Origin of the sequence: Photobacterium atrarenae, from assembly GCF_024380015.1 — a bacterium.
Lineage (GTDB): Bacteria > Pseudomonadota > Gammaproteobacteria > Enterobacterales > Vibrionaceae > Photobacterium > Photobacterium atrarenae.
Genome location: NZ_CP101508.1, coordinates 3,182,926 through 3,240,596 on the forward strand (window position 1 = coordinate 3,182,926; position 57,671 = coordinate 3,240,596).

The following is a 57,671-nucleotide window of genomic DNA, read 5'->3' on the forward strand; positions in this document are numbered from 1 at the left end:
ATCTCGGCGGCTGTAAGTTCCGCGACTGTAAACACGGGGATGATCCCGGCTGCCTGATCCGCGAAGCCGTTGAAGACGGTAAAATCCGCCGTGAGCGCTATGAGAGCTATCACCGGATCATCGACAGCATGTCGGAAAATGTTGCCAACCGTCAGTTCTCACGCAACAAGCCGGAATAAAGTCACGTCCCATCAGGGCCCCGGAGAGGCAGGCCGCAGAACGCGACGCAATAAACTGACTTTCCCGGGCCTTTTCGGTATGATCCCCGGTTCGGGTTATTCTTTATTTGTTACAAGAGTAATCAAGTTGTTGATTAATTGACGCTTTCTGGAATTCATACCGTGAACGATAATCTCAAGATCGGCCTGCAGTACTGCGCGCCGAAACATGCTCTGACCCGAGTTGCGGGTAAACTGGCGGCCCTGAAAGGCGGCAAGCTGACCACCGCAGTGATCCGCTGGTTCATCAACCGCTACAAGGTTGATATGTCTGAAGCACGCAACCCGGATCCGGCCGCTTACGCCACGTTCAACGATTTCTTCATCCGTGAGCTGAAAGACGGCGCCCGCCCGATCGCAGAGCAGGCAGAGGTCATTACCCACCCGGCAGATGCCATGGTCAGCCAATGCGGCCCGATCACTGAAGGTCGTCTGATCCAGGCCAAAGGCCACACCTTTGAGGCAGTTGAATTGCTGGGCGGCGATCAGGCTCTGGCGGATGAATTCCAGGGCGGTGACTTTGCCACCTTGTACCTCTCTCCGCGTGACTATCACCGGGTGCATATGCCATGCGACGGGACCTTGCGCCAGATGATTTACGTCCCGGGCGATCTGTTCTCAGTTAACCCGCTGACCGCGGAAAACGTACCGAACCTGTTCGCGCGCAACGAGCGGGTTGTTTGTGTCTTCGATACCGTTCACGGTCCCCTGGTTCAGGTGCTGGTTGGCGCCACCATCGTCGGCAGCATGGATACCGTCTGGGCCGGCACCATCACACCACCGACCGGTCCTGTGGTTCGTCGTTGGGATTATCCGGCGACCGGGGACGAAGCCGTCATACTGAAAAAAGGTGAAGAAATGGGGCTGTTTAAACTGGGCTCAACGGTGATCAACCTGTTCCCGAAAGACATGGTTGAATTTGTCGACACGATGCAACCGGGGCAACCGACCCGGATGGGTCAGCCGTATGCAACACTCAAACCTGTTGCGGCCTCAGAAGCGTGACCAGTTAACATTTTTACGCAAAAAGGGCGATTTTCGCCCTTTTTTCATATCAGAATATTAACCGGCGCGAAGACATTCCCGCTGGACAAATAGTATGCTGGCTGTCTATTCCATAGCAGAATCAAGCCAACACACTATGAACAATCTTTCCGTTGCTCAGATTGCCAAACTACTGATTGCATTCGGTATTCCGCTCAGCATCGCTTGTCTTCCCATTGAACTGATCCCCATCGAAGGCCTCACCGTGGTCCAGCACCGCCTGCTGGCAATTTTTGCCCTGGCCGCCCTGCTCTGGGTACTGGAACCAGTGCCGGTGTTCGCCACCTCGATTTTAATCATCGCCCTGGAACTCATCATGATTTCCGATAAAGGGATGCATCTGTTCCGGGCCGAATCCGGTGCCCATCCGATGGGCGAACTCATCCCCTACACCGAGATTCTGGGGGCGTTTTCATCGCCGATTATCATTCTGTTTATGGGTGGCTTTGCCCTGGCCATTGCCGCCTCCAAATATGAGCTGGATAACAATCTGGCCCGGGTGCTGCTCAAACCGTTCGGCACCCAACCCCGGTTTATTATGCTGGGCCTGATGCTGATCACCGCAGTGTTTTCCATGTTCATGTCGAACACCGCCACCACAGTAATGATGCTGGCCCTGCTGGCGCCGATTGTCGCCTCAGTGCCCCAGGGGGATACCGGGATCAAAGCGTTGGTGCTGTGTATTCCGATTGCCGCCAATACCGGCGGGATCGCCACACCCATCGGCACGCCACCGAACGCCATTGCCCTGCAATATCTGACCGGAGAGCACAGCATCAGCTTCCTCGGCTGGATGATGATCGGCCTGCCCTTTGTGATTCTCCAGCTCACCTTTGCCTGGTGGCTGCTGCAAAAGCTCTTCCCGTCGACACAGCAGCAAATGACCCTGAAACTGGACGGACAGTTTCAGCGCAGCTGGCAGGCCTTCGTCGTCTACACCACCTTCGCCCTGACCATTATTCTGTGGATCACCACCGCCCTGCACGGCATGAACACCTATGTCGTCGCCATCATCCCCCTGGCCGTGTTTACCCTGACCGGCATTATGGGCAAAGAGGAGCTCAAGCTCATCAACTGGGATGTCCTCTGGCTGGTTGCCGGGGGAATTGCGATTGGCCTGGGGTTGGATCAGACCGGGCTGGCCGAAGCCCTGGCGCATGCGATTGACTACAGTGTGCTGTCGCCGGCTGCCGTGGTGCTGGCCCTGTCGCTAATTTGCTGGCTGATGGCCAACTTTATGTCCAATACCGCCACGGCAAACCTGCTGATGCCGATTGCCGCCGCCGTGGCAGTTTCGATGGACAGCCTGGCCGCGATTGGCGGCCTGCAGGGCGTGCTGGTGGTCGTAGCCTTCTCGGCTTCTCTCGGCATGATCCTCCCGGTCTCAACCCCACCGAACTCCCTGGCCTACTCCACCGGGCTGATTGAAAGCAAAGACATGGCGAAAACCGGGGTGATCCTCGGCCTGGTCGGCCTGTTCGTCGTCTACCTCGGTGCCTGGCTGCTGACCTGAGCACGCTCAATATGCACTCAGAGCCGTACCATTCTGAAGTGAAGGCAGTGTGACTGCCTTCACTTCCCCCGCCACTGACCCCGCCTTTGGACAAGATTTGTAAGCAACATCACGGTATTCCCGGAAGTAGTCATCAATGATTGCTCCGACTCGCCGATAAAGCACCCAACACGATGCAATAAAAATCATGATACCCACGGCATCCTGTGAACAACCATACTCAGGCCATGAAGTGAGAGCCCAAGATGAAGCATACGATCAAGTTTAAAATCCAAGTCGCCATCGCGGTGATTATCGCCTCGGTCAGTGCCGTCCAGGCCTGGCTGTCAATTAACCAGCTCCAGCAGGAAACCACCACCGCAGTCACCACTCAGATGCGGGATATCGGCCAGGCGACCAGTCGCTATATTAGCGACTGGCTCAGTGCCCGGCGCGATATGATGTTGGCCAACGAGCCGCTGATCGCCAATCAGGACAACGTCGACCGCGAACTGCTGCTGACCAAACGTGCCGGCCACTTCCTGTCGGTCTATGCCGGCTTTAATGACGGCAGTATCGCTTACGGTGATAAAAGTGAAGACTGGCCGGCCGACTACGATCCCCGCACCCGCCCCTGGTATCAGGATGCGATGACCGCGGGCAAACTCATTGTCACCGAGCCTTACCAGGACTTTGACGGCAGTTTGGTGGTCAGTTTTGCCAAGCCGTTTCAGGGACAATACCAAGGGGTGCTGGCAGCGGATCTGACCGTCAGCCATATCATCCGGCAAGTGCTTGACCTGAAACTCGAAAACAGCGGCTTTGCCTTCCTGATCGACGGCCAGCACAATATTGTTGCCTACCGGGACGAAGCGCTCAGCCAGCAGCCAATCACCCGTCTTAGCAACGATCTGACCCCGGCCCTGCTCAACCAACTTCAGGCCAATCAAACCATCGGAACCATTTCGCTCGATGGCCAGGAGAAACTGATTTCCGCCGTCCCCATTGCCGGTACTGACTGGACCCTGGGCCTGATCGAAGACAAGGCCGAAGCCTTTGCCGGGATCAGCCGCCAGATCACCTTCATTAGCCTGGCTTCGCTGGGACTTTACCTGGTGATCGCCGTGGCCGCCGCAATGATTATCAACCGCCTGCTCAATCCTCTGAATAACCTGAGCCAATCGGTCCGCCAACTGGCCCAGGGCAGCGGCGACTTAACCCAGCGGATTGAAATCGAGCGTATGGATGAGATTGGCGAGCTGGCCGATCACATGAACCGTTTTCTGGCCCAGATCCAAGACATGATCAAAGACATCGTGACCCAGTCTCACACCCTGGGTGAGCAGGCGGCGCAATCTGCCCGCCAAACCGAGCTGGCCAACCATAAAGTGGCAGAGCAGCAGAACGACATCAACCAAATCGCGACCGCTATCCACGAAATGTCGGCAACTTCAGGGGAAGTGGCCAGCCATGCTGAACTCACCGCGTCGGCCGCACAGGCCTCAACCACCGCCTGCGAAGCCGGTCAGCACGTCATCGGTCAAAACCGCAACGCCATTACCCAACTGGCCGATCAGATTCAGGATGCTGCGGGAGTCATCCATGAGCTCGAAGCCAACGCCCAGAACATTAACCAGATCCTCTCCACCATTCAGGGCATTGCCGAGCAAACCAACCTGCTGGCGCTCAACGCCGCTATTGAAGCCGCCCGGGCCGGAGAGCAGGGACGCGGGTTTGCCGTAGTCGCCGATGAAGTGCGGGTGCTGAGCCAGCGCACCCACGATTCGACGGAGGAGATCCGCAGCATGATCGAAACCTTGCAGCAAAATACCCGCCAGGCGGTCGACAGCATGGAAACCAGCACCGGCTTGGCCGGGCAAAGCGTCGACTTTGCGGCAGCGGCCAGTGACAGCCTGACCCAAATCACCACCGCAATCACCGAAATCTCCGATATGGCGACCCAAATTGCCAGCGCCGCCGAGGAGCAACGGGCGGTGAGTGAAGATATCAGCCGCAACACTCAGGCGATCAAAGATGTCTCCGATCATCTGGCCGAGCAGACCCGCAACGTGAATCAGAGCAGTCAGGCAATCCATACTGCTGCCGAAACCATGCGCGAGGATATGTCCCGCTTCCGCGTTTAACCCGACCCCGAGTGATCCGGCAATACGCCGGATCACTCGCAGACGGCCAAATCGTGCATCAAATGCCGTCATCTCTCCAATGCATGAATCTCATCTCGCAAGCGTTTCTCCCCCAAACAGACTGAGGTATTATCCTCATTCCATGATCAGGCCCGGACGGCCAAGTGTTACAAGGAATGTCACCAACCTATGCTCGGATCCGCCTCACTCGCCGAATGGTTTGCCCTCGGTGCAGCCTCACTCTGGGCACTCAGCAGCCTGATTTCCGTGACACCTTCGCGTCATCTGGGCGCCTTTGCCTACAGTCGCTGGCGGATGGCCTGCGTCACCGGGATGCTGTCAGTGATGGCGCTGCTGAACGGCGGTTGGGGGACGGTACAATGGGAGAGCGCCGGGATGATGCTGCTGTCCGGGCTGGTCGGCATTTTCATCGGTGATACGGCCCTGTTTGCCTGCTTCAACCGGATCGGTCCCCGCCGGGGCGGCCTGCTGTTCGCCTGCCATGCCGTTTTTTCGGCACTGCTGGGGATCTGGCTGTTTGGGGAAACTCTGGCCGGATGGAAACTGATCGGGGGGCTGGCGGTATTTCTCGGCGTGGCCTGTGCCATTTTCTTCGGCCAGCAGCAAACCCATCTGTGGGAAACAATCCACGGCAATTTGTGGATTGCCATTGCACTGGGTCTCATGGCAGCCCTGTGTCAGTCGCTCGGCGCAGTCATTGCCAAACCGGTGATGCAAAGCGGGATTGATCCCGTCGCGGCGTCTGCCGTGCGTATGGCCAGCGCCTTCGCGGCACACAGCCTGCTGCGGCTGACCGGCGCCCGGCTGTTCCGCCCGCTCAATCCTATCACCTGGCCGATTTTCGCCATGGTCGCCCTCAATGGTTTTCTGGCGATGGCCGTCGGCATGACCCTGATTCTGTATGCGCTCCGCCATGGGGATGTCGGCACCGTCGCGCTGCTCTCTTCAACCACGCCGATCATGGTGCTGCCGCTGCTGTGGCTGCATACCGGCAACCGGCCGAATCAAAGTGCCTGGTTCGGCGCAGCCCTGGCAGTGATCGGGACTGCCTTGATCGTCACCCGCTAGCCCGCCGGAAGCCACAAACACAACTGAGAACCATTTGCATTTAAATCAAAAATGACTTATAGTCAGCCCGTTTCGATAAGACGCCTTGAAATCCTAACCGGTCGCCTCATCGACAACGACCAGCTGTTCCCTGTATCAGAAAGTCCGTATCTTCTGGCGGGATACGGCCATACTGCAAAGTGTGTTTGGCCGCTTTCAAGCCGGGGTTCCCGTGCTTGCGCCAGCAAAACCCGGTGCGGCCATGCCGCATTCAGGGTCTGCTGCCATCGCGCCTGACTCAGGCAATGGTTACCGGAAAAGCCGTGACCTGATCGATATGGCTCAAGTTCTGCGCCAGCATGATCAGTCGATCGATACCCAGCGCGACACCGGCACAATCCGGAAAACCAGCCCGCAGTGCGGCAACCAAGTGATGGTCGATCGGCTGCGGTGCCAGCCCCATTGCCTGCCGCTTGCGGTTGTCGGCTTCGAACCGGGCCAGTTGCTCGTCGCCGTCGGCCAGCTCATGAAAACCATTCGCCAGCTCAACCCCCTGGAAGTAAACTTCAAACCGCTCAGCCACCCGCTCATCCGCCGGGCTAATCTGCGCCAGCGCGGCCTGTGATGCCGGAAAATCATAAACAAACGCCGGGGCCTGCTGGCCGATTTTCGGTTCAATCCCAACACTGAACAGCAGTTGCAGCAAGGTATCACGATCGGTCTCCGGCTCAGCAATATCCGCCAGTCCGAGTGGGCCGGCCGCTGCTTTCAACGCGTCCATATCGGCCGTCAGCGGGCAGAGCCCCAGCACCGTCAAGAAGGCCTGCTGATAGGTCATGCGTTCAGCACGGCCACACTGGAGCACCCGCTGCAGCAGCGCCTCCATTTCATCCATCAGCGCATGGTGATCGAACCCCGGGCGATACCATTCCAGCATGGTAAATTCCGGGTTATGGAAGCGGCCGGATTCTTCATTGCGAAACGACTTACAAATCTGGTAAATCGGCCCGCTGCCGGCTGCCAACAGGCGTTTCATGTGAAACTCCGGACTGGTCATCAGATACAGCGTCTGGCCTGAAGCGAACCCCGGCCCGACCAATTCAGTCTGGAACGTGTGCAAGTGGATATCGGTCACCGTCGCCTGGCTCATCGCCGGAGTGTCCACCTCCAGCACATCACGGCGGGCAAAGAAATCACGGATCGATGCAATAATCGCAGCGCGCTGTTTCAGTTGCGCGATCGAAGCAGTAGGTTGCCAGTGCTGAGTCATAACTTCTGTCTTACTTGTATCTGGGATGAAAAGAGACGCAGAGTGTAGCAGACTCCCCCCCAGGCATCAGCAGCCTTCCTTGTGAATCTCGGTCCGCCGACGCTGATACCGGGCAAACCACAACACAGGCACACCCTGATAACACTTCTGTCACCCAGGCGACATAATGAATACATTCCTCGCCTGCATACGTCTTCCTATTCGCAACTTTGTTTTTTAAATGAACCAGTTGCAGCCAAAAAGAGAAACACAATCTTTACGAGCCAGAAATAATTCATCCAAGCCGAAAACAGCCCGCAACAATATGCAAACATGGGCACCTGTGATAATTATCACACTTCCCGCAATCACCTGCTACTTTTGGGCTATTTCCCTGAAAAAGCTGCGTCTAAATCAAATTTTCTATCGATAGCGTTGCATAGAATGATTTCAGGATTTCAAGGATAGGCCCGAGCGGCCTTTTTCAATTTTCGTCTTACCTTCGGAGGATAGCTGTGAAGACAATTACCACAGATATCGCTGTAATCGGTGCTGGTGGTGCCGGCCTACGCGCGGCCATCGCAGCAGCAGAAGCCAACCCAGAGCTGGACATTGCTCTGATCTCTAAGGTCTACCCAATGCGCTCCCATACGGTCGCAGCGGAAGGGGGCTCTGCCGCCGTCATCAAGGATGAGGACAGCCTGGATAACCACTTCAATGACACCGTCGGCGGCGGTGACTGGCTGTGCGAGCAGGACGTGGTCGAGTATTTCGTCGAAAATGCCACCCGTGAAATGACCCAGCTCGAGCAATGGGGCTGCCCGTGGAGCCGGAAAGACAACGGCGACGTCAACGTCCGTCGCTTCGGCGGGATGAAAGTCGAGCGGACCTGGTTTGCGGCTGACAAAACCGGCTTCCATATGCTGCACACCCTGTTCCAGACCTCGATCAAATACAAACAGATCCAGCGCTTTGACGAGTACTTTGTGGTCGACCTGTTAGTGGATGATGGCCAGGCGCAAGGTCTGATTGCAATCCACATGTCCGAAGGTGAGCTGATCTGCATTAAAGCCAAGTCGGTGATCCTGGCGACCGGCGGCGCCGGCCGGGTGTATCACTGCAACACCAACGGCGGGATTGTCACCGGCGACGGCATGGCCATGGCCTATCGCCACGGCGTTCCGCTGCGTGATATGGAATTCGTGCAGTATCACCCGACCGGCCTGCCGGGCACTGGGATCCTGATGACCGAAGGGTGTCGCGGCGAAGGCGGCATTATCGTCAACAAAAACGGCTACCGTTACCTGCAAGACTACGGCATGGGCCCGGAAACGCCGATTGGCCAGCCGAAAAACAAATACATGGAGCTGGGGCCGCGGGATAAAGTCTCCCAGGCGTTCTGGCATGAACAGCAAAAAGGCAACACCATCGAGCACCCGCTGGGCGATGTGGTCCATCTTGATCTGCGCCACCTGGGCGAAGAGTACCTGCGCGAGCGCCTGCCGTTTATCTGCGAGCTGGCCAAGGCCTACGTCAATGTCGACCCGGTAAAAGAGCCGATCCCGATCCGCCCGACCGTGCACTACACCATGGGCGGGATTGAAACCAACAGCCGCAACGAAACCCGGATCAAAGGCCTGTTCGCGGTCGGCGAATGTTCCTCTGTCGGCCTGCATGGTGCCAACCGCCTCGGTTCGAACTCCCTGGCAGAATTGGTCGTCTTCGGCCGGGTTGCTGGTGAAGAAGCTGTCGCGCGTGCTGCCGAGTTCAACGGCTGGAACGACGCTGCCATCGACGCCCAAATCCGTGAAGTTCAGGCACGCATCGACACCCTGATGAATCAGGAAGGCGATGAAAACTGGGCTGATATCCGCACCGAAATGGGTCAGAGCATGGAAGCGGGCTGTGGGATCTACCGTCAGGAAGATCTGATGCAGGCCACCATCGACAAACTGGCCGAGCTGCGTGAGCGCTACAAGCGCATCAGCATCAAGGACAAAGGCAAGGTCTTCAATACCGATCTGCTGTACGCCATCGAGATCGGCTACAGCCTGGAAGTGGCCGAAGCCATGGCGCACTCAGCCCTGCTTCGCCGCGAGTCCCGCGGTGCCCACCAACGCTTGGATGAAGGCTGCACCGAGCGGGATGACGACAACTTCCTGAAGCATACGCTGGCCTTCTACAACGGCGATCAGGCACCGAAGATTGAGTACAGTGAAGTCACCATTACCAAATCTCAGCCGAAAGCCCGACTGTATGGTGCCGCCGCCGAAGAGGCCGCCGCCAAAGAAGCCGCAGAGCAGAAGAAGGAGCAGGCCTAATGTCAGCCAATCGTATTCAGAACATTGAAATTCTGCGTTATGACCCGGAAACAGACGCAGAGCCCTACTTACAGCGGTTCGAAGTGCCGTTCAACGAAACCATGTCGGTGCTCGACGCCCTGGGCTATATCAAAGATCACCTGGACAAGGATCTGGCCTACCGCTGGTCTTGTCGGATGGCGATCTGCGGCTCGTGCGGGATCATGGTCAACCAGGTGCCTAAGCTGGCCTGCAAAACCTTCCTGCGGGACTACCCGAACGGGCTGACCATCGAGCCGTTGGCCAACTTCGCCATCGAGAAAGATCTGATTGTCGACATGACCCCGTTCATCGAGCGCCTGGAGGCCATCAAGCCCTATATCATCGGCAATGATCGCACTCCGGAAGACGGCCCGAACAACCAGACCCCGGAGCAGCTGGCGCGTTACAAGCAGTTTTCCGGCTGTATCAACTGCGGCCTGTGCTACGCAGCCTGCCCGCAGTTCGGTCTCAACCCGGAATTCATTGGTCCGGCCGCACTGACGCTGGCGCATCGCTACAACCTCGACAGCCGGGATCACGGTGCTGACGAGCGGATGAAGCTGATCAACGGCGAAAACGGCGCCTGGGGCTGCACCTTTGTCGGCTACTGCTCTGAAGTGTGTCCGAAAAGTGTCGATCCGGCCGCGGCGGTCAACCAGGGCAAAGTGGAATCATCCAAAGATTTCGTCATTGCCATGCTGAAACCTCAGGAGGCCTAAGGATGAGCAACCGTAAACCCTATGTTCGCGAAATGAAGCGTACCTGGTGGAAAGACCATCCTTTCTACCGTTTCTACATGCTGCGTGAGGCCACCGTGCTGCCGCTGATCTTCTTCACCCTGTGCCTGACCTTCGGTCTGGGCTGTCTGGTGAAGGGGCCGGAAGCCTGGCAAGGCTGGCTGAGTTTTATGGCCAACCCGGTGGTGATCATCCTGAACCTGTTGGCGCTGGCCGGCAGCCTGTTCCATGCCCAGACGTTCTTCAGCATGATGCCGCAGGTGATGCCGATCCGCATCAAAGGCAAAGTGCTGGATAAGAAAATCATCGTCCTGGGGCAGTGGGCCGCGGTGGCAGCCATCACCCTGTTTGTTCTGATCCTGGTGTAAGGAGAGCCCTGTGATTAATCTCAATCCGAAACGTTCTGACGAGCCGGTCTGGTGGGGCTTGTTTGGTGCCGGCGGCACCTGGTTTGCCATGCTAACCCCGGTCACCGTGCTGGTGCTGGGGATCATGGTACCGTTGGGGATCATTGATGCCGAAGCGATGAGCTACGAGCGCGTCTCCGGTTTTGTCACCAGCATTATCGGCGCCCTGTTTACCATCGCGACGCTGGCGCTGCCGATGTGGCATGCGATGCACCGCGTGCACCACGGCATGCACGATCTGAAATTCCACACCGGTGTTGCCGGCAAAGTGGCCTGCTATGCCTCGGCATTTCTGATCTCGGCCCTGGCGGTGATTTTTGTCTTCATGGTTTAACGCCAACACAGCGCCAATAAAAAAGCACCGCCCGGCGGTGCTTTTTTCATGTCATCAAGACATTTACTTCACACGGCTAACGTATTCAGCAGAGCGCGTATCGACCTTGATCACTTCACCGATCTGGATGAACAGCGGTACACGAACCACAGCACCGGTGGTCAGCGTAGCCGGCTTACCGCCTGTACCTTGCGTATCCCCTTTCAGGCCCGGATCAGTCTCAACCACTTCCAGCTCAACAAAGTTTGGTGGTGTCACGGCGATTGGGCTACCGTTCCATAGCGTCAGGGTACAGGTGTTGTTCTCAACCAGCCACTTCGCGTTGTCGCCAACCGCTTTGGCATCGGCCGCGATCTGCTCGAACGTTTCATTGTTCATGAAGTGGAAGAACTCACCGTCGGTGTACAGGTAATCCAGCTCGTTGTCGACAACGTCTGCAGCTTCAACGGATTCACCCGATTTAAAAGTCTTCTCTAGAACCTTGCCAGAAAGCAGCTTGCGGATTTTAACGCGGTTGAAAGCCTGGCCTTTACCTGGCTTTACAAATTCGTTTTCGATAATGACACATGGTTCATTATCTAGCATAATTTTCATTCCACCGCGGAATTCATTGGTGCTGAAAGACGCCATTTCTATCCTCTTAACATCTTCGAGTTGTAATTAATGCCGCATATCATAACCCGAAACGCCACAACTGTTGAGCAAAACTGGCTCAATGATCTGGCGAATGCGATATCTGATCCCTTTCAGTTGTTATCGGCCCTGAAAATTGATCCGGCCCCATGGGAGAAAGGGCTGGCGGCCCGGAAGCTGTTTGCATTGCGTGTCCCTTTGAGCTTTGTCGAAAGAATGGAAATTGGCAACCCGTATGATCCCCTGCTGCGCCAGGTGTTGCCCCTGGAGGAAGAGTTCGAAGTCCATGACGGCTACTCCCATGATCCGCTCGATGAGCAGGACAATGCGATTCCGGGATTGCTGCACAAATACAAAAACCGGGTGCTGCTGATCACCAAAGGCGGCTGCGCGGTCAACTGCCGCTACTGCTTCCGCCGCCATTTTCCGTACCAGGATAACCAGAGCGGCAAGCGCAACTGGCAAGTGGCCCTGGATTACGTCGCCGCACAGCCGGAAATCAACGAAGTGATCCTCTCCGGCGGCGATCCCCTGATGGCCAAAGACAGCGAGCTGGCCTGGCTGGTTGAACGCATCAGCCAGATCCCGCACGTCAAGCGCCTGCGGATCCACACCCGGCTGCCGGTGGTGCTGCCGGCCCGGATCACCGATGAGCTGTGTGAGCTGCTGCAAGAGAGTCGGCTGCAAACCATTCTGGTGACCCATATCAACCACGCCAATGAACTCAACGACGAGCTGCGCCAGGCGATGGCGAAGCTGAAGCAGGCCAAAGTCACCCTGCTCAATCAGAGCGTGCTGCTCAAAGGGATCAACGATTCGGTCGGCGCCCTGGTTCAGCTCAGCGAAGCCCTGTTTGATTCCGGGATCCTGCCTTATTACCTTCATGTGCTGGATAAAGTACAGGGCGCGGCGCATTTCATGGTCGATGATACCCGCGCCCGCCAGTTAATGGCCGGATTGCTGGAGCAGGTTTCCGGCTACCTGGTGCCGAAGCTGACCCGGGAGATCGGCGGGCGTTGCAGCAAGACCCCGCTGGATTTGCACCTCGAGTAACCGCTGATGACACACAGGGCAGGGCCTGCGCCTGTGTGTCTCATTTTATACGAGACAAAATACCCTCTCACATGCCCTACCTCATGATAGCCGCCACGGTTCTCATTGTTTTCGGCAGCATGCTCACCCGTACAACTTTCTTGGTAATGGTCACCTTTTTGGTGAACAAGGATTAATTCTAACTAGCCCCACTTATAAACCCCACCTAAGTTACTGTTTTTATTGAATTATTGTTTTGTGCAGCTTTTCCAGCTTTTTCCCGGAAAAGCCACCTGAGATCCACTTACTGGTTTTCTCCGGCTGCTCAAGCGCAATGTACAGTAAAACAGCCAAAGTTCAGCCTATTGATGTACAAAAACAGCCAGCCAATCAAAACACAAAAAAATGAACTCAACTAACTGATTTTAAAAACTAAAAATAAGGTGCAGCTTTTTAAGGTTTTTCCGAGTAAAGGGTATAGGCCAGCAATAGTCCAATCACGGCTGCCACTCTCCGAAGGCGTGCTTTCAGCAATATCTTCGCTCAACAGGATAAAAAAATATCATCGCCGATCCACTCGATTTTTAACCCGCGGAAGCGCATAGTCGCGCTCCATGCTGCTGGCCATGAAGATAGCCAAACTTCGCCGCCCACAGCTTTTCTTTTGATGATGAGTATCGCAATGAAAATTGGCATCCTGTCCCAGAACGAGAACCTGTACTCCACCCGACGCTTACGCGAGGCCATTGAGCAACGTGGCCATGAAGCCGTGATCATCAATGCCCTGCGTTGCTATATGAACATTAACTCAGTGCAGCCTTCGATCCATTTTGAAGGCAATGACTTAACCGGCTTTGATGCCATCATTCCCCGGATCGGGGCCGACATCACCTTCTATGGCTGCTCGGTGCTACGTCAGTTCGAAATGATGGGGGTTTTCTCGGTCAACCAGTCGATTGCAATCAGCCGCTCGCGAGACAAGCTACGTTCATTACAGTTGCTCAGCCGTAAAGGCGTCGGGCTACCGATCACCGGCTTTGCCAGCAAACCGGACGATATCCCGGATCTGATCAAGATGGTCGGCGGTGCGCCGCTGGTGATCAAGCTGCTTGAAGGCACCCAGGGCATCGGCGTGGTGCTGGCCGAAACGCACAAGGCGGCAGAGAGCGTGATCGAGGCCTTTATGGGCCTGAAAGCCAATATCATGGTGCAGGAATACATCAAGGAAGCCGGTGGCGCCGATATCCGTTGCCTGGTGATTGGCGACAAAGTGATCGCCGCGATGAAGCGCCAAGCGGCAGAGGGCGAGTTTCGCTCCAACCTGCACCGCGGCGGCAGTGCCTCGCTGATCCGGATCACCCCGGCCGAGCGCAAAACCGCCGTGGCTGCCGCCAAAGCGATGGGGCTCAGCGTCGCGGGGGTTGACCTGTTGCGCTCCGAGCGGGGTCCGCTAGTCATGGAGGTCAACTCCTCTCCGGGACTCGAAGGGATTGAAACTGCCACCGGTAAAGATATCGCCGGGATGATTATCGAACATATTGAAAAACACGCCGGGAAGCAAAACCGTCGTCAACTGGCGCACCAGTAAACCCGAGCTACTATCCCGACGGGATTGCGCCATAAAACACGGACGGCAGCGCATGACCCATGCGTTGCTGTGCTGCCTTTGAGAACCCTAACATTTAGGAGGATACGGGGATGTTTCCTGACATCACCCCATTTAGCTGGCCCGCTTTACTGCAGTGCGGGGTGTGCGGTGCCCTGATCGGGCTGGAGCGCCAGCTACGCGGCAAACCAGTTGGGATCCGCACCTCGACGTTAATCATCGTCGGGACCTACTGTTTCATCATGCTGGGCCGCACCCTGTCCACCAACAACGCCGATCTGGCGCGGGTCGTGGCGCAAGTGATCACCGGCATCGGCTTTCTCGGCGCCGGGGTGATGATGAACCGGGACGGGCAAATTCACGGCGTCACCTCAGCCGCAGTGGTCTGGATGCTGGCAGCCCTCGGCATCACCATCGGCTTAGGCTACGGACAAACCGCCGTGATCATGACCGGACTGGTGATTGGCCTGCTGCTCGGTATCGACAAACTGGAGAACAGCCTGCGCTTTCTACGCAAAGGCGTCCATGCCCACTGGGCCGATCGCCATCGCCGTAAAAAAATCGCCCATCCCCAAGCCACTGGAACCGCAGACACTACCGCAGAGAACGACTCAGCTCGCTAAACCCAGATGTACATCTTTATACCCAACAAACAGCAAAAAGATGTACATTCTTAAACCACAGTAAACCCCACCTCAAAGGTTAAGTCAAAGCACTGATTTATAATAGATTAATATAACGTACAGCTTTTTGAGGTTTTCTCCGGATCAACCATTCATATACCGGGAGCTCCCGATATCACGTCAATCACAGGGTATGTACAGCAAATCAGAATCAATACAACAAAAAGGTGATCAGTTGTCACCCCTCGTTACTCCCCCTCAAAACAAACACTTAACTCATTGTTTATGTTGAAATTTATTTTCGTACAGCTTTTTAAGCTTTTTCTCCGCTAAACCCGGACAGCCACATCGTATGCGCACAGGCACAGATTCAAATCTCAGCCCCGTGCGGATAACTAGATCCTTTCCCCAACCGTACAGCTTAAAGCCATATAAACAGCAAAAAGACGATCATTTGTAACACCTGTAACCCCACCACTCAAGGTTACACGTAACCAATTGTTTTAAAACAAATTATTTTTTGTGCAGCTTTTCCGGCTTTTTGCCTGGGCAACCTTCATAGGTCTCAAATATAGCTTCGCAGACCAAAACAGAGAAGATTTTGACGCTTTCGGGCCAGCGCAAAACCGCAGGCATAAAAAAACGGAGGCCTGAGCCTCCGTTTTTCAAAGAGATAGTATGGACTATCAGCAGATTACATCATGCCGCCCATGCCACCCATACCGCCCATGCCGCCCATATCAGGCATTGCTGGTGCAGATGAGTCTTGTGGCAGGTCCGTCACCATAGCTTCTGTGGTGATCATCAGGCCGGCAACAGAAGCAGCAAACTGCAGTGCAGAACGCGTGACTTTCGTTGGGTCCAGGATGCCCATTTCAATCATGTCGCCGTACTCACCGGTCGCAGCATTGTAACCGTAGTTACCTTCGCCAGCACGCACGTTGTTCGCAACCACAGACTCTTCATCACCGGCATTCTTGGTGATTTGACGAATCGGCGCCTCCATGGCACGCAGTGCAACACGAATACCCACGTTTTGCTCTTCGTTCGCACCTTCAAGGCCAGCGACTTTTGAGGCTGCGCGGATCAGGGCAACACCACCTCCGGCAACCACGCCTTCTTCAACCGCAGCACGGGTCGCGTGCAGGGCATCTTCTACACGGTCTTTCTTCTCTTTCATTTCAACTTCAGTTGCCGCGCCCACTTTGATGACCGCAACACCCCCTGCCAGTTTCGCAACGCGCTCCTGCAGTTTTTCTTTATCGTAGTCTGAAGTTGCTTCTTCGATTTGCTGGCGGATTTGCGCTACGCGACCTTCAATCATCGCTTCTTCACCCATACCATCAATGATGGTGGTGTTTTCTTTGGTGATTGTGACACGCTTCGCCTGACCCAGATCTTCCAGCTGAACTTTTTCCAGCTCCAGACCGATCTCTTCAGAAATCACCGTACCGGCTGTCAGCACCGCGATATCCTGCAACATCGCTTTACGACGGTCACCGAAACCAGGTGCCTTCACAGCCGCCACTTTCACGATACCGCGCATATTGTTCACAACCAGCGTTGCCAGCGCTTCACCTTCCACGTCTTCTGCGATGATCAGCAGCGGACGGGAGGCTTTCGCAACCGCTTCCAGTGTTGGCAGCAGTTCACGGATGTTTGATATTTTCTTGTCAACCAGCAGGATGAATGGGTTTTCCAGATCAACTGAGCCCGCTTCCTGGTTGTTGATGAAGTATGGCGACAGGTAGCCACGGTCGAACTGCATGCCTTCAACCACGTCCAGCTCATCGTGCAGCGCCTGGCCTTCCTCAACGGTGATCACGCCATCGCGGCCCACTTTTTCCATCGCTTCTGCGATGATGTTGCCCACAGTCTCGTCAGCATTCGCAGAGATGGTACCTACCTGAGCAATGGCTTTGGTGTCTTCACAAGGAACAGACAGTGCTTTCAGCTCTTCAACCGCAGCAGCAACCGCTTTGTCGATACCGCGCTTCAGATCCATTGGGTTCATGCCGGCAGCAACCGCTTTCAGACCTTCGTTGACAATCGACTGCGCCAGAACCGTCGCTGTGGTGGTACCGTCACCGGCCGCATCGTTGGCTTGAGAAGCAACTTCTTTCACCATTTGTGCACCCATGTTCTGGAACTTGTCTTCCAGCTCGATTTCACGGGCAACAGAAACACCATCTTTGGTGATGGTTGGCGCGCCGAACGACTTGTCCAGCACCACGTTACGGCCTTTCGGGCCCAGCGTGACTTTTACAGCATCAGCCAGAACGTTGACACCTTCCAGCATTTTTACGCGAGCGTCGTTACCAAATTTTACGTCTTTAGCAGCCATCTTTATCTTCCTTTCTTCATTCTTTGTTTGAGGTGAACGGATTATTCAACGATTGCCATGATGTCATTTTCAGACATGATCAGGACTTCTTTACCGTCGATCTTCTCAGACTTCGTGCCGTAGCCTTCAGCAAAGATCACAGTATCACCAACTTGAACGTCCAGCGGCTGTACTGTGCCGTTTTCCAGAATGCGGCCTTTGCCTACTGCCAGCACGGTGCCGCGGGTAGATTTTTCAGCTGCTGAACCAGTTAGAACGATGCCGCCCGCTGACTTAGATTCAACTTCCTGGCGTTCAACGATAACTCGGTCATGTAAAGGACGAATGTTCATCGGTCGTCTCTCCTGATTTTTGGTAATATCCATACGTTATATAGGAACAGCGTCTCATGACGCTGACTCTTTCTGATACCTAAACATGTTGGGACGTTTTTTTGGATCCCAAGCCCCCAACGAGATTTTTTTCAAAAATTTCTCGCAGAATTTTTGCCCGCTCACACTCTTTGCATTAGGGTAAGCGAGCACTCCATGACCGAGAACACTATGGCCACAGAAAAACAGGCAGATAAGCACGGGCTGCTCACCGCGCCCATTCCCGAAGTGCTGCGGCGCTTAACCATTCCGATGGTGTTCGGCATGGTCGCAATTCTCATGTTTAATCTGGTCGATACCTTCTTTATTTCGCTGCTCGGTACCCAAGCCCTGGCCGCCGTCAGCTTCACCTTTCCGGTCACCTTCGCCCTCAACTGCATCACCATGGGCGTCAGTGTCGGGCTTTCAACCCGAATCGGTCGCCTGCTGGGCAGCGGCGATACCCAAACCGCTGCCCGCTTTGCCACCCACGGCCTGTTACTGGCGATGCTCCTGATGCTGATCGCTGCCGGCACCGGCCTGCTCAGCATTGAGCCGCTGTTTACCCTGATCGGCGCCAGCCCGGAGCTGCTGCCGATCATCAAAGAATATATGCAGGTGTGGTATCTGGCGATCCCACTGCTGGTGATCCCGATGGCCGGCAACAGCGCGATCCGGGCCACCGGGGACGCCCAGGCACCAGCCAAAATTATGATGCTGGCAGGAGTGATTAACGGGGTGCTCGACCCGTTACTGATTTTCGGCTACGGCCCGTTTCCCGAACTGGGCGTGCAGGGGGCGGCGATTTCCAGCGGGATCAGCTGGGCCTTTGCCCTCAGTCGCTCGCTCTATATTCTGATCCGCCGTGAGCAGTTGCTAGCCTGGCCGCAACTGCGGTTCATGTGGCGGGACTGGCACCAGATCATGCAGGTTGGTACGCCGGCCGCTTTGTCCAATGCACTCAATCCACTGTCGGGGGCGCTGCTGATGTCGCTGCTGGCAGCGCAGGGCACCGCCTCGGTCGCCGCCTACGGCGCGGCGATGCGGATTGAATCGATTCTGGTGATCGTGATGATGTCCCTCGGCTCGGCCCTGATGCCGTTTATGGCCCAGAACCTTGGCGCAGCCAAACCCGGCCGGGCATTCCAGGCCCTGTTTACCGCGATGCGCTTTGCCATCCTGTTCCAGTTGCTGGTGTTTATCATGATGGTGCCGCTGAGCTGGCCGCTGTCGTCCCTGTTCAGCCAGGATACTGAGGTGCAGCAACAACTCTGGCACTACCTGATTGTGGTGCCGATCAGTTACGGCATGCAGGCGGTGTGTATGTTGCTGATCAGTGCGCTCAATGCGCTGCATCTCTCGCTCCACGCCCTGATCTGGAACCTGCTGCGCCTGTTTGCGTTCCTGTTGCCGGCGGCCTGGGTCGGCAGCCTGCTCAGTGGTACAGAAGGCCTGTTTATCGGCATCGCCATCGCCAACCTGCTCAGCGGGCTCGGCGCCTATCTTTACGCCCTGCGGCTGCGCCGGCGTATGGCCGCTCCCATCACTGAACCCGATCAGTAGACCAACCGACTTACAAACAAAAAGGCAACCCGGAGGCTGCCTTTCTGCTATCGCTCAGCTGGCGAACAATTATGCTCAGTGCAGCCGGTGGTTATCATCCGACTGTGTATGATCTTTCTCCTTGCCTTTGTCCTTGCGTTCAAACTCACCGTCAAAGACATCACCACCGGAAGAGCGGGAGTTGAACGGATCATCCTGGCGTTCAAACGGCCCCTGATCCTGGAACCCCTGACCGCCACCGAACCCGGCCCCGAATCCGGAGCCCATGCTTTGTACTTTCACTTTGCTCATCAGCTGTTTGGCCAACATCGCTCGCGGCGCCGGCAGCAGCACCAGCATCCCCAGCGCATCAGTCATAAAACCCGGGGTCAGCAATAACACCCCGGAGACCGCCAGCATCACACCTTCAACAATCTGCTGGGCCGGCAGCTCGCCCTGCTGCAAACGCTGTTGCACCGACATCAGGGTGGCAATGCCCTGGCTGCGAACCAGCGACGCCCCGACAATCGCGGTGATCAGGACCAAGGCGATGGTTGGCCATAAGCCAAGAAATCCGCCGACCTGAACAAACAAGGCAATTTCAATAATCGGAACAACAATAAATAGAAACAATAAAACAGGAAACACGAGTCACCCCTTTGTGGTTGGTGTCTGTGGCATCAGATCTGCACATCTCATCAATATGGCTTTCTCCCTGTGCCTTCTCTCCCTTTTATAGTGGGAGTGATACGGTTGCGAGTCAAAGGGCAAAGTGTAGCAAATGTTAACGGCCCCTCAGAAATCCAGACAAAACTTCCGGGAAATTGATTTGCTGATGAAACCAAACGCTGAACAACTCGGTCTGAGAGAGTATAGTGTTCAGCAACGCGGATTGGTTGCTGTCATTACCGTGCCGATCCCATCGTTCTGCTGAATCGACATGCTTTCATTTTCCAGGGAGCCCCGGACGCTGAGCCAGATATCATGATGAACAGACATAAACTTTTTAGATTTTCCCGCTTTCAGGCTGTCGTTGCTATCACCAGCCTGCTGCTTTTGGGCCTTGCCAGCTTACCGCTGCGGGCAGAATTTAACTTACCGGGCCTGTCGGGCAATCCGGCGAACCAGTTCGTTACCGTTGACCAAGCCTTTCCGTTTAACTTCAGCCAGCAGGGCGAGGTCGTCTACCTCGACTGGCAGGTCAAACCCGGCTATTACCTCTACCAGCACCAGTTGTCGGTGACCTCAGATTCGGCCCGGCTCGGCGACGTGAGCATTCCGGCCGGCAAGCCATATCACGACGAATTCTTCGGCGAAGTGAACATTTACACCGAGCCACTGACCGTCACTGTTCCGCTGCTCGAAGCCGGCGACAACGCAACCCTGACCGTGCGCTACCAGGGCTGTGCCGAAGCCGGTTTCTGTTATCCACCGGAAGTGCGTCAGGTGCCGCTTTCGACGATCGCCGCCCGCCAGGACAGTCCTGCGGCGACGCCACCATCTGTCACCCCTCAGACTGACAGCACAGGCACCAAATCGCAAGTAAGCACTAACATCCCAACGTCTGCGGCAACCGTCGCGCCGGCATCCGAGCAGGATCAGCTGGCCAGCGATCTGGCCGAGCAGTGGTGGACCCCGCTGGTTTTCCTCGCTTTGGGGATCGGTCTGGCCTTCACCCCCTGCGTGCTGCCGATGTACCCGATCCTGACCGGGATTGTACTGGGCAACGGCCAGCTCAGTCCGGGCCGCACCTTCAGGCTGGCCTTCACTTACGTGCAGGGCATGGCGCTGACCTACACCCTGCTGGGCCTGGTGGTTGCGTCCGCCGGGATGCAGTTCCAGGCCGCGCTGCAACATCCTTATGTACTGATTGGCCTGAGTGTGCTGTTTGTCGTCCTGGCGCTGTCGATGTTCGGTGCCTATACCCTGCAATTGCCAAGCAGCATCCAGACCTGGCTGAGCCAGCAAAGTAACAAGCAGCAAGGCGGCCACAGCGGCGGCGTCTTCGTGATGGGCGCGATTTCCGGCTTGGTCTGCTCGCCCTGCACCACCGCGCCGCTCTCCGGCGCGCTGATTTACGTCGCCCAGAGCGGGGACTTACTCACCGGTGCGATTGCGCTGTATGCGCTGGCCATCGGGATGGGGATCCCGCTGATCCTGGCGGCGATGTTCGGCAATAAACTGCTGCCGCAGGCCGGACAATGGATGAACCACGTCAAAGTATTCTTCGGCTTTATCCTGCTCGCGGTGCCGATTTTCCTGCTGGAGCGCATTCTGCCCCATGCCCTGGTGCCCTACCTGTGGTCGCTGCTGGGCCTGGCGGCCTTCGGCTGGCTCTATCATGTCAAAAGCACGCTCGCCGTGTCCTGGCGCAGCAGCGCCCTCGCGGTACTTGCCATTGTCGGCCTGCTCGGTGCCGCCCAGCCACTGCTGAGTGCCCTGCTCGGCCAACCGGTGAGCCAACCCGCTGTACCTACGGTGGCATTCAAACAGGTCGCCAGCGTGGCCGAGCTCAACCAGGCCCTGGCCGCAGCCAAGGCCGAAGGCAAGCCGGTGATGCTGGATTTCTACGCCGACTGGTGTGTGGCCTGCAAGGAGTTTGAAAAATACACCTTCCACGACCCGGCCGTGGCACCGCAACTCAGCCAGTTTGTCCTGCTGCAGGCCGACGTCACCGACAACACCCCGGCCGATTTTGACCTGTTACAGCAGATGAATGTACTGGGGCTGCCGACCCTGGATTTCTGGGATGCCCGGGGCAACAAGCTCAGCCAAGCCCGGCTGACCGGATTTATGGAAGCCGACCCGTTCCTGAACCACCTGCAAACCCACCAGCTGGTGAGCGCAAAATAACGCCACAGCGCACCTCAGGGTGCGCTGTTACAATGCGCCACTTCAAGCTCAGGTTTATTCTTCTTCATCCCGACGATTTACATCTTGTTTCGCCCAGAACTGATCCAGTTCAGATCTTGTGTGTTAACAAATTGATCTACGCTATAAGCAGTGATAGCTTGATGAAAAACAATGAGAAACAATTGCCATGGACGCTCAGTACACGATTGTGATTGCCGATGATCACCCGCTGTTTCGCAATGCCCTGTTTCAATCAGTGCACATGGCGATCAGCGGCGCCAACCTGCTGGAAGCAGACTCCCTCGATACCCTCCTTGCCCTGCTCGACAAAGAGCCGGACGTGGATCTCCTGCTGCTGGATTTAAAGATGCCCGGAGCCAACGGCATGTCCGGGCTGATCCAGCTGCGCAGCCAGTATCCGGACTTGCCGGTGGTAGTGATCTCCGCCAGCGAGGAAACCAGCGTGATCCGCCAGGTCCGCAGCCACGGGGCCTTCGGCTTTATCCCCAAGTCCAGCGACATGCGGGCGCTGATCGCTGCCCTGAACCAGGTGCTGGACGGCGAGCCCTTCTTTCCTGAAGGATTGGGAGAGGAAGACGAAGAAGCCAATGAGCTGGCCGAGCGGATCGCCACCCTGACCCCGCAGCAGTACAAGGTGCTGTGTATGCTCTCAGACGGCCTGCTCAACAAGCAGATTGCCTACGAGCTCAATGTATCAGAGGCGACGATTAAGGCTCATATGACTGCGATTTTCCGCAAACTCGGGGTCAAGAACCGCACCCAGGCAGTGATCCTGTTACAACAAATGGATCTCACACCGTAAGCGCGGATCTTTTTGGATCCGCTCATTATACTTTCGGCTAAGCCGCCTGACTCTTCCCCCCCGCAATTCTCAACCCTGTTCACAAAACCGCCGCTTTTGCCGCGGTTTTGCCGTTTCCGGCTCGACTAAAGTTGCACAGCCTCCCTGCGCGATCGTTGCTATTGTCTGCATGTAACATTTCATTAACGCGATTTCAATGACGTGAAAGGAGATGACAATGGCGTTTGAATCCAAGGAGCAGGCGCAAGCCTATTGGAAAGAAAATCTCAGCACCATGGGCACCCTGCTGGCGATCTGGTTCCTGGTGTCTTATGGCGCTGGGGTTCTGTTTGTCGATGCCCTCAATGCCATCCAGTTCGGTGGCTTCAAGCTGGGGTTCTGGTTTTCCCAGCAGGGCTCGATCTACACCTTCGTAGCCCTGATTTTTATTTATGTCGTCCGTATGAATGCGATCGACCGTAAGTTTAACGTTCAAGAAGATTAAGAGGTGACTCATGGAAATCCAAACCTGGACGTTTATCTTAGTGGGCATCACCTTTGCCCTGTATATCGGGATCGCCATCTGGGCCCGTGCCGGCTCAACCAGTGAATTCTACGTCGCCGGCGGCGGTGTCCACCCGGTCGCCAACGGCATGGCGACCGCAGCCGACTGGATGTCAGCGGCATCTTTCATCTCTATGGCCGGGATCATCTCATTCGTCGGCTACGACGGCGGGGTTTATCTGATGGGCTGGACCGGCGGCTATGTCCTGCTGGCACTGTGCCTGGCGCCTTACCTGCGTAAATTCGGCCAGTTCACGGTCCCGGACTTCATCGGCGAGCGTTACTACTCGAAAACTGCCCGTATGGTTGCTGTCTTCTGTGCCATCTTCGTTTCCTTTACCTATGTGGCAGGTCAGATGCGTGGCGTCGGCGTCGTATTCGCCCGCTTCCTGGAAGTAGACATCAACCTGGGGATCATCATCGGGATGGCTATCGTCTTCTTCTACGCCGTACTCGGCGGCATGAAGGGCATCACCTACACCCAGGTCGCGCAGTTCTGCGTGCTGATTTTCGCCTTCCTGGTGCCGGCAATTTTCACTTCCATCATGATGACCGGGAACCCGCTGCCGCAAATCGGCATGGGCTCAACCATTTCCGGCACTGAAACCTACCTGATGGACAAGCTGGACGGCCTGACCACCGAGCTCGGCTTTACCGCCTATACCGACGGCTCGAAGAGCATGGTTGATGTGTTCTTCATTACCGCAGCGCTGATGGTCGGGACCGCCGGTCTGCCACACGTGATTATCCGCTTCTTCACCGTGCCGCGCGTCCGTGATGCACGGATCTCAGCGGGCTGGGCGCTGCTGTTTATCTCGCTGCTCTATACCACCGCCCCTGCCGTTGCCGCCTTTGCCCGCGTCAACATGATCGAGACCATCAACGGTCCGCAAAACCAGGGTGTACTGGCCGAAGAAGCCCCGAGCTGGGTGTCCAACTGGGAAGCCACCGGCCTGGTGAAGTGGGAAGATAAAAACGGCGACGGCCGGATGTTCTACTCCGGTGACGAGCGCAACGAAATGAACATCAACCGCGATATCATTGTACTGGCGAGCCCTGAGCTGGCGAAACTGCCGAACTGGGTTGTTGCCCTGCTGGCTGCCGGGGGTCTGGCTGCGGCACTGTCCACTGCGGCCGGTCTGCTGCTGGTGATCTCGACGGCGGTCTCCCATGACTTGCTTAAGAAAGGCTTCAAACCAAACATGACGGATAAGCAAGAGCTGCGCGCCGCCCGGATTGGTGCTGCGGCCGCGGTGATCGGCGCCGGTTACCTCGGCATTAACCCGCCGGGCTTTGTGGCTCAGGTAGTGGCATTTGCCTTCGGTCTGGCGGCTGCGTCCTTCTTCCCGGCGATTATCCTGGGGATCTTCTATAAGAAGATGAACAAAGAAGGTGCGATTGCCGGCATGTTGACCGGGATCCTGTTCACTGCCTCATACATTGTGTACTTCAAGTTCATCAACCCGGCTGCCAGCACCCCGGACAACTGGCTGTTTGGCATCAGCCCGGAAGGGATTGGTACCCTGGGGATGTGTCTAAACTTTGTGGTCTCGATTGTGGTGAACAAGTTCACCGCCGAAGTCCCAACCGAAGTGCAGGATATGGTGGAGTCGATTCGCTACCCGAAAGGAGCCGGTGCGGCGCACGATCACTAATAGATCCCAGTACCGCCAAACCCACTTCAAAAACCGACGCACCTGCGTCGGTTTTTATTTGTAACACTGATAAACATATGATTTTCAGATTATTTCGGCATTAATTAAAAAGTCAAAACCCAATAATTAAAATGCGAATTTCAATATTGTAGATTTAAGTTATGAACATATAATCCCTCATATTCGAGACATTGATACGCTCACACCATCGAATATATAATTGGGAGCCCTTCGAACTAGTAAACGTAGTCAAACAACCGTACACAAAACACAAATAATAAAACATGAGAACTATAGTAACAGCATTAATAGTGGCAGTTATGGCAATTAATATTGGGGGCAGCGAATTGTTTAAAAAAGAAACCTACGAACTAAGCCCTGAAATAAGTGGCAAATTACTCAACAACGGAAACCCATATAGTCACCATAGAGTTACCTTGCTTATTGGCGCACTGGGTGATGTGGAGGAGTTGAATACTATCACCGCTGTTGATGGAACCTTTCACTTTCCAAAAATTAATAAAGAAAAACTATTTAAACCAGGCATGTTCGATCAAGAAATGGTCAGTATCGCCATAACTGCCGGGGAAGAAAGGCAATATAAAATCTGGCGTTCTTTTTTATTTGGATATAAAACACCAAAGTTTGTCAAAGAAAATCTTCAAAAATTAGAGTGTGATATAAACTCAGATATAAAATACTTTATCTTTAAGAGTGAAACAGGTAATCCTGATGGAGATGAAATACATAGTATTTGTAACCTAACAGGTTTCATAGAATCTGGTAAAATAGATATTTAAACCAATATTATATTCATTACTAAAGCGATTTAATGAAACTTCAGGTATAGCAAATGGATCACCTGAGTCAGAAAGGACTCTGCCAGCACAGCAATCTAGAAAATCATGTGACCAGTGATAATGACAGTAATGTTAATTTCATTTTTTTGTTGTATTGCTTCAAATATTAAAAACAGCCAGTTAAATCAAAATCACTACTCATGTACATTCACAACATTGTGCAATAGATGTGATTAAGATGAATCTCGTTAAGCTTACTTTGGTATCTTTTTCATTAACAATCTCAATGAGCAGCTATAGTAATATGTTTGATTTCTTTAAGAGAAATGACTATATATTAAGCCCGAGGATAAGTGGCAATATTTATAAAGATGCCTCACCTCAGTCAAATTACAATATATACCTTGAGGCCAGCTTTTTAAAAATCCGATATGAATACGCAACAAGAACAGATGAAAGGGGTAACTTTGATTTTGATGAGGTTGTTCATTCAACATGGATAAAAACCAACCCGTTAAACCAAACTTACTCATACATAGGAATATATACAATAAATAACAACAAAAAGAACTATATATGGCAATCCCAATTTGACTATGAAAAACCTTTGGATTTTATCGTTGAAAACTTTAAATTATTAAAATGCAATTTAAATTCACCGGAGTATAAATTCTACTTTGAAAACAGCGTACCTGATGGGGTTGACCTGATGGTTTTAAGCAAATGTGAACTAAGTGGATATAAGACAAAGGAATAAGTGAGAAAAATTATGCCTTCACTAACACCACGGCTTGCTTCTGAAATAGCTAATATACCATATGGGCTCTATCAAGGTGCCGGTCGATTAGCCTTCAAAGGTCACTTTGAGAAATTTTTTTCTTTTAACGATAACTCTTCTTTTGAAGGGAAAACTGGTGGCATCTCTATTATTGAAAATATGCCAATTCTACGAAAAGTGATCCCTGGTGCTCAGAGAAACTCTGAAGCATTTGCCGTCTTAGGTATAGGAAAAGGAAAGTATCAAGGTGATCTGGTCATCTCTATACGAGGGACTCAAAATGCAAATGATTGGGTCACGAATGCAAATCTCGGATATAAGGGAGCCCCTAACGGCTCCTTAGCCCATGCTGGGTTCATTAATTCATTTCATAGTATAAGGCCTCAAATTCGAAGCTACCTCCTAAAACTAAAACGGCTTCCAAATAAAGTACACTGTGTCGGGCATAGTTTAGGGGGTGCTTTAGCCTCATTATGTGCCGACTGGTTAAAAAGCGAGTTTTCTCTAAGAGTTAACCTATACACATTTGGCTCACCAAGGGTTGGCCTTGAACCATATGCGAGAAAATCAGGAAGTGGTGCAGATAAAATTTACAGGTGCACCCACGGTGCCGACCCTGTCCCTATGGTTCCTCTCTGGCCATTTGTTCATGCGCCTCACCAAGGGCAAGAATATCGCTTAGACAATGATACTGGTTTTAAGATCTCTGCACATAAAATGGCTTCAACAGCGAGCCCTGGCTACCTCAACACGGCGAAATCCGATAGCTGGGGAGATTTAAAATTAAAAGCAAATCATTTCTTAGGCAAACCAGTTAGATTAAAATTTGAGCATCGTAACCAAGCAACATTCACTGAATACTGGGCAGATAAAATCAGTGCGGCATTAATAACACTTCTTAAAGATACTGGTTTACTGGTTGCTGTTAGTCTACAAGCTACTATTTCTGTCGGAATGACATTTTACGATTATCTTGCTAAACATATGGAAAGAGTTTCCAAAGCTTCAAGAATGAGAGAAATTCAAGTTAAGGGCCTTCTAGGCCACATGCTTTCATTTATAGGAAAGCCAATACAGAAAATTGAAGATCTTTCAGCAAAATTCATCCGTTCTGTTTTCTCAATGGTTTTAACTAAGCTCTATAGATCGGCCCAAATGGCACTAGAGGCTATACGAACCTAAAAGATAATAAGAAGGGCCATAACTATCATGGCTCTTCAGAATGTATTCAGATCCCCAAATTCCATCAGTCTAACCTTAGTTAATTATTACTTCCTATTCGATTACTCCAAAACTTTTCCCTTAAAATAAACCTATATTCGCCTTAATGCACGCACCGCCAAGTAATAGATGTAGTGAAGAGATATAACAGTCTTTACTTTCATATAATATTTCTTCAAAGTACAGGGCAACCAGGCACATCACAATAAGTCCGCCATCTCAACGATAGCAAGAACACAGAGGCCACTCGATAGCAGCCTCTCTGTATAATCAAGCAAAAGTTATCAGGCCATATCTGTGATCCGATTCAGCACGGAGCGTAACTTCAGCGGTTTAACCGGCTTAGCGATGAAACTAAAGCCATTTGCTTCGATACCTTCCATCATCTGTTCAGTCCTATCAGCACTGATGATCACCCCGGCGAATCGGTCACCCAGCCGCAGACGGCATTGCTGTAAAACCTCTAGCCCGGTACGGCCTTCATCAAGCCGATAGTCAGAGAGAATTACATCAGGTACCCAGCCCGCCTCCAGAACTTTAAGGCTGCCGACAATATCAATCGCAGTTTTGACATCACAGCCCCAGCGCGACAGCAGGCTTTCCATGCCCAGCAGAATATCCGGTTCATTATCAACACACAGTACTTTCAAGTCTGCCAGCGGCGCTGGTGTTACTGCCGCTGCCATTGACGCCGATGCGGCTGGTTCAACCACCACGCCGCGCGCAACCCCCAACTCAAACACGGTACCCTGACCCGGCCAGGAGCGCATGGCTAGCGGATGGCCCAGCACCCGACAGATCCCTCGGGCAATGGCCAGCCCCAAGCCCAGGCCATGATCGACCCCGTTACGCTCAATCCGGGTGAATTCCTCGAAGATATGGGCCTGTTTCTCTTCCGGGATTCCCGGGCCGTTATCCCACACCTGGAGCTGCAACTGGCCCTGATTGCGGCGAATGCCAAGCACCACCTTACCGCCCGGGTTATAGCGAAAGGCGTTGGTCAGGAAGTTCTGCAGCGCCCGGCGCAGCAGTTTAGGATCGGAGACAATCACCGCCCGGCTGTTCACCACCTCAAAAGTGATCCCCTGCTTGCGGGCCAGGGCACTGAACTCGGCGCTGAGGATGTCGAGCACTTCACTGGCAGGGAAGGCACGGACATTGACCTGCAATTTGCCCGCCTCCAGCCGTGACACATCCAGCAAGTCGCCAATCAGATCTTCCGCCGCACCCAGTGCGCTTTCAATATGTTGCGCCAGTTTCACCACTTCAGCGACGGCATCCGGATCCTTAGCCACTTCGGTCAGGGAGGAAGAAAACAGCCGCGCGGCATTGAGCGGCTGCATCAGATCATGACTCACCGCGGCCAGAAAGCGGCTTTTCGAGCGGGCCTGATGCTCGGCTTGTTGCGTGGCCGACACTAACTGCCGGTTGAGCAACTCCAGCTCATGGGTGCGCTGTTTCACCCGGGCTTCGAGATTTTCATTGGCTTCTTTCAACGCCTCTTCCGCCAGGCGGAAATCGGTAATATCAGAAAAACTCATCACAAAGCCGCCGCCGGGCATCGGGTTACCCTGCACCTCAATCACCTGACCGTCGGGACGGATCCGTGACGAGGTATGGGCCGTGCCCCGTTTCAGGTGCTCGACCCGCTTGGCGACATGCCGCTCCGGATCGCCCGGGCCGCACAGCCCCTGCTGGGCATTATGGCGGATCACGTCGGCAATCGGCCGTCCGACCTGGATCAACCCCGGCGGAAACGAAAACAGCTCCAGGTAACGCTGGTTCCAGGCCACCAGCCGCAGCTGTTTGTCGACCACGGCAATGCCCTGACTAATATGTTCAATCGCCCCCTGAAGCAACCCGCGGCTGAAATCGAACAGCTCCGACGCTTCGTCGACAATCGTCGCCACCTCTTCCAGCTGCATGTTGCGCCCCTGCAGGGCCGAGGTCAGTACCAGCCGCGCCGAGGAGGCGCCGAAGACTCCCGCCAGCACGCGCTCGGTATGGCGGATCAACGTGGCCGGGGCCTGTTGTTGCGGCAGCAGGTCGGCGTGATGCTGCTCGGTAAACTGTGAGAAGGCATAACGCACCCGCTTGCGGCCGACGAAGCGTGCCGCCAGCATTTCCAGCTCAGCAACCGTCACCCGGGTCTGGTACAGGCTGGCATTTTCCGAGTCCGGCAGCGGCGCGCCAACAAAGGTCGCCGCCTGCAGCCGCTCGGTCAGCGAGGTACGGGTCAGCAGTGAGACCCCGATATACAGCGCCAGGTTCACCAACAAGCTGAGCAGCATACCCCAGTCCACCGGTGCCAGCTGTTTCAGCACCGGCCATTGCGGCGGCGTCAGCAACCACAGCAGTAGGTTGGTCTCCGCGCTGCCGGCCAGCATCTGGGTCTGGTTCATCATGGTGATCACCCAGAGCGTCAATCCACCGAACATCCCGGCGTACACCCCTTTGCGGTTGCCCTCGCGCCAGTAAATTCCGCCGAGCAATGCCGGGGCAAACTGGGCAATAGCGGCAAACGAAAGAAAGCCGATCGCCGACAGTGATTCGATCTCACCCAGCACCTGGTGGAAACCCCAGGCGGCTGTTAGCAGCAACAGGATCAGGGTCCGGCGCACATTGAGCAGCAAGCCGGAAAACTCGGCGAAATTGCGCCCGGAGATCCGTAACCGCCGCAGCAGCAGCGGCAACACCAAATCGTTAGACACCATGATAGTCAGGGCTATCGTCGAGACAATTACCATCCCGGTCGCCGCCGAAGTGCCGCCAAGAAATGCCAGCAGGGCAATCTGATCGGCGCCCTGCGACAGCGGCAGGTTGATCACGTAAGTGTCGGCCACCACGCCCGGTAGCAAAGCCTGGCCGGCCAGCGCCAGCGGGATCACGAACATCCCCATCAGCAGTAGGTAGAGCGGAAAAATCCAGCGGGCCCGGTGCAAATCCTGGGCCCGGCTGTTTTCCACCACAATGGTGTGAAACTGGCGCGGCAGACAGACAATCGCTGCCATGGTCAGCAGCATATGGATCAGCAGGCTGCCGAAATCCGGGGTTACAGCTGGCGTGTCGAGCGCCCCGGCCAGCGCCGCAACCGGCAGATCCGCCAGCAGACCGAGTGCAAACACCCCGACAATCAAAAATGCCACCAGCTTGACGATCGACTCAAACGCCACCGCCATCATCATCCCGCGGTGGTGTTCGGTGCTGTCGATATGGCGGGTGCCGAACAGCACGGTGAACACCGCCAGCGCGGCAGTGACCATCCAGGCTATATCGCTCTCATCAACCCCGCTTTGCTGGCCGAGCGACGGCGCAATCTGTGCCAGCCCCATGGTAATCCCACGCAGCTGCAGGGCGATATACGGCAGAATACCAATCACTGCAATCAGGGTAACCACCACGGCCAGCCCCTGCGACTTGCCGTAACGGGCGGCAATAAAGTCGGCGATCGATGTGATATGCTCGCGCTTGGCGATCAGCACCAGCCGGGCCAGGATCCGCCAGCCAACGGTAAACACCAGGATCGGTGCCAGATAGATGGGTAAGAAGGACCAGATATTCTGGCTGGCCTGGCCGACCGTGCCGTAAAACGTCCAAGAGGTGCAGTAAACTGCGATCGAGAGACTGTAAATCCACGGCCGCCAGCCAGCCATCCACTGCGGTTTTTTATCGCCGTACCAGGCGATCAGAAACAGCAGCCCAAGATAGGCCAACGAAACCGGCACAACGATCCATCCCAGTGCCATGATACTTCCTGATTGTAAATAAGAGGTAAACGCATGGTAGCGGATCGGTGCGGTTGCACTCAATCAGCATGATCACACTTCTTTGGCGGGCGAGTTGCTGCGGGTGAAGCTCTGCGGGCAAAGGAAAGTGGTGGCAAGCAGAGGGGAGTCGTGACAAGCAGAGAAGAAACGTTGGCAGGCGGCTGGGAAAGCGGGGAACCTGCGCCGATCCGCATCGGCACAGGCAAGGTGTTCAGTTCGCGTAAGTTGCGGGATCAGCAGTGGGCTTCGGCCACCCGACGATCCGGCTGGGAGTCGATTTTCATCAGCAGGACCGGCGCCCCCATGGCCGCCATCAGCCAGAACACATTGGCGCCCCACAGGCCATACAGCCACCCGCTGAGTGCGGTCATCAGCGCCATAAATGCCCCCAGCGGCAAGGCGTTGTAGAGCGCCTGCAAGGCCACCACCTGATTGCTCCGGGCATGTTGAATGTAGCGGATCGTCGCCAGGTGACAGGCGGCAAAGGTGACCCCGTGCAACGCCTGGACCGCGACCAGCACCGGCAGCTCCGTCATGGTCGCAGTGATCCCCCAGCGCACCATCACACCCAGTGCCGCGAGGCGGAACATCGCCGCCACACTCCAGCCGGCGAACAAGTACTTACTAAAGGCAAATATCGCCACTTCCGCCACCACACTGAAACTCCAGAGGTAACCAATCACATCCTCGCTGTGACCCGCGCCTTTCCAGTAAATCGTGCTGAAGCTGTAATAAGCGGCATGGCTGCCCTGCAGCAGAGCGATAATCGTCAGAAAGCGCACCACCTGACGGTCGGTCATCATTTTCATCAAAGCCGGGCGCGCCTGCGCCTGCTCATCCTCTGACACTAGCGGTATTGCCGGCCGACGCAGAGAGAACAACAGCGCCGCAACCATGCCGGCGACGGCCACCCAGGGGATCACCGACGGATCGTACTTAGCGGCCAGCATCCCGACCACCGTCGAGCCGGCAATAAAGGCAATTGAGCCCCACAGCCGGGTTCGACCATAGTCTAAATAACCCTCTCTGGCATAGTGGTTGGCGACCGCATCCGACAACGGCATGATCGGGCCAACCACCAAATTATAGGCAACCGTAACGATAGTTAGTGCCCACAAACTTCCACCACAGTAGATATACGCAATACAGCTGAGCAAAGTGGCCAACGCCAGCCAGCGCAGCGCCGGGATCAGATGCTCGGCCCGGTGAATGCGCGGGGTGATCACCAGATTCGCCAGGCAGCGGACCGCGAAGCCCAGCCCGAGTAACAAGCCGATATTCGACGCACTGACGCCAAGATGCGCCAGCCACAATGCCCAGAAAGGCAAGTACACACCGTAATTAAAAAAGAAACCGATCAGGTATTGTGAGGTCCACCCGAACGGGCTGCTTCGCAACATGCCAAGTCCTATATGCAGAAAGAAGAGTAACAGCAGCCATTATGCCGAATTCATCCAGCCACCCCAACGAAATTATCAGACAATTTATTTCCCCTTTTTCGAGCCAGGCCATATTTCTGTCTACCGGACCGGCCAGACAGCTACAATGGCCGCTGAAAATCACGGTATCAGGGGCAACCGGCACACCGGCTGCATCGTCCCTAGACTAAAGTCGTCTGGAGCTTCCTGCTGTTCTGCACAACACTGTCTAGCATCAATGTCCAATCCCTTTTCTGTGCGCCATGCGCCCTTTATGCGGAAGCCTGCTATGCCAGATAAATTCGATACCTCGTTACCACCCTTTGACTGCCTCAGCGACAGCCAGCAACAGCGTTTGCGCGATGCTCTGGATGTCGCCTATTTCCGGGCCGGGGAAACCATTATCGAAGCCGATGAAGCCTGCCAGCAGCTCTACATTATTATCAAGGGCAGTGTAGAGGAGCGTGCCGCTGACGGGCAGGAGATTTTCGCCCACTATACTGCCGATGATCTGTTTGATGTCCGGGCCCAACTGGATGCGCGCAGCCGCCACCACTACCAGGCACTGGAAGATACCCTGTGCTATCTGCTGCCGCGCGAGCACTTTATCGCGCTGTACCAATCCAACTCGCAGTTTGCTGCTTACTTTGACGGCAACCTGGCCCAGCGCCAGCAGCTACTGGACGAAGCACACCAACAACAGAACCTGGCCGAGTTTATCCTGACCAAGATCAGTGATGACAATATCCAGCCCTGCCTGATTGTGCCGCACGACACCAATCTGACGGCCGTCACCCAGGCAATGCGCGATAAAAGGGTCGATGCGGCCCTGGTCAAACTCAATGCAACGCCGCAGTACGGTATTGTCACCCGGACCAATTTGCTCCATGCGGTTCTGCTGGACAGCCTGCCGGCCTCGACGCCGGTCAGCCAGGTGGCGACAACGCCAGTGATCAGCGTCAACAAGGGGGATTTCCTGTTCAATGCCATGCTGGCGATGACACGACATAAAGTGAAGCGAGTCCAGGTGCTGGACGGCGACAACGTGGCCGGAATGCTGGATCTGACCCAGGTGCTGAGCCTGTTTTCCACTCATTCTCATGTCCTGACCCTGCGCATTGCCCGCGCCAAAACCATTGATGAACTGGCGCTGGCAGCCGGCAGCCAGCACCGGCTGGTGGAAACCCTGTTCAACAACGGGATCCACACCCTGTTCGTGATGGAGCTGATTGCCACGGTCAATGAACAAATTATCGAGAAAGCCTTCCAGCTGGTGGTCCCGCCCGAGATGCATGACCGCTGCTGTCTGATCGTGATGGGCTCTGAAGGACGTGGCGAGCAGATCCTCAAAACCGACCAGGACAATGCCCTGATCCTCCAGGACGGAATCGACTGGCCGGGCTGCGCGCAAGTGATGGCGCGGTTAACCCAGACCCTGCACCAACTAGGCTATCCGTTATGTCCCGGCAAGGTCATGGTCAACAACCCGCAATGGGTCAAACCTCAAAGTGAGTGGTTACATACGCTCAGCGACTTTGTCCAGGCCGGAACGGAGAACGCGGTGATGGCACTGGCGATCCTGGCCGACAGCCATGCGGTAGCCGGCAACCGGGCCCTGCTGAGCCCGCTGCAAACCCACCTCCACCAGTTGCTGGCCGATCAGGAACTGCTGCTGGCCACCTTTACCCGTCCGGCACTCCAGTTCAGCGTCCCGCTGACCCTGTTCGGCAAACTCAAAACCGGCAAGGAAGGACTGGATATCAAGCGCGGCGGCATTTTCCCTATCGTCCACGGCATCCGGGCCCTGGCGCTGGAGCACGCCATCGCAGACAACAACACCTTTGCCCGGATTGACCAGCTGACCCGCTGCCGGGTGCTGGAGCCGGAGACCGCCTCCAACCTGAGCGAGGCCCTCAAGCTGTTTATCAAGCTGCGTCTGCGCCAGCAATTGGGGCAACAGCAAGATCCGCAGAGCCGGGGGATGCAACAGCACCTGGACATCAGCGTGCTGAGCCGGGCCGAGCGGGATCTGCTGCGCCACAGCCTGCATGTGGTGAAGAAATTCAAAGAGTGGTTGGGTTACCACTATCAAATCCGGGATTAGCCCGGAACCGACATCGCGCCTGCTGTTTGTTGAGGAGAAGTAATGAATATGCTCAGCCGTTGGTGGTACCAACATAAGTTCCGCCAGACCCCGCACCAGGCGCTGTTTCAGCGCTACCAGGGGGATGAGCTGGTGTCGCTCGACTGCGAGACCACCAGTTTGGATCCGCACAGTGCCGAGCTGGTCACCATTGCCGCGACCCGCATTAAGGCCAACCGGATCATGACCAGCCAGTCGATCCACCTGACCCTGCGCGCGCCGGGCAGCCTGGATGCCGACTCGGTCGCCGTGCACCGGATCCGTCACCAGGATTTGCAGGAAGGGATGGACGAGCGCGAGGCCCTGTGCCAATTGCTGGATTTTATCGGCAACCGGCCCTTGGTGGGCTACCATATCCGCTACGACAAAACGATCCTCGATCGCTACTACCGCCGCCTGTTTGACTTTCCGCTCCCGAACAAAGTGGTGGAAGTGAGCCATCTCTACCACGAGCGCCTTGAACGACTGCTGCCCAACGCCTATTACGACCTCAGCCTGGAGGCCATCAGCCGCCACCTGGATCTGCCGGTGCCGGAGCGGCATGACGCACTGCAGGACGCCATCACCGCGGCGCTGATCTATGTCCGGCTCAAGCACGGCGATATCCCGACCCTGCGCTCAGCCTGACCCCTGACTTTAGTTGGTGCAAGCTTTTCACTGCAACGGCAATGTAACAGGCCATTGCCGTCCCCTCCGGGCGCGCTCTCATCCTAAAGTCTAATTGTGACCGGCAGCGTTCTGTCGGAAGTTATATTCACACAAGACAGCATTACCCAGCATTATCCGGTCCGGTATGGACAGTGACGGAACACAAGGAGAAGAGAATGAGTGAGGTTCATGTGTATCCAGTAACCGAGGACATCGCAGCCAAAACCCATATCAACGACGAGCAGTACCGCGAGATGTACCAGCAGTCGGTGATCAACCCCACAGGTTTCTGGCGCGAGCACGGTCAGATTGTTGACTGGATCAAACCTTATACCCAGGTCAAGAACACCTCATTTGACACCGGCCACGTCAGTGTTAAATGGTTTGAGGACGGCACCCTGAACGTGTCTGCCAACTGTCTCGACCGTCACCTGGCCACCCGCGGCGATCAACCGGCCATTATCTGGGAAGGCGATGATCCGGCTGATGATGCCACCCTGACCTACAACGAGCTGCATGAGCAAGTGTGTCAGTTTGCCAACGCCCTGAAAAGCCAGGGCGTGCGCAAGGGCGATGTGGTCTGCCTGTATATGCCGATGGTGGCCGAAGCAGCCGTCGCCATGCTGGCCTGTACCCGCATCGGTGCGATCCATACCATTGTCTTCGGCGGTTTCTCTCCTGAGGCCCTGGCCGGACGCATCATCGACTCCAATGCCAAGGTCGTCGTCACCGCCGATGAAGGGGTCCGCGGAGGCCGTGCCGTGCCACTAAAACAAAATGTCGATGCCGCCCTGGCCAACAGCGAGGTTACCAGCGTCGAGAAAGTCGTAGTGTTCAAGCGCACCGGCGGCGAGATCGCCTGGGATGACACCCGCGATGTCTGGTGGCATGACGCCACGGCGGTCGCTTCTTCGCACTGTGAGCCGGAAGCTATGAACGCCGAAGACCCGCTGTTTATCCTCTACACCTCAGGCTCAACCGGGAAACCGAAAGGGGTCCTGCACACCACCGGTGGCTACCTGGTGTATGCCACCATGACCTTCAAGTACGTGTTCGATTACCAGGAAGGCGATGTCTACTGGTGTACCGCGGATGTGGGCTGGATCACCGGCCACAGCTACCTGGTCTACGGCCCGCTGGCGAACGGGGCCACCACCCTGCTGTTTGAAGGGGTGCCGAACTATCCGTCCACCAGCCGGATGAGCGAAGTGGTCGACAAGCACCAAGTTAATATTCTCTACACCGCCCCGACCGCAATCCGGGCCCTGATGGCCAAAGGCAACGCCGCTATTGAAGGCACCAAACGGAGCTCGCTGCGGATCATGGGCTCGGTCGGTGAGCCGATTAACCCTGAAGCCTGGGAGTGGTACCACCGTACTATCGGCGACAGCCGCTGCCCGATTGTCGATACCTGGTGGCAAACTGAAACCGGCGGGATCCTGATCACCCCGCTGCCAGGTGCAACCGCCCTGAAACCGGGCTCAGCCACCCGTCCGTTCTTCGGCGTTCAGCCGGCACTGGTCGATAACATGGGCAATATTCTCGAAGGCGCCACCGAAGGCAACCTGGTGATGATTGATTCCTGGCCGGGGCAGATGCGCACTCTGTGGGGCGATCACGAGCGCTTCGAGCAAACCTACTTCTCGACCTTCCAGGGCATGTACTTTACCGGGGACGGTGCCCGCCGCGATGAAGACGGCTATTACTGGATCACCGGCCGGGTTGATGATGTGCTGAACATTTCCGGCCACCGGATGGGAACTGCCGAAATCGAATCGGCACTGGTCGCCTTCGACAAAATTGCCGAAGCGGCGATTGTCGGGGTGCCGCACGACATCAAGGGCCAGGCGATTTATGCCTATATCACCCTGAACAACGGCGAAGTGCCGACCGCCGAGTTGCATAAAGAAGTCAAAGACTGGGTTCGTAAGGAAATCGGCCCGATTGCCACCCCGGATTTCCTGCACTGGACCGACGCGTTGCCGAAAACCCGCTCGGGCAAAATCATGCGCCGTATCCTGCGCAAGATTGCCACCGGCGATACAGCAACGCTGGGTGATACCTCCACCCTGGCCGATCCGAGCGTGGTCGAGAAGCTGATTGCCGAGAAACAGAAAGTCCTGTGATCCGGCCCGATTAAAAAAACCGCCCGCGGGCGGTTTTTTTGATCGATCCCTAAAACTCCCGCTCAAATCGCGAACAGAGACGATAAGCAAGCTACACTGAACAACATTGCATCCAACAGGCATCCAACAGCAAACTATCCCTGTTCTCTGGCCCGAATCCACGTTACTCCGGCTGGCACTGCGCATTCAGCGTACAAGTGTTCAGGTTAAAAGCGGTGATTAGACCAGTATTTTGCTGCGAATTGCGGTGAATTCTCTATAATTGCTCAGCAAGCGTGTTTTGACAGCAACCATGGGAAACAAAAACAGTGGACTTGCGTTTTAATGCAAAAACCTGACAACATCCCCATATTACGAGTGAAATAACCTCAAGATGTCGACAAATTACCGAATTTTATTACTGAACGGCCCCAACCTGAACCTGCTCGGTACCCGCGAGCCCGGGATCTACGGCCGGCAAACGCTGGACGACATTGTGGCCGACCTGTCTGCCAAAGCACACGCACTGGGCGCGACCCTGGAGCACCTTCAATCCAATGCCGAGCACGAGCTGATTGAAGCGATCCATCAAGCCCGGGATCAGGTGGATTTTATCCTGATCAACCCGGCAGCTTATACCCATACCAGCGTCGCGATTCGTGATGCACTGCTGGGGGTCTGCATCCCGTTTATTGAAGTGCACCTGTCTAATGTGCACGCCCGTGAGCCGTTCCGACACCATTCCTATCTGTCGGATCAGGCCGTTGGCGTCATTTGCGGACTGGGCACCGACGGTTATGAGTTTGCCCTCCAGGCAGCAGTTCGCCGCCTGCAAACCATCGCCGACCTGAAATAACAATTCGCCGTGGAGGCAGCCTGTGCTTGCCTTCCCAACGCTAAACGAACAAACAGAGAAAGATAAATGGATATTCGTAAGATTAAAAAACTGATCGAACTGGTTGAAGAGTCTGGTATTTCTGAGCTGGAAATCTCTGAAGGTGAAGAATCGGTACGCATCAGCCGTAACTCTACGGTTGTTGCAGCACCGGCCCAAACCCAAGTCTACGCGCCAGCCCCGGCGGCTGCGGCTGCACCAGCAGCGGCGACTGCGGTAGAAGCACCGGAAGCTCAGGCGACGACAACGCCGTCAACGCCAGCCGGTCACTCTGTGCTGTCGCCAATGGTCGGTACCTTCTACCGTGCGCCAAGCCCGGATGCGAAGCCATTCGTTGAAGTTGGCCAGAGCGTCAACGTCGGCGATACCCTGTGCATCGTTGAAGCAATGAAGATGATGAACCAGATCGAAGCAGACAAGGCCGGTACTGTCGTAGCAATCCTGGCCGAAGATGGCGACGCCATTGAATTCGACCAGCCGCTAGTTATCATTGAGTAACCGGGGCGCGATATGTTAGATAAAATTGTTATCGCCAACCGAGGCGAAATTGCCCTGCGTATTTTACGCGCCTGTAAAGAGCTGGGCATTAAAACTGTCGCGGTCCACTCGACCGCTGACCGCGATCTCAAGCACGTGCTGCTGGCCGATGAAGCCATCTGTATCGGCCCGGCACCGAGCACCGAGAGCTACCTGAACATCCCGCGCATCATTAGTGCAGCGGAAATCACCGGTGCCGTCGCGATCCACCCGGGTTACGGCTTCCTGTCGGAAAACGCCGACTTTGCCGAGCAGGTCGAGCGCAGCGGCTTTATCTTTGTCGGCCCGAAAGCCGATACCATCCGCATCATGGGCGACAAAGTCGCGGCCATTAGCGCGATGAAGAAAGCCGGTGTTCCTTGTGTACCGGGCTCTGACGGTCCGCTGGGCAACGATGAAGCCAAGAACAAAGCCTGTGCCAAGCGCATCGGCTACCCGGTGATCATTAAAGCCTCCGGTGGTGGCGGCGGCCGCGGGATGCGTGTCGTTCGCAGCGAAGCCGAGCTGATCGAATCGATCGCCATGACCCGTGCTGAAGCTAAGGCTGCCTTCAGCAATGACATGGTTTACATGGAGAAATTCCTGGAAAACCCACGTCATATTGAAGTTCAGGTGCTGGCAGACGGCCAGGGCGGCGCCATTCACCTGGGTGAGCGTGACTGTTCGATGCAGCGTCGCCACCAGAAAGTGGTTGAAGAAGCACCGGCACCGGGCATCACCGAAGAGATGCGCAAATACATCGGTGAGCGCTGTACCCGTGCCTGTCTCGAAATCGGCTACCGTGGTGCCGGTACGTTCGAATTCCTGTACGAGAACGGTGAGTTCTACTTCATCGAGATGAATACGCGAATTCAGGTTGAGCATCCGGTGACGGAAATGGTCTCTGGCGTCGATCTGATCAAAGAGCAGCTGCGTATTGCAGCCGGCCAGCCGCTGTCGTTCACTCAGGATGACATCAAGCTGCGCGGCCACGCAGTCGAGTGTCGGATTAATGCTGAAGATCCGGTGCGCTTCCTGCCATGTCCGGGCAAGATCACCCGTTTCCACTCGCCAGGCGGCATGGGTGTGCGTTGGGAATCCCACATCTACTCGGGCTACAGCGTGCCACCGCACTATGATTCAATGATTGGTAAGCTGATCACTTACGGTGAGAACCGTGATGTGGCGATTGCCCGCATGAAAAATGCCCTGGGCGAGATGATCATCGACGGCATCAAAACCAATGTGCCGCTGCAGCAAGATATCATGGCGGACGAGAACTTCCAGCACGGTGGTGCCAACATCCACTATCTGGAGAAGAAGCTGGGTATCCACTAAGCCTCTTCGCACAATCGCTGACCAAGGCTGCCTCCAGGCAGCCTTTTCTTTGCCTGCGCGGGCCAGCCTGTTTCTGGCGTCCCCCCCCATCTTTTGCCACAATAGCGCCCTTGCTTTGGCAGCGGCATTTATCACCCCTTGCAACTCGTCCTTTTTCGATAATGCTGCTTAACGACTGGAGACTTCAGCATGAAGACACTCTCAGATCGCTATCGTCAGGCCCATAAAGAAGCCAAATGGGCCCTGGGGTTAGCGCTCGCTTATTTTCTCTGGTGGTACGGCTCGGCGTATATGTTCGCCCCAAGCCCTGCCCAAACCGCCCTTCCCGAGCTGTACTGGGGCCTTCCGCTCTGGTTTCTGCTGGCCTGTATCGTCGGCCCGGTGATCTTTACCCTGCTCTGTGCCCTGATGGTGAAGTACCTGTACCAAGAGATGCCGCTGACCGTTGACGAGGATACGCCGGATGCATAACCAACTGCTGCTCCCCTTAGTGCTGTACCTGGCCGCCGTATTCGGTTTTGCCTGGTTCACCCGTCGCCCTCAACAACGCGGCGGCGGCTTTCTCAACGAGTACCTGGTCGGCAACCGCAGCATGGGCGGCTTTGTCCTCGCCATGACCCTGGCCGCCACCTATGCCAGCGCCAGCTCGTTTATCGGCGGACCTGGCGCGGCTTATAAAATGGGCCTGGGCTGGGTACTGCTGGCGATGATCCAGCTGCCGGCCGCCTGGCTGACGCTGGGGGTACTGGGCAAGAAATTTGCCATTGAAGCGCGGCGCCACAACGCCCTGACCCTCAACGACATGCTCTATGCCCGCTACCGTAACCGCGCAGTGGTGATCTTCGCCTCGCTGGCGCTGCTGCTGGCCTTCTTCGGCACCATGGTGGTGCAGTTTGTCGGCGGCGCCCGGTTGCTGCAAACCGTCACCGGGCTCTCCTACGATCAGGGCCTGATGCTGTTTGCTGCCACCGTCGGCCTCTATACCACCATCGGCGGCTTTCGCGCCGTGGTGATGACCGATACCCTGCAGGGGATCATGATGATCATCGGCACCCTGGCGCTGCTCGGCGGGATCATCCACGCCGGCGGCAGCGTCGGTGAGCTGATCACCGAGCTGCACCGGATCGATCCAGATCTCATCTCCCCCTACGGCCCGGATCAGTTCCTCTCCCAGCCGTTTATGCTGAGTTTCTGGATATTGGTGTGCTTTGGCGTCATTGGCCTACCCCATGCGGCGGTGCGCTGCATGTCGTACAAGGACAGCCGCTCACTCCACCGCGGCATGGTGATCAGCACCGCCATGGTGGCTCTCCTGATGCTGGGGATGCACCTGGCCGGCGCGCTGGGCCGGGCGATTGTGCCGGACATCGCCAGCCCGGATCAGATCATGCCGACCCTGATGATGACGGTACTGCCGCCAGTGGTGGCCGGGATCTTCCTTGCCGGCCCGATGGCGGCAATCATGTCGACCATCGACTCACAGTTGATCCAGGCCTCGGCCACCCTGCTTAAAGATCTCTATCTCAACTATATCAACCCGGCAGCCGTAGAGCAGCCGGAAACCGAGTCCCGCCTGCCGAGGCTCTCGCTGTGGATCACCGGGATCTTCTCACTTCTGGTGTTCATTGCCGCCACCAATCCGCCGGACATGATCATCTGGCTCAATCTGCTGGCCTTCGGCGGCATGCAGGCAGTCTTCCTCTGGCCGCTGGTCCTGGGACTGTACTGGAAAAAGGCCTCGGCCACCGGCGCCTTTGCCTCGATGGCCGCCGGCCTGACCTGCTATATCGCCCTAGCCGTGTTCAAACCGGATCTCGGCGGCGTGCATGCCATCGTCCCAACCCTAGCCGTGGGGCTGTTCAGCTTCATCCTCGGCAGCCTCGCCAGACCGGCTGTCGCTGCCGAGCCGCAACCTCAAGTCTAACCAAACTGCCGCATCCCGCCTGCAAGATAGCACCTTCCGGTGCTATCTTTTTTTCAGGTGCCGCCCCGGCCGACACCGCCATGAACCAGGTGCGGGGTGGTGACTTTTTATGCTAGACTCCGCACCTTTGAACCGCAGCCTGATTGGAAATAACCCATGCCCTGGATTCAGATTAAACTCAACGCGACCGCAGAAAATGCCGAAGCCATTGGTGATATGCTGATGGAAGAAACCGGCGCCCTGTCCGTCACTTTCCTTGACGCTCAGGATACTCCGGTATTTGAGCCGCTCCCTGGTGAAACCCGCCTGTGGGGCGATACCGATGTCGTCGGCCTGTATGATGCCGAGTCCGACATGGATCTGGTGCTCACCCTGCTGAAAAACAGCCCGCTGCTGGCGGACGACTTCGCCTATAAAATCGAGCAGCTGGAAGACAAAGACTGGGAGCGCGAATGGATGGAGAACTTCCACCCAATGCGCTTCGGCCGCCGTTTGTGGATCTGCCCGAGTTGGCGTGAAGCCCCGGAGCCGGATGCCGTCAACGTCCTGCTGGATCCGGGCCTGGCCTTCGGCACCGGGACGCATCCCACCACCTCGCTGTGCCTGGAGTGGCTCGACGGCCAGGATCTGAGCGGCAAAACTGTGATCGATTTTGGCTGCGGCTCGGGCATTCTGGCGATTGCTGCCATCAAGCTGGGCGCCGCCAAGGTGATCGGAATTGATATCGACCCGCAAGCGATCCTGGCTTCCCGAGACAATGCCGAGCGCAACGGCGTCGCCGATCAGCTGGAACTTTACCTGCCACAAGATCAGCCGGCCGATATCCAGGCCGATGTCGTGGTGGCCAACATCCTGGCCGGCCCGCTACGCGAGCTATCGCCAGTGATTAAAGGGCTGATCAAAGATGGCGGCGATCTGGCGATCTCCGGCGTGCTGGAAAGCCAGGCCGAAGATGTCGCCTCGTTCTACAGCGATGCCCTGACGCTGGACCCGATCACCGCCCGCGAAGAGTGGTGCCGGATCTCCGGTCACAAGGGATAACGGCGTGATTGCAGCCAGGATTTGATTGTGTGCAAAATGGCCAATTGATTGAATTTCATACACTTTTGTAATTCAAAAACGAAATGCTCAATTATTGGCCTTTTCAGAGAGGGAAAAAATGCGTAAAATGCGCGCCCTTACTGGCACAGTCAGGAACAGACGTTTGAAGATCGGTCCTTATCAACTAAAAAACCAGCTGATTGTTGCGCCCATGGCGGGTGTGACTGATCGGCCATTTCGCGAACTATGCCTGCGCTATGGTGCGGGGATGGCGGTCAGCGAAATGATGTCTTCAAATCCAGATTTGTGGAAAACGTCTAAGTCCCAGAACCGTATGGTTCATGAAGGCGAGTCCGGGATCCGCTCGGTTCAGATTGCCGGTGCCGATCCGAAACTAATGGCCGAAGCGGCGCAGTTCAGTGTTGAAAACGGTGCGCAAATCATCGACATCAACATGGGTTGTCCGGCCAAGAAGGTCAACAAACGCCTGGCGGGCTCGGCACTGCTGCAGTACCCGGCGTTGGTCGAAGAGATCCTGCGTAGCGTGGTCAACGCGGTCGATGTGCCGGTGACGCTGAAAACCCGGACCGGCTGGGATCTGGACAACCGAAACTGTGTCGAGGTTGCCCAAATGGCCGAGCAATGCGGCATTCAGGCCCTCGCCCTTCACGGCCGGACCAAAGCCTGTATGTACAAAGGCGAGGCAGAATACGATTACATCAGAGCGGTGAAAGAAGCGATCTCGATCCCGGTGATAGCGAACGGTGATATCGACTCACCGGAGAAGGCACGCTTCGTACTGGATTACACCGGTGCCGACGCTTTGATGATTGGCCGCCCGGCTCAAGGGCGTCCTTGGATTTTCCAGGAAATCCACCACTACTTAACAACTGGCGAATACTTGCCGGCGCCATCGATGGATGAAGTCGGCAATATCATGCTGGGTCATGTTCAGGAACTTCACCGTTTCTACGGCGAGTATCTCGGGTTGCGCATCGCACGTAAACACGTGTCTTGGTACTTGAAAGAACATGCCCCGGCAGGAGATTTTCGCCGGACCTTCAACGCTATCGAAGCTGCCCAGCAGCAACTCGATGCGCTGCAAGGCTACTTCGAAAACGTTGCATAAATACGAGAAGAGCTGACAGAATATGTTCGAACAAAATCTGACTTCAGAAGCACTAACAGTGACGACTGTAACTTCACAAGACCAAATCACACAGAAGCCACTCCGTGACTCTGTCAAGGCGTCACTCAAGAACTACCTGGCTCAGTTAAACGGTCAGGAAGTCGATGATCTGTACGAGCTGGTTCTGGCTGAAGTTGAACAGCCACTACTGGACACCATCATGCAGTACACCCGCGGCAACCAGACACGCGCAGCGACCATGATGGGCATCAACCGCGGCACTCTTCGTAAGAAGCTGAAAAAATACGGCATGAATTGATTGCCGGCTTCCCTGGAAGCGGACAGAATAAATAAAGGCAGAAACCGAGGTTTCTGCCTTTTGCATTTCTGGGCTTCGGTTGCAAGGCCGGGTTACACTTTAAAGTGTGCCACCCCGGCTTCAATCTGCCCGGCCAGGCGTTTAAGCTCAACGGCCTGCTCACTGGCCAGCGCTACGTCCTCTGCCAACGACTCCGCCACCTGATTGACCCCGGCCGCATTGCTGCGGATCGCACTGGTCGCGCTCGACTGCTCTTCTGCCCCGGCGGCAATCTGCATCGACTGCATGCTAATTTGCTCTATCTGTTCGCTCATTTCACTGAGCTGCTGACCAACCGTATCCACTTCAGTCACACAACTTTCAGCCAGCTGATGGTTGCCGGTCATCACCTGCACCGCTTGCTGTGTCGCCTGTTGCAGCGTTTCAATCATCGTCTGAATTTCAGCCGTCGAGCTGTGGGTTCGCTGCGAGAGCACCCGGACTTCATCAGCAACCACCGCAAAGCCACGGCCCTGTTCTCCGGCGCGCGCCGCCTCAATTGCGGCGTTGAGGGCCAGCAAGTTGATCTGCTCGGCGATATCGCGAATGGTCGAGCTGATGGTGCCAATCTGCGCGCCATGCTGGTTCAGCTCGCGGATCAAAGCCGTCGAGTGACTCACATCCGCCGCCAGTTGCCCAATCGACGTCTGGCTGCGCTGCATATCTTGTTGCCCCTGATGACTCAGCATCGCCGTCTGGCGCACCGCATCGGCACTCTGCTCGGCATTGGCCGCAATTTCCTGGGTCGCCCCGGTCATCTGCTCAACGGCCGTCGCCACCATCACAATATCATTCTGCTGGCGGCGAACCCGCTCACTGCGTGCCGCCGCGCCAGCAGCAACGTCCCCCGCCTGAGTATTCAGCGCCTGCGTCACGGTTTTGAGTTCACGGATCAATTGATGCAGGCGGCTGATAAACACGTTGAAGTTCCGGGCCAGCACCCCAATCTCATCCTGGCTTCGGGTCTCAATCCGCACCGTCAAATCCCCATCACCGTGGGCAATATCAGCCAGTGCCGCCGACACCAGCCTGAGCTCGCGCAACAGCCAGCCCATCAACCAGCTGGTGCCCACCGCCAGCAACAGCGCAACAACCAGCCCGACAATGATCTCTTCCTGCACCCATTGCTGCAGCGGCGCAACCAGCCGCTCATGGTCCATGACAAACACCAGCGACCAGTCCGTATTTGGCACGGGCACCGCCATCAGCCATTTCTTTTGCTCCCCCAGTACCACCGACTGCATTGCCCCTTCGGCTGCAACATCCCGGATCAACGAGGCCGAAAGCTGCTTATCCAGCTCTGCAATCTGTTTGAGGTTCTGCTCGCTATCCTGATGGGCCAGGATCAAACCATTGGCCGCTACCAACATGGCCGCCCCCTCCCCGGGCACGGCTATCCGAATAATATCCTGCGACAGCGCATCCAGTGCCAGGTTGGCACTCACAGCTCCAGCCCACTGCCCCTGGCGATACACAGGCTCTGCAATCGCAACGACCAGCTTGTTGGCTGTCACACTGACAAACGGCGCCGTCACTACCTGGGCCTGTGCGGACAGTGCCGACCGGTACCACCCCCGGCTACGGGGATCGAACCCCGGCGGACTCTTCAGACTCGGATCATGACGATACATTTCCCCTGCCGAAGTGCCAAAATAGGCCAATAAAAAATGGCCACTTTGCTGTCCTTGCTGCAAGATCGGATACACCGCTTCCCCCTGCGCCAGCTTACCCAGTTGTCTACCCATGGCGGACACCGCATCCCGCTTGCCCTCAACCCATTGGCCGATCCCGAAAGCATAACCATCTAAGGTATGGCGACTTTCGTTTTCAATTTGTTGCCAACTTTGGCTCTTCACTGAGTGATAGCCCAAAGAGATAATAATGATTCCGGCCAATAGAATAGAAAAAACACTGGCCAGCACGATTTTTGTTGTGAGTGATTTCATGCTGATTGCTCCTGCAACTTCCTGTCTGCTCCAACACCTGCTTGGCGTCCAGGCTGATCATGCATGCTCAACAGGCCGTTGCGACAACCAAGCGCTGTCCCTGCTAATCAGCCCTGAAATCCGGGCGCTGCCCGTCTCGCGTTGAGTCAATAAAGGAACAAACGCTACGGGCGCTCAGCGGCATCCGATTCAGGCTCGGGTTTCCATCGTTATAAGAGAGGTGGGTCGCATCGGCACAAGGCCAGACAGGGGCCGGAAAAACTGGGATTTGTCGAACGGCTCGGTCTGGCCTATTTTCGACAACAACAACATTGGGAAAAGCGAGAACGGTGCACCGCGCAAGGGCCCCGGCATCACCGAAGGCCCTTGCCGCAGGGATTAGCGGTAGTCACACAGGTAGGCAGTTTCTTTCTCAATTTTGACATGGAAAGACGCATCGCCAGGGACTTCAAAATCATCACCGGCATAATAAGTTTCCCACTCGATATGACCCGGTAGCTTGACCGTCATGGCCCCTTTGACCACAGTCATTCGCTCCGGCGCAGCAGTCGCAAACGTATATTCACCCGGCAGCATCACGCCGATACTGGCACGCTCACCACCGCTTTCAAACCCGATGGACTTAACCTGGCCTTCAAAATATTCATTTACGTTCAACATGATATTCCTTATCTACTTTCCGTAACATCTTCATATCTCGACGCTATCATATTTATTTGCCGGCCCCTAGCAAAAACTACCACCGCAATGCGGAAGTGATATCCGCGCGGCTTTCTGCCCCGGGTTCACGGTGCTTTATCCCCCGCGGCCAGGGCTTCGAGGATCGAGCAATGGCTGGCATCGTCGTTGTCCTCACCGCAACAGGCATCATTGATTTTCTTCAGCGCCATGCGAATCCGGCTCAGCTCGGCGATTTTGCCGTCTATCAGCGTCAGCTTGGCCGAAGTGATCGCTTTTACTTCAGCACAACTATGCTCAGTCGCTTCCAGGCGAATCTCCAGCAGCTCCCGGATCTCATCCAGGCTCAGCCCCAGCTCTTTGGCTTTGAGAATAAAATTGATCTGCTTGAGGCAGGCTTCGTTATATAAACGATAGCCAGAATCACTCCGGCCTGCCGGGGTCAGCAAGCCGTTCTTCTCGTAAAACCGCAAGGTATCGCTACTGACATCGCACAGCTTGGCCAGTTGTCCTATCAGGTACATATCGACTCATCCTTTCTAAAAGCGTCTTGCTGGAAACCCATCCTGCCGCACGGAAAAAGCAAACGTTTGCGCGGCGGTCGAAATGATGTAATATAAGCGCCGTCAACAAAAGGTACTCCACCAGGGGAAATACCGCCTATCGGTCGATTCTACCTGAGGGTATTTGCCAAAATCCAGCTGGAACGCAGCCGGCTTTTGGCAAATATTCCCCCGTGTACAAAAGAGATGGTCACAATGGAAAACGCTCGTCCTATTCGCCGTGCGCTGATCAGCGTATCAGACAAAACTGGAATTGTTGAATTCGCGCAAGCTCTTGCCAATCGTGGTGTTGATATTCTGTCGACCGGCGGGACTGCCCGCCTGCTGGCCGAACAAGGCATCAAAGTTACCGAAGTTTCCGACTATACCGGCTTTCCTGAAATGATGGACGGCCGGGTGAAAACTCTGCACCCGAAAGTACACGGTGGCGTACTGGGTCGCCGCGGCCAGGATGATGCCGTGATGGCTGAGCACGGCATTGACCCGATTGACATGGTAGTGGTGAACCTCTACCCGTTTGCCCAGACCGTTGCCAACCCTGCGTGTACTCTGGCAGATGCAGTCGAGAACATCGATATCGGCGGCCCGACCATGGTTCGTTCGGCAGCGAAAAACCACAAAGACGTGACCATTGTGGTCAACGCCCACGACTATGACCGCATTCTGTCTGAGCTGGAAAGCAACGACGGCTCACTGACCCAGGCCACTCGTTTCGACCTGGCCATTACCGCGTTTGAGCACACAGCCGCCTACGACGGCATGATCGCCAACTATTTCGGCACCATGGTGCCGTCTTACGGCGAGAACAAAGAAGGTGATACAGCGTCGAAATTCCCGCGTACCTTCAACCAGCAGTTCGAGAAGAAGCAGGACATGCGCTACGGCGAGAACAGCCACCAGGCCGCCGCCTTCTACGTCGAGCAGCAGCCGCAAGAAGCCTCGGTCGCCACGGCCCGTCAGATCCAGGGCAAAGCCCTGTCTTACAACAACATCGCCGATACCGACGCGGCGCTGGAGTGTGTCAAAGAGTTTGACCTGCCGGCCTGTGTGATCGTCAAGCACGCGAACCCATGTGGTGTCGCTCTTGGCGACGATATCCTGCAAGCTTATGATCGCGCTTACAAAACCGATCCGACTTCTGCCTTCGGCGGCATCATTGCCTTCAACCGCGAGCTGGATGCAGCGACGGCCACAGCGATTGTCGAGCGCCAGTTTGTTGAAGTGATCATCGCCCCGAGCGTCTCTGCAGAAGCTGTTGCCGTGGTTGCGGCGAAGAAGAACGTCCGCCTGCTTGAATGTGGTGAGTGGTCGACCAAGACCACCGGCTTCGATGTCAAACGCGTCAACGGCGGCCTGCTAGTTCAGGATCGCGATCAGGGCATGGTCGGTCTGGAAGACCTGAAAGTAGTTTCCCAGCGCCAGCCGAGCGACGAAGAGCTGCGTGACGCCCTGTTCTGCTGGAAAGTGGCAAAATATGTCAAATCCAATGCGATTGTCTATGCCAAAGGCAACATGACCATCGGGGTTGGCGCCGGTCAGATGAGCCGCGTCTACTCGGCGAAAATTGCCGGGATCAAAGCCGCGGACGAGAACCTGGAAGTCGCCGGCAGCGTGATGGCTTCCGATGCCTTCTTCCCGTTCCGTGATGGCATCGATGCTGCCGCCGAAGCCGGGATCACCTGTGTGATTCAGCCGGGTGGCTCGATGCGCGACGAGGAAGTGATTGCCGCGGCCGACGAACACGGCATGGCGATGGTCTTCACCGGCATGCGCCACTTCCGCCACTAAAAACCATATTCACACCCAGGCCCCGCATACCGGGCCTGGGTGTTATTCAATTTAAGCTCACAGATTATTGTGAACATAAGCTTTAGCAACTTTTACGCATTTAGCGCAAAGCCATTTTTTTGAGTTCAAGGAAAGCGCACGGCGTTTATGCCGATTAATGAGTACGCTTGACACCGAAATCAGAAGAATGGCGACGCGATAAGGAAGAAAACATGAAAGTTCTGATCATTGGCAATGGCGGCCGCGAGCACGCCCTGGGCTGGAAAGCCGCGCAAAACCCTCAGGTTGAAACTGTCTACGTCGCGCCGGGCAATGCCGGGACTGCGCTGGAACCGAAACTGGAAAACGTCGCCATCGGCGTGGAAGATATCCAGGGGCTGGTCCAGTTTGCCCGGGAGAACCAGATTGACCTGACCATCGTCGGCCCGGAAGCACCGCTGGTGATCGGGGTGGTGGATGCCTTCCGTGCGGCTGAGCTGCCGATTTTCGGTCCGACCGAAGCCGCTGCCCAGCTCGAAGGCTCTAAAGCCTTCACCAAAGACTTCCTGGCCCGTCACCAAATTCCGACCGCGGAATACCAGAACTTTACCGAGATTGAACCGGCGCTGGCCTACCTGCGCGAGAAAGGCGCGCCAATCGTCGTCAAAGCCGATGGCCTGGCAGCCGGCAAAGGCGTGATTGTGGCGATGACGCTGGAAGAAGCCGAAGCCGCCGTGCGTGACATGCTGGCCGGCAACGCCTTCGGTGAAGCCGGTCACCGGGTGGTGATTGAAGAGTTCCTCGACGGCGAGGAAGCAAGCTTCATCGTGATGGTTGACGGTAAGAACGTACTGCCAATGGCCACCAGCCAGGACCACAAGCGGGTCGGCAACGGCGATACCGGACCGAACACCGGCGGCATGGGCGCCTACTCCCCGGCCCCGGTAGTCACGCCAGAAATCCACCAGCGGGTGATGGACGAGGTGATCTACCCGACTGTGCGCGGCATGGCTGCCGAAGGCGCACCTTACACCGGCTTCCTGTATGCCGGCCTGATGATCATGGCCGACGGCACGCCAAAAGTCATTGAATACAACTGCCGTTTCGGCGATCCGGAAACCCAGCCGATCATGCTGCGGATGCAGTCGGATCTGGTTGAGCTATGCCTGGCTGCCATTGACGGTAAGCTCAATACGATGGCGTCGAAGTGGGATCCGCGCGCCTCGATCGGCATCGTGCTCGCTGCCGGCGGCTACCCGGCCAGCTACCACAAAGGCGATGTGATTTCCGGCCTGCCAACGCAAAACACCGAAGGAGAGAAAGTCTTCCATGCCGGTACCTGCATGCAGGAAGGCAATGTGGTGACCAACGGCGGCCGGGTGCTGTGCGCCACGGCGATGGGCGACAGTGTGTCTGCGGCGCAGCAGCGTGCCTACGCCCTGGCCAAGCAGATCAGCTGGAACGGCGTGTTCTGCCGTGATGATATTGGCTACCGCGCAATTGCCCGCGAGCAATGATCGCAAGCGCTCGATAGCACCCTTAAAAAAACGCGCTGAATTCAGCGCGTTTTTTATTGTCAGACATTACCGGTACTATTGGGTTTCCAGCAACACCGGGGGCAGCAAGCACTGCTGGCTGTTATCGGCCAGCAAGAGCACCTGGCTGGCTTCAATGCTGTCGCGCCGCACCTTGCCGGCCAGGGCGACATAGCCGCCAGCCGAGGTCTGGCGCTGTGATACCATACTCTGGGCCGCCTCCGTCACGAAAGTCAGTGGCTTGGCCCGCTGCTCGCCGCACAGGATCATGTGCTGCTGTTGCCAGTAGCCCTGAACTAAGCTCAGCCCGGCCTGACGCTGCTGGCGGAGCACCTGTAGCGCTGTATCCACCTGGCGCAGCGGCTCTGACAGCTCCACCTCTGATAACGGCAACACGCTGCCATCCTGGGTAAAGCGCTGGTAGACCGCTTGTCCCTTGGGATCAAAGCGCAGATGCAGGGTAAACGGCACCAGGGTGTGCTCGTCCCCCACCCGGGTCCCCTGACGCTTCATTTCGCGCAGCTTGCCCTCATGCCAGCGATATTCAGACTCATAACGCCCACCGTGTGCCGTCGTGATCACTTCTGCCAGTTTTACCGGTTGGTTCTGTTGCGAGGTATACCAGTACAATGCCGTCGTGTTGCCGTGCTGATAGCCTGCAGCTTGTGTGGAGAGCGGGGAGATCACTGTATCGGAAACGGCGGTGGTTTCACATCCAGCCAGGAGGGAGAGAAAAACAAAGGGAATAAGACGTTTCATAACAAAAACTCCGCCAGATGCGCTATCTGGCGGAGTATAGATTACTTCACTGAGTCTTTCAGTGCTTTACCTGCCACAAATGCAGGAACGTTCGCCGCAGCGATTTGGATTTCCTGACCGGTTTGTGGGTTACGGCCAGTACGCGCAGCGCGGTGGTTTACTTTAAATGTACCAAAGCCAATTAGTTGAACCTGGTCACCTTCCTTCAGCGCGTCAGCAATACCGTCCAGAGTAGACTCCAGGGCAACTTTCGCTTGAGCTTTGGAAAGATCTGCTTTTTCAGCGATCAGGTCAATCAGTTGGGTCTTGTTCATTAGGTTTCCCTTCTAAGGTTTTTCTTAAGACGCATCAACTCTAATTCAAAAGAAGCCCGTGTGGCAAAGGTTTGTCAGCTATGATGTGGCTAGGTGCGGGCTCTTTAACCATAAACTGAGCGCAAGTTCACAAAATGTTACTTACCGGCCTGCGGAAATAGTTGTATTTATTCCCCGCCGCACCGATTAATATACCTGTCACTCTGTTGTTTGTTCATAAGGTAAGCATGATACTCCTAACGATTTACGTCGCAATCGCGATTGGTGTTTCGTTCATTTGTTCGGTTCTTGAAGCCGTCCTGCTCAGCATTTCGCCGAGCTATATCGGGACCCTGCGTCAGCAAGGCCACCCGTCGGCTGACCGCCTGACAGCCCTGAAAGAAAATATCGACCGTCCACTGGCATCGATTCTGACCCTCAATACCATCGCCCACACCATCGGAGCAGCAACGGCCGGCGCGCAAGCCGCCGTGGTGTTCGGCAGTCAGTGGCTCGGGGTATTCTCCGGCGTTTTAACCATAGGTATCCTGCTGTTCTCCGAAATCATCCCGAAAACCATCGGGGCAACCTACTGGCGCCAGCTGGCCCCGGCCTCCGCCAGTGTGCTGCGCTGGATGGTCTGGGCCCTGACCCCGTTTGTCTGGGTCTCGGAGCAAATTACTCGCCGCCTGTCGCACGGTCACCAGCCACCTAAGCTGCGTGACGAACTATCGGCAATGGCGATGCTGGCCAAGGAATCGGGCGAGCTGGCCGAAGGCGAATCAAAGATCCTGGCCAACCTGCTCCAGTTCCGCGAGGTCAGCGTGACCAAGATCATGACCCCACGTCCGGTCTTGTTCCGGGTCGAAGCGGAGCAACCGATCAATGAATTTCTGTCCGTACACAAAGACAGCCCGTTTTCGCGCCCGCTGGTCTACAGCGAGCAGAAAGATAACATCCTCGGCTTTGTCCACCGCCTGGAGCTGTTTGCCGAAAGCCAGGCCGGTCGCGGCAACTATGAACTCGGCACCCTGATGCGCCCGCTCCCGGTGGTCCTCAACACCGCCAGCGTGCCCAAGGCCTTTGAGCAGCTGATGACAGAGCGCTCTCAGCTGGTGTTGGTGGTCGATGAATACGGCACGGTTCAGGGCCTAGTAACCATGGAAGATATCTTTGAACACCTGGTCGGCGAAGAGATTGTGGATGAAGCCGATAAGAATACCGATATGCAGCAACTGGCTTTTCAGCGCTGGGAGCGTTGGAAGAAAATGCATGGGGTGATCGAGAGCAAAGACGACGAGTCCTGATCCGCTATCGCCGGCATCCGCAGCAATCCATATCCATCATAACTAAGGGGCCCTGCGGCCCCTTTTTGATTTCTATCGTTAACCTTGCCGCGCCGCGCCTTAACCGCGCGACCGATCGAAGGCAACCGCAAACCCCCGGCTTTTCAGCTGTTTGGCAACCACCGCGACACCCAACACCAGGGCGGTCGGAACGGCCCAGCCGGCATAATAGCCATACAACGGCAGTTCGCGGCTCAACACTGCCTGCAGCTCAGCCGGCATGCCGCCGAGAATATGCAGTGCATCCAGGGCACCGAAAACCAGCGCTGTCGCCACCGTGCCGACAACCCCGACCGGAGACAAAGCGCGTCGCAGCGGCGCAATCATCAGCAAGGCAATGGCCACCGGATGCAACGCAACCACAGCCGGCAAGGTGATCGCCAGCAGCTGGTCCAGCCCGATGTTCGCCACCAGCGCCGAGGCCACCATGGTGATCCAGACACAGCCACGGTACGACACCGATGCAAATGTCCGGCTGTAGAACTCACTGCCGGCCGTGGTAACCCCAATCGCCGTGGTCAGACACGCCAGCACCATCACCACGCCCAGCAACAGAGTGCCGAACAGGCCAAACCGCGCCGTGGTAAACGCGGTCAGAATTTCACCGCCGTTGCTATAGTCCTGGCCGCCCTGAGCACTGGTGGCACCGATATAAGCGAGGGAGATATAAACCAGCGCCATGGCGACGGCATACATCAGGGCTGCGATCAGGGTGTATTTGGCCGTTGCTTTCGGACAGCTGACGCCCATACTCTGAATCGCCCGGAAGATGATCCAGCCAAACCCGATCGAGCCCAGGGCATCCATAGTCATATATCCCTGAGTGAGGCCCTCCGCCAGCGCACCGGATACATACGGCCCGGTTGCCGCACCGACGCCACCCGCCGGGGACCACCAGGCCGCGCCAGCCATCACCACCAGGATCAGCAGCAACATCGGCGTCAACCATTTCCCCAGGGTGTCTACCAGCTTGCCGGGGTACAAGGCGAACATCACAGTAGCCAGACAAAATACCAGCGAAAATGGGATCAGGGCAGCGTCACCGACGAAAGGGGCAAAGCTGAACTGGTAGGCAACGGTGATAGCCCGGGGGATCACAAACGCCGGACCGATGACGATAAACACCATCACCCAGAAACTGGTGCCCAACGAGCGTGGCAGGACTGCGGTCAGGTTATCCGAGCCACCCACCAGCGCCACCATCACCAGGGCCAATGCCGGCAGGCCAACCCCGGTCAGCAGGAATCCCAGCATCCCTTCAACCAGGTTCTCTCCGGCCTGGTAGCCCAGAAACGGGGGGAAAATCAAATTGCCTGCACCCAGGTACATGGCAAACGTCATAAAGCCCAAAGCGGCGATGTTGCGTGCACTTAACATAGTCTTCCTCTGTCGGAGTCAGCCTGAAAGGTACGAGCAAGGGAGTGGTCAAGATGAAGGAACGACTCTGCCAGCACATCTCAGGCTGACAGAAAATGGTTCGGCCTGTCAGCCCCGGATAAGTTTCAGAGAGAGCAGGAGGAGCAGGTTTGCCGCCACAACACGCTGGCTGCGGTTGAACAAGCAAGTGGTCAATGTGGTTGATGACATACCCGATCCCGGCTGACGATAAAAAACAGGAAGATACACCTTCCCGATGACCCTAAAGTTATAAACGCCCGGCCGATGCTCTGACAAGCCACAGCCGGGAAGTAAGTGAATTCCTTTGAGATACCGCTAGCATGCTGGTCAATATGACTGGGGAAATCAAGAAATACCAGAGTAAACAACTAAGGTATTGCGCCTTCGGATGCCTGATACGCATAAAAAAAGAGCCTGACGGCTCTTCTTCGTTCCAGGGTGTCAACTTCAGACAACAGGTGCCTTTACAGGGCGATCCCGATGTTGCTGATCGGCTCTTCGCGCAACTCTTTACGCAAGCCTTTGATCAGCTCGATATCACGCGTCTCCGCTTCTTTCAGCGCCCGGAAAATCGCCCACTGCATATCCCACTCGGCACAGACCGCTTCATTGGCTTTCTGATTGTCGTTGCTGATCGCCTCCCCGGTCTGGGCAAATTCCAGATCTGCCACCGTCTCTGCCGACAGCGAACTCAGCTTCACCAGGGTTTCCAGCATCAGATCCCGATCCAGCAGGGCATGAAGCAGATCCGCCAGCGCCATACAGGCATCAATGGCCGGGTTGACCGCATACAGATCGTAATCTTCAGCGCTCGGGACCAGCTCTTCAAGTTTCTCCAGTTGCTTCTCAAAGTCGATCTTGGCCGATTTCACCGTCAGGATCTCCCAAATACTGTCGAGGATCAGGCGGTATTTCTGGGCATCGGCAAACTCAGTTTCCCGGCAGAAAAACGCATAATTCGGGTACATCCGCTCGCACAGGGAAACCATAAAGGTCATATGTTGCCAGGGCTCTAATTTTTCTAGACGAAGCTGAACAGGATTCTTTAGCATGGAGTCATCTGCGGTAGTGATTTGAATAGGATTTTACTTGATTCGCCGCGTCGGAAAAAGGAAAAAGGAATGCACAAGGTACTAATCATCTCGAAACAACAGCCCCTGCGCAACCCGATCGTTTCGAGCGCGGCTGCTAACCTCCAACCAGAGTAAACCAGGGAGCCTCCATGGCATCGCAACAACTTGATAACCTGCTGGATCAAATTCGCCGCTGCGAGATCTGCAAAGATCATCTCCCACTCGGCCCACGGCCGGTGATCCAGGCAGCCAGCAGCGCCAAGCTGATGATTGTCGGTCAGGCGCCGGGAACCCGGGTGCATGCGAGCGGGATCCCGTGGAACGATCCGAGCGGTGATCGGCTCCGATCCTGGCTGGCACTGGATCGGGGCACCTTCTACGATCCCAAACAAATCGCCATCATGCCGATGGGGCTGTGCTATCCGGGTAAAGGCAAGTCCGGCGATCTACCGCCACGGCCGGAATGTGCCCCACAGTGGCACCCGCAAGTCTGGCCGCTGTTGCCGGAAGTCGGCATGACCCTGCTGGTCGGCCAGTATGCCCAGCAACGCTACCTCCCGGACAAGCCCAAAACCCTGACCGAGACCGTCAGAGTCTGGCGGCAATGGGCGCCGCGCTATATTCCGATGCCTCATCCCTCACCGCGCAATACGCTGTGGCTGAAGAAAAACCCATGGTTTGAAGCCGAGGTGGTGCCGTATATCCGCGATTATGTCCACCAGCACCTGGGGATTGCCGAAGGGTAACGTTCGGACATAAAAAAAGCCCACGCAATCCACTGCATGGGCTTTTCAATCATGTTGCTCCGGACAACATGTTATTTGTGGTACGGCTTCGACAGCTCGTGCACAGCTTCGACAAACACACCGGCATTTTCCGGCGGTACATCGAGATGGATCCCGTGGCCCAGGTTAAACACATGGCCGGTACCGCCATGGCCAAAGCCTTCCAGAATCGTCGCGACCTCTTGGCGAATGCGCTCAGGTTGTGCGTACAGCATGGATGGATCCATGTTGCCCTGCAGCGCCACTTTGTCGCCGACACGGCGCTTGGCATCGGCAATATTGATAGTCCAGTCCAGGCCCACCGCATCACAGCCGGTCGCTGCGATTTGCTCAAGCCACATGCCGCCATTCTTGGTAAACAGGGTGACCGGGACGCGGCGACCATCGTTTTCACGGATCAGCCCGTCG

Annotated in this window: 49 protein-coding genes and 2 pseudogenes (2 of these 51 only partly in view); 35 read left to right on the top strand and 16 right to left on the bottom strand. The window is 55.9% G+C overall.

What is annotated here, in order from left to right; all coding sequences use genetic code 11:
- The 5 genes from rsgA to NNL38_RS14855 form a co-directional block, all read left to right on the top strand.
- A protein-coding gene (rsgA, locus tag NNL38_RS14835) for a small ribosomal subunit biogenesis GTPase RsgA (RefSeq protein WP_255388767.1) crosses the window boundary here: on the top strand, window positions 1-179 show its 3' portion. Its footprint begins 874 nt before the window's first position; 179 of the gene's 1,053 nt are visible here — the last part of the coding sequence; the start codon falls outside the window, past its left edge; the stop codon is at window positions 177-179.
- 162 nt (window positions 180-341) lie between these two features.
- Window positions 342-1,223, top strand: a complete 882-nt coding sequence (asd, locus tag NNL38_RS14840; protein WP_255388768.1) for an archaetidylserine decarboxylase — start codon at window positions 342-344, stop codon at window positions 1,221-1,223.
- A 136-nt stretch (window positions 1,224-1,359) separates the two neighbouring features.
- The gene (locus NNL38_RS14845; protein WP_255388769.1) at window positions 1,360-2,775 is read left to right on the top strand and encodes an SLC13 family permease; all 1,416 of its coding nucleotides are present in this window, start codon (window positions 1,360-1,362) and stop codon (window positions 2,773-2,775) included.
- Between the two features lie 245 nt (window positions 2,776-3,020).
- The gene (locus tag NNL38_RS14850; protein ID WP_255388770.1) at window positions 3,021-4,898 is read left to right on the top strand and encodes a methyl-accepting chemotaxis protein; all 1,878 of its coding nucleotides are present in this window, start codon (window positions 3,021-3,023) and stop codon (window positions 4,896-4,898) included.
- 189 nt (window positions 4,899-5,087) lie between these two features.
- Complete coding sequence (locus NNL38_RS14855) at window positions 5,088-5,987, top strand: DMT family transporter (RefSeq protein ID WP_255388771.1); 900 nt, start codon at window positions 5,088-5,090, stop codon at window positions 5,985-5,987.
- Between the two features lie 277 nt (window positions 5,988-6,264).
- Here NNL38_RS14855 and epmA read toward each other — a convergent pair whose 3' ends face one another.
- Window positions 6,265-7,236 carry an elongation factor P--(R)-beta-lysine ligase gene (epmA, locus tag NNL38_RS14860; RefSeq protein ID WP_255388772.1) on the bottom strand — a complete coding sequence of 324 codons (972 nt, stop codon included), beginning with the start codon at window positions 7,234-7,236 and terminating at the stop codon, window positions 6,265-6,267.
- 494 nt (window positions 7,237-7,730) lie between these two features.
- On the opposite strand from epmA, the gene frdA reads away from it, so the two are divergent.
- From frdA to frdD, 4 genes are read left to right on the top strand one after another with little or no spacing between them, the layout of a single operon-like run.
- A complete protein-coding gene (gene frdA, locus NNL38_RS14865) occupies window positions 7,731-9,536 on the top strand; it encodes a fumarate reductase (quinol) flavoprotein subunit (RefSeq protein WP_255388773.1) in 1,806 nt (601 codons plus the stop codon).
- Window positions 9,536-10,276: a succinate dehydrogenase/fumarate reductase iron-sulfur subunit gene (locus NNL38_RS14870; RefSeq protein WP_255388774.1), complete on the top strand. Its 741-nt coding sequence runs from the start codon at window positions 9,536-9,538 to the stop codon at window positions 10,274-10,276. Before frdA ends, NNL38_RS14870 begins: the two co-directional genes overlap by 1 nt.
- Before the next feature lie 2 nt (window positions 10,277-10,278).
- The gene (gene frdC, locus NNL38_RS14875) at window positions 10,279-10,662 is read left to right on the top strand and encodes a fumarate reductase subunit FrdC (RefSeq protein WP_255388775.1); all 384 of its coding nucleotides are present in this window, start codon (window positions 10,279-10,281) and stop codon (window positions 10,660-10,662) included.
- Window positions 10,663-10,672: 10 nt separating this feature from the next.
- A complete protein-coding gene (gene frdD / locus NNL38_RS14880) occupies window positions 10,673-11,035 on the top strand; it encodes a fumarate reductase subunit FrdD (RefSeq protein WP_255388776.1) in 363 nt (120 codons plus the stop codon).
- 63 nt (window positions 11,036-11,098) lie between these two features.
- On the opposite strand, the gene efp is transcribed toward frdD, so the two are convergent.
- Window positions 11,099-11,665, bottom strand: a complete 567-nt coding sequence (gene efp, locus NNL38_RS14885; protein ID WP_255388777.1) for an elongation factor P — start codon at window positions 11,663-11,665, stop codon at window positions 11,099-11,101.
- Window positions 11,666-11,698: 33 nt separating this feature from the next.
- Here efp and epmB point away from each other — a divergent pair, with 33 nt between their 5' ends.
- From epmB to NNL38_RS14900, 3 genes are all read left to right on the top strand, one after another.
- The gene (epmB, locus tag NNL38_RS14890; protein ID WP_255388778.1) at window positions 11,699-12,721 is read left to right on the top strand and encodes an EF-P beta-lysylation protein EpmB; all 1,023 of its coding nucleotides are present in this window, start codon (window positions 11,699-11,701) and stop codon (window positions 12,719-12,721) included.
- Window positions 12,722-13,382: 661 nt separating this feature from the next.
- Window positions 13,383-14,288 (top strand): 30S ribosomal protein S6--L-glutamate ligase, encoded by a 906-nt coding sequence (gene rimK, locus NNL38_RS14895; protein WP_255388779.1) that lies wholly within the window; start codon window positions 13,383-13,385, stop codon window positions 14,286-14,288.
- A gap of 110 nt (window positions 14,289-14,398) precedes the next feature.
- On the top strand, window positions 14,399-14,929 hold the full coding sequence (locus tag NNL38_RS14900) for an MgtC/SapB family protein (RefSeq protein WP_255388780.1): 531 nt from the start codon (window positions 14,399-14,401) through the stop codon (window positions 14,927-14,929).
- 694 nt (window positions 14,930-15,623) lie between these two features.
- Here NNL38_RS14900 and groL read toward each other — a convergent pair.
- Both groL and NNL38_RS14910 read right to left on the bottom strand, forming a co-directional pair.
- On the bottom strand, window positions 15,624-17,273 hold the full coding sequence (gene groL / locus NNL38_RS14905) for a chaperonin GroEL (protein ID WP_255388781.1): 1,650 nt from the start codon (window positions 17,271-17,273) through the stop codon (window positions 15,624-15,626).
- Window positions 17,274-17,314: 41 nt separating this feature from the next.
- On the bottom strand, window positions 17,315-17,605 hold the full coding sequence (locus NNL38_RS14910; protein ID WP_255388782.1) for a co-chaperone GroES: 291 nt from the start codon (window positions 17,603-17,605) through the stop codon (window positions 17,315-17,317).
- Between the two features lie 195 nt (window positions 17,606-17,800).
- On the opposite strand from NNL38_RS14910, the gene NNL38_RS14915 reads away from it, so the two are divergent.
- Window positions 17,801-19,186, top strand: a complete 1,386-nt coding sequence (locus tag NNL38_RS14915; protein WP_255388783.1) for an MATE family efflux transporter — start codon at window positions 17,801-17,803, stop codon at window positions 19,184-19,186.
- 75 nt (window positions 19,187-19,261) lie between these two features.
- Here the strand turns inward: NNL38_RS14915 and NNL38_RS14920 are convergent, their stop codons facing one another.
- Window positions 19,262-19,813 (bottom strand): FxsA family protein, encoded by a 552-nt coding sequence (locus tag NNL38_RS14920; protein ID WP_255388784.1) that lies wholly within the window; start codon window positions 19,811-19,813, stop codon window positions 19,262-19,264.
- Window positions 19,814-20,152: 339 nt separating this feature from the next.
- On the opposite strand from NNL38_RS14920, the gene NNL38_RS14925 reads away from it, so the two are divergent.
- The 7 genes from NNL38_RS14925 to NNL38_RS14955 all read left to right on the top strand — a co-directional run bounded on the left by NNL38_RS14925 (window position 20,153) and on the right by NNL38_RS14955 (window position 27,799).
- On the top strand, window positions 20,153-22,018 hold the full coding sequence (locus NNL38_RS14925; RefSeq protein WP_439651395.1) for a protein-disulfide reductase DsbD: 1,866 nt from the start codon (window positions 20,153-20,155) through the stop codon (window positions 22,016-22,018).
- Between the two features lie 187 nt (window positions 22,019-22,205).
- Complete coding sequence (locus NNL38_RS14930; protein ID WP_255388786.1) at window positions 22,206-22,841, top strand: response regulator transcription factor; 636 nt, start codon at window positions 22,206-22,208, stop codon at window positions 22,839-22,841.
- A 217-nt stretch (window positions 22,842-23,058) separates the two neighbouring features.
- Window positions 23,059-23,325, top strand: coding sequence for a DUF4212 domain-containing protein (locus tag NNL38_RS14935; protein WP_255388787.1), 267 nt, complete (start codon window positions 23,059-23,061; stop codon window positions 23,323-23,325).
- 10 nt (window positions 23,326-23,335) lie between these two features.
- Window positions 23,336-25,039 carry a sodium:solute symporter family protein gene (locus NNL38_RS14940; protein ID WP_255388788.1) on the top strand — a complete coding sequence of 568 codons (1,704 nt, stop codon included), beginning with the start codon at window positions 23,336-23,338 and terminating at the stop codon, window positions 25,037-25,039.
- Window positions 25,040-25,359: 320 nt separating this feature from the next.
- Window positions 25,360-25,839, top strand: coding sequence for a DUF6795 domain-containing protein (locus tag NNL38_RS14945; protein WP_255388789.1), 480 nt, complete (start codon window positions 25,360-25,362; stop codon window positions 25,837-25,839).
- Between the two features lie 238 nt (window positions 25,840-26,077).
- The gene (locus tag NNL38_RS14950) at window positions 26,078-26,596 is read left to right on the top strand and encodes a DUF6795 domain-containing protein (protein WP_255388790.1); all 519 of its coding nucleotides are present in this window, start codon (window positions 26,078-26,080) and stop codon (window positions 26,594-26,596) included.
- Window positions 26,597-27,799: a lipase family protein gene (locus NNL38_RS14955; protein ID WP_255388791.1), complete on the top strand. Its 1,203-nt coding sequence runs from the start codon at window positions 26,597-26,599 to the stop codon at window positions 27,797-27,799.
- A 323-nt stretch (window positions 27,800-28,122) separates the two neighbouring features.
- Here the strand turns inward: NNL38_RS14955 and NNL38_RS24850 are convergent.
- From NNL38_RS24850 to NNL38_RS14965, 3 genes and pseudogenes are all read right to left on the bottom strand, one after another.
- A pseudogene (locus NNL38_RS24850) lies at window positions 28,123-28,488 on the bottom strand (response regulator); the annotation flags it as partial.
- Window positions 28,489-28,574: 86 nt separating this feature from the next.
- A pseudogene (locus NNL38_RS14960) lies at window positions 28,575-31,584 on the bottom strand (sensor histidine kinase); the annotation flags it as partial.
- 254 nt (window positions 31,585-31,838) lie between these two features.
- Entirely contained in the window at window positions 31,839-33,005 is a 1,167-nt protein-coding gene (locus NNL38_RS14965; protein WP_255388793.1) for a 3-phenylpropionate MFS transporter, read from the bottom strand.
- A gap of 307 nt (window positions 33,006-33,312) precedes the next feature.
- Between NNL38_RS14965 and NNL38_RS14970 the strand changes: the two genes are divergently transcribed.
- The 11 genes from NNL38_RS14970 to fis all read left to right on the top strand — a co-directional run bounded on the left by NNL38_RS14970 (window position 33,313) and on the right by fis (window position 45,081).
- Window positions 33,313-35,127: a DUF294 nucleotidyltransferase-like domain-containing protein gene (locus NNL38_RS14970; protein WP_255388795.1), complete on the top strand. Its 1,815-nt coding sequence runs from the start codon at window positions 33,313-33,315 to the stop codon at window positions 35,125-35,127.
- 42 nt (window positions 35,128-35,169) lie between these two features.
- The gene (locus tag NNL38_RS14975) at window positions 35,170-35,793 is read left to right on the top strand and encodes a 3'-5' exonuclease (protein ID WP_255388796.1); all 624 of its coding nucleotides are present in this window, start codon (window positions 35,170-35,172) and stop codon (window positions 35,791-35,793) included.
- Window positions 35,794-35,990: 197 nt separating this feature from the next.
- Window positions 35,991-37,940: an acetate--CoA ligase gene (gene acs / locus NNL38_RS14980; protein WP_255388797.1), complete on the top strand. Its 1,950-nt coding sequence runs from the start codon at window positions 35,991-35,993 to the stop codon at window positions 37,938-37,940.
- Between the two features lie 373 nt (window positions 37,941-38,313).
- On the top strand, window positions 38,314-38,775 hold the full coding sequence (gene aroQ / locus NNL38_RS14985; RefSeq protein ID WP_255388798.1) for a type II 3-dehydroquinate dehydratase: 462 nt from the start codon (window positions 38,314-38,316) through the stop codon (window positions 38,773-38,775).
- Window positions 38,776-38,841: 66 nt separating this feature from the next.
- A complete protein-coding gene (gene accB / locus NNL38_RS14990; protein WP_255388799.1) occupies window positions 38,842-39,312 on the top strand; it encodes an acetyl-CoA carboxylase biotin carboxyl carrier protein in 471 nt (156 codons plus the stop codon).
- 12 nt (window positions 39,313-39,324) lie between these two features.
- On the top strand, window positions 39,325-40,668 hold the full coding sequence (gene accC, locus NNL38_RS14995) for an acetyl-CoA carboxylase biotin carboxylase subunit (RefSeq protein ID WP_255388800.1): 1,344 nt from the start codon (window positions 39,325-39,327) through the stop codon (window positions 40,666-40,668).
- Window positions 40,669-40,857: 189 nt separating this feature from the next.
- Window positions 40,858-41,139: a YhdT family protein gene (locus NNL38_RS15000; RefSeq protein ID WP_255388801.1), complete on the top strand. Its 282-nt coding sequence runs from the start codon at window positions 40,858-40,860 to the stop codon at window positions 41,137-41,139.
- Window positions 41,132-42,592 (top strand): sodium/pantothenate symporter, encoded by a 1,461-nt coding sequence (gene panF, locus NNL38_RS15005; RefSeq protein ID WP_255388802.1) that lies wholly within the window; start codon window positions 41,132-41,134, stop codon window positions 42,590-42,592. The genes NNL38_RS15000 and panF overlap by 8 nt, the downstream gene beginning before the upstream one ends.
- 156 nt (window positions 42,593-42,748) lie before the next feature.
- The gene (gene prmA / locus NNL38_RS15010) at window positions 42,749-43,633 is read left to right on the top strand and encodes a 50S ribosomal protein L11 methyltransferase (protein ID WP_255388803.1); all 885 of its coding nucleotides are present in this window, start codon (window positions 42,749-42,751) and stop codon (window positions 43,631-43,633) included.
- A 163-nt stretch (window positions 43,634-43,796) separates the two neighbouring features.
- Window positions 43,797-44,762 carry a tRNA dihydrouridine synthase DusB gene (dusB, locus tag NNL38_RS15015; protein WP_255388804.1) on the top strand — a complete coding sequence of 322 codons (966 nt, stop codon included), beginning with the start codon at window positions 43,797-43,799 and terminating at the stop codon, window positions 44,760-44,762.
- A gap of 22 nt (window positions 44,763-44,784) precedes the next feature.
- Window positions 44,785-45,081 carry a DNA-binding transcriptional regulator Fis gene (gene fis, locus NNL38_RS15020; RefSeq protein WP_005372656.1) on the top strand — a complete coding sequence of 99 codons (297 nt, stop codon included), beginning with the start codon at window positions 44,785-44,787 and terminating at the stop codon, window positions 45,079-45,081.
- Between the two features lie 92 nt (window positions 45,082-45,173).
- On the opposite strand, the gene NNL38_RS15025 is transcribed toward fis, so the two are convergent.
- The 3 genes from NNL38_RS15025 to zntR all read right to left on the bottom strand — a co-directional run bounded on the left by NNL38_RS15025 (window position 45,174) and on the right by zntR (window position 48,268).
- On the bottom strand, window positions 45,174-47,066 hold the full coding sequence (locus NNL38_RS15025; protein ID WP_255388805.1) for a methyl-accepting chemotaxis protein: 1,893 nt from the start codon (window positions 47,064-47,066) through the stop codon (window positions 45,174-45,176).
- 378 nt (window positions 47,067-47,444) lie between these two features.
- A complete protein-coding gene (gene ppnP / locus NNL38_RS15030) occupies window positions 47,445-47,726 on the bottom strand; it encodes a pyrimidine/purine nucleoside phosphorylase (protein WP_255388806.1) in 282 nt (93 codons plus the stop codon).
- 125 nt (window positions 47,727-47,851) lie between these two features.
- The gene (gene zntR, locus NNL38_RS15035) at window positions 47,852-48,268 is read right to left on the bottom strand and encodes a Zn(2+)-responsive transcriptional regulator (RefSeq protein WP_255388807.1); all 417 of its coding nucleotides are present in this window, start codon (window positions 48,266-48,268) and stop codon (window positions 47,852-47,854) included.
- Window positions 48,269-48,502: 234 nt separating this feature from the next.
- Between zntR and purH the strand changes: the two genes are divergently transcribed.
- Together purH and purD are read left to right on the top strand one after the other, a co-directional pair.
- Window positions 48,503-50,095, top strand: coding sequence for a bifunctional phosphoribosylaminoimidazolecarboxamide formyltransferase/IMP cyclohydrolase (purH, locus tag NNL38_RS15040; protein WP_255388808.1), 1,593 nt, complete (start codon window positions 48,503-48,505; stop codon window positions 50,093-50,095).
- Between the two features lie 212 nt (window positions 50,096-50,307).
- Window positions 50,308-51,591: a phosphoribosylamine--glycine ligase gene (purD, locus tag NNL38_RS15045; protein WP_255388809.1), complete on the top strand. Its 1,284-nt coding sequence runs from the start codon at window positions 50,308-50,310 to the stop codon at window positions 51,589-51,591.
- Between the two features lie 75 nt (window positions 51,592-51,666).
- Here the strand turns inward: purD and NNL38_RS15050 are convergent, their stop codons facing one another.
- Both NNL38_RS15050 and hupA read right to left on the bottom strand, forming a co-directional pair.
- Window positions 51,667-52,368 carry a DUF1481 domain-containing protein gene (locus NNL38_RS15050; protein WP_255388810.1) on the bottom strand — a complete coding sequence of 234 codons (702 nt, stop codon included), beginning with the start codon at window positions 52,366-52,368 and terminating at the stop codon, window positions 51,667-51,669.
- Window positions 52,369-52,409: 41 nt separating this feature from the next.
- Window positions 52,410-52,682 carry a nucleoid-associated protein HU-alpha gene (gene hupA / locus NNL38_RS15055; RefSeq protein ID WP_255388811.1) on the bottom strand — a complete coding sequence of 91 codons (273 nt, stop codon included), beginning with the start codon at window positions 52,680-52,682 and terminating at the stop codon, window positions 52,410-52,412.
- A 227-nt stretch (window positions 52,683-52,909) separates the two neighbouring features.
- On the opposite strand from hupA, the gene NNL38_RS15060 reads away from it, so the two are divergent.
- Entirely contained in the window at window positions 52,910-53,968 is a 1,059-nt protein-coding gene (locus tag NNL38_RS15060; RefSeq protein ID WP_255388812.1) for a CNNM domain-containing protein, read from the top strand.
- A gap of 99 nt (window positions 53,969-54,067) precedes the next feature.
- On the opposite strand, the gene brnQ is transcribed toward NNL38_RS15060, so the two are convergent.
- Entirely contained in the window at window positions 54,068-55,384 is a 1,317-nt protein-coding gene (gene brnQ / locus NNL38_RS15065) for a branched-chain amino acid transport system II carrier protein (RefSeq protein WP_255388813.1), read from the bottom strand.
- Window positions 55,385-55,869: 485 nt separating this feature from the next.
- A complete protein-coding gene (locus NNL38_RS15070; RefSeq protein WP_255388814.1) occupies window positions 55,870-56,457 on the bottom strand; it encodes a YjaG family protein in 588 nt (195 codons plus the stop codon).
- A 170-nt stretch (window positions 56,458-56,627) separates the two neighbouring features.
- Between NNL38_RS15070 and NNL38_RS15075 the strand changes: the two genes are divergently transcribed.
- A complete protein-coding gene (locus tag NNL38_RS15075; RefSeq protein WP_255388815.1) occupies window positions 56,628-57,224 on the top strand; it encodes a uracil-DNA glycosylase family protein in 597 nt (198 codons plus the stop codon).
- Between the two features lie 71 nt (window positions 57,225-57,295).
- On the opposite strand, the gene hemE is transcribed toward NNL38_RS15075, so the two are convergent.
- Window positions 57,296-57,671: the end of a uroporphyrinogen decarboxylase gene (hemE, locus tag NNL38_RS15080; RefSeq protein ID WP_255388816.1), read on the bottom strand. The gene runs 692 nt beyond the window's last position; the window shows 376 of its 1,068 coding nt (coding positions 693-1,068); its start codon lies off the right edge, out of view — the gene reads right to left on this strand; the stop codon is at window positions 57,296-57,298.

Excerpts from the sequence above, each read along its gene's own strand:
- NNL38_RS14845 (WP_255388769.1), top strand. The coding sequence starts at position 1,360 with ATGAACAATCTTTCCGTTGCTCAGATTGCCAAACTACTGATTGCATTC.
- NNL38_RS14850 (WP_255388770.1), top strand. The coding sequence starts at position 3,021 with ATGAAGCATACGATCAAGTTTAAAATCCAAGTCGCCATCGCGGTGATT.
- NNL38_RS14855 (WP_255388771.1), top strand. The coding sequence starts at position 5,088 with ATGCTCGGATCCGCCTCACTCGCCGAATGGTTTGCCCTCGGTGCAGCC.
- epmA (WP_255388772.1), bottom strand. The coding sequence starts at position 7,236 with ATGACTCAGCACTGGCAACCTACTGCTTCGATCGCGCAACTGAAACAG.
- NNL38_RS14870 (WP_255388774.1), top strand. The coding sequence starts at position 9,536 with ATGTCAGCCAATCGTATTCAGAACATTGAAATTCTGCGTTATGACCCG.
- frdC (WP_255388775.1), top strand. The coding sequence starts at position 10,279 with ATGAGCAACCGTAAACCCTATGTTCGCGAAATGAAGCGTACCTGGTGG.
- efp (WP_255388777.1), bottom strand. The coding sequence starts at position 11,665 with ATGGCGTCTTTCAGCACCAATGAATTCCGCGGTGGAATGAAAATTATG.
- epmB (WP_255388778.1), top strand. The coding sequence starts at position 11,699 with ATGCCGCATATCATAACCCGAAACGCCACAACTGTTGAGCAAAACTGG.
- rimK (WP_255388779.1), top strand. The coding sequence starts at position 13,383 with ATGAAAATTGGCATCCTGTCCCAGAACGAGAACCTGTACTCCACCCGA.
- NNL38_RS14900 (WP_255388780.1), top strand. The coding sequence starts at position 14,399 with ATGTTTCCTGACATCACCCCATTTAGCTGGCCCGCTTTACTGCAGTGC.
- groL (WP_255388781.1), bottom strand. The coding sequence starts at position 17,273 with ATGGCTGCTAAAGACGTAAAATTTGGTAACGACGCTCGCGTAAAAATG.
- NNL38_RS14910 (WP_255388782.1), bottom strand. The coding sequence starts at position 17,605 with ATGAACATTCGTCCTTTACATGACCGAGTTATCGTTGAACGCCAGGAA.
- NNL38_RS14915 (WP_255388783.1), top strand. The coding sequence starts at position 17,801 with ATGACCGAGAACACTATGGCCACAGAAAAACAGGCAGATAAGCACGGG.
- NNL38_RS14925 (WP_439651395.1), top strand. The coding sequence starts at position 20,153 with ATGAACAGACATAAACTTTTTAGATTTTCCCGCTTTCAGGCTGTCGTT.
- NNL38_RS14930 (WP_255388786.1), top strand. The coding sequence starts at position 22,206 with ATGGACGCTCAGTACACGATTGTGATTGCCGATGATCACCCGCTGTTT.
- NNL38_RS14935 (WP_255388787.1), top strand. The coding sequence starts at position 23,059 with ATGGCGTTTGAATCCAAGGAGCAGGCGCAAGCCTATTGGAAAGAAAAT.
- NNL38_RS14940 (WP_255388788.1), top strand. The coding sequence starts at position 23,336 with ATGGAAATCCAAACCTGGACGTTTATCTTAGTGGGCATCACCTTTGCC.
- NNL38_RS14945 (WP_255388789.1), top strand. The coding sequence starts at position 25,360 with ATGGCAATTAATATTGGGGGCAGCGAATTGTTTAAAAAAGAAACCTAC.
- NNL38_RS14950 (WP_255388790.1), top strand. The coding sequence starts at position 26,078 with ATGAATCTCGTTAAGCTTACTTTGGTATCTTTTTCATTAACAATCTCA.
- NNL38_RS14965 (WP_255388793.1), bottom strand. The coding sequence starts at position 33,005 with ATGTTGCGAAGCAGCCCGTTCGGGTGGACCTCACAATACCTGATCGGT.
- NNL38_RS14970 (WP_255388795.1), top strand. The coding sequence starts at position 33,313 with ATGCCAGATAAATTCGATACCTCGTTACCACCCTTTGACTGCCTCAGC.
- NNL38_RS14975 (WP_255388796.1), top strand. The coding sequence starts at position 35,170 with ATGAATATGCTCAGCCGTTGGTGGTACCAACATAAGTTCCGCCAGACC.
- acs (WP_255388797.1), top strand. The coding sequence starts at position 35,991 with ATGAGTGAGGTTCATGTGTATCCAGTAACCGAGGACATCGCAGCCAAA.
- aroQ (WP_255388798.1), top strand. The coding sequence starts at position 38,314 with ATGTCGACAAATTACCGAATTTTATTACTGAACGGCCCCAACCTGAAC.
- accB (WP_255388799.1), top strand. The coding sequence starts at position 38,842 with ATGGATATTCGTAAGATTAAAAAACTGATCGAACTGGTTGAAGAGTCT.
- accC (WP_255388800.1), top strand. The coding sequence starts at position 39,325 with ATGTTAGATAAAATTGTTATCGCCAACCGAGGCGAAATTGCCCTGCGT.
- NNL38_RS15000 (WP_255388801.1), top strand. The coding sequence starts at position 40,858 with ATGAAGACACTCTCAGATCGCTATCGTCAGGCCCATAAAGAAGCCAAA.
- panF (WP_255388802.1), top strand. The coding sequence starts at position 41,132 with ATGCATAACCAACTGCTGCTCCCCTTAGTGCTGTACCTGGCCGCCGTA.
- prmA (WP_255388803.1), top strand. The coding sequence starts at position 42,749 with ATGCCCTGGATTCAGATTAAACTCAACGCGACCGCAGAAAATGCCGAA.
- fis (WP_005372656.1), top strand. The coding sequence starts at position 44,785 with ATGTTCGAACAAAATCTGACTTCAGAAGCACTAACAGTGACGACTGTA.
- NNL38_RS15025 (WP_255388805.1), bottom strand. The coding sequence starts at position 47,066 with ATGAAATCACTCACAACAAAAATCGTGCTGGCCAGTGTTTTTTCTATT.
- ppnP (WP_255388806.1), bottom strand. The coding sequence starts at position 47,726 with ATGTTGAACGTAAATGAATATTTTGAAGGCCAGGTTAAGTCCATCGGG.
- zntR (WP_255388807.1), bottom strand. The coding sequence starts at position 48,268 with ATGTACCTGATAGGACAACTGGCCAAGCTGTGCGATGTCAGTAGCGAT.
- purH (WP_255388808.1), top strand. The coding sequence starts at position 48,503 with ATGGAAAACGCTCGTCCTATTCGCCGTGCGCTGATCAGCGTATCAGAC.
- purD (WP_255388809.1), top strand. The coding sequence starts at position 50,308 with ATGAAAGTTCTGATCATTGGCAATGGCGGCCGCGAGCACGCCCTGGGC.
- NNL38_RS15050 (WP_255388810.1), bottom strand. The coding sequence starts at position 52,368 with ATGAAACGTCTTATTCCCTTTGTTTTTCTCTCCCTCCTGGCTGGATGT.
- hupA (WP_255388811.1), bottom strand. The coding sequence starts at position 52,682 with ATGAACAAGACCCAACTGATTGACCTGATCGCTGAAAAAGCAGATCTT.
- NNL38_RS15060 (WP_255388812.1), top strand. The coding sequence starts at position 52,910 with ATGATACTCCTAACGATTTACGTCGCAATCGCGATTGGTGTTTCGTTC.
- brnQ (WP_255388813.1), bottom strand. The coding sequence starts at position 55,384 with ATGTTAAGTGCACGCAACATCGCCGCTTTGGGCTTTATGACGTTTGCC.
- NNL38_RS15070 (WP_255388814.1), bottom strand. The coding sequence starts at position 56,457 with ATGCTAAAGAATCCTGTTCAGCTTCGTCTAGAAAAATTAGAGCCCTGG.
- NNL38_RS15075 (WP_255388815.1), top strand. The coding sequence starts at position 56,628 with ATGGCATCGCAACAACTTGATAACCTGCTGGATCAAATTCGCCGCTGC.